51 protein-coding genes (2 of these 51 cut by a window edge) are annotated in these 57671 nt (G+C 61.5%); 30 read left to right on the top strand and 21 right to left on the bottom strand.

Annotation, left to right across the window (positions count from 1 at the left end; all coding sequences use genetic code 11):
- The 5 genes from VFO29_08155 to VFO29_08135 all read right to left on the bottom strand — a co-directional run.
- On the bottom strand, positions 1 to 577 hold the start of the coding sequence (locus VFO29_08155) for a methylmalonyl-CoA mutase family protein (GenBank protein HET9393469.1). The gene continues 1001 nt to the left of window position 1, outside the view; the window shows 577 of its 1578 coding nt (coding positions 1-577); its start codon is at positions 575 to 577; the stop codon falls past the left edge of the window.
- Positions 578 to 2344 (bottom strand): acetyl-CoA carboxylase biotin carboxylase subunit, encoded by a 1767-nt coding sequence (locus VFO29_08150; protein HET9393468.1) that lies wholly within the window; start codon positions 2342 to 2344, stop codon positions 578 to 580.
- Between the two features lie 163 nt (positions 2345 to 2507).
- A complete protein-coding gene (locus VFO29_08145) occupies positions 2508 to 3287 on the bottom strand; it encodes an enoyl-ACP reductase (protein ID HET9393467.1) in 780 nt (259 codons plus the stop codon).
- A 3-nt stretch (positions 3288 to 3290) separates the two neighbouring features.
- Positions 3291 to 3941 (bottom strand): hypothetical protein, encoded by a 651-nt coding sequence (locus tag VFO29_08140; GenBank protein ID HET9393466.1) that lies wholly within the window; start codon positions 3939 to 3941, stop codon positions 3291 to 3293.
- 12 nt (positions 3942 to 3953) lie between these two features.
- Entirely contained in the window at positions 3954 to 5507 is a 1554-nt protein-coding gene (locus VFO29_08135; protein ID HET9393465.1) for an acyl-CoA carboxylase subunit beta, read from the bottom strand.
- Positions 5508 to 5561: 54 nt separating this feature from the next.
- On the opposite strand from VFO29_08135, the gene VFO29_08130 reads away from it, so the two are divergent.
- The 3 genes from VFO29_08130 to VFO29_08120 all read left to right on the top strand — a co-directional run bounded on the left by VFO29_08130 (position 5562) and on the right by VFO29_08120 (position 7694).
- Entirely contained in the window at positions 5562 to 6749 is a 1188-nt protein-coding gene (locus tag VFO29_08130; protein HET9393464.1) for a GGDEF domain-containing protein, read from the top strand.
- On the top strand, positions 6746 to 7105 hold the full coding sequence (locus VFO29_08125; GenBank protein ID HET9393463.1) for an OB-fold nucleic acid binding domain-containing protein: 360 nt from the start codon (positions 6746 to 6748) through the stop codon (positions 7103 to 7105). Before VFO29_08130 ends, VFO29_08125 begins: the two co-directional genes overlap by 4 nt.
- Positions 7106 to 7193: 88 nt before the next feature.
- Positions 7194 to 7694 (top strand): carboxypeptidase-like regulatory domain-containing protein, encoded by a 501-nt coding sequence (locus tag VFO29_08120; protein HET9393462.1) that lies wholly within the window; start codon positions 7194 to 7196, stop codon positions 7692 to 7694.
- On the opposite strand, the gene VFO29_08115 is transcribed toward VFO29_08120, so the two are convergent.
- The gene (locus VFO29_08115; protein HET9393461.1) at positions 7695 to 8006 is read right to left on the bottom strand and encodes an iron-sulfur cluster assembly protein; all 312 of its coding nucleotides are present in this window, start codon (positions 8004 to 8006) and stop codon (positions 7695 to 7697) included.
- Between the two features lie 61 nt (positions 8007 to 8067).
- Here VFO29_08115 and VFO29_08110 point away from each other — a divergent pair, with 61 nt between their 5' ends.
- The 9 genes from VFO29_08110 to VFO29_08070 all read left to right on the top strand — a co-directional run bounded on the left by VFO29_08110 (position 8068) and on the right by VFO29_08070 (position 19995).
- Entirely contained in the window at positions 8068 to 8517 is a 450-nt protein-coding gene (locus VFO29_08110) for a hypothetical protein (GenBank protein ID HET9393460.1), read from the top strand.
- 92 nt (positions 8518 to 8609) lie between these two features.
- Complete coding sequence (locus VFO29_08105) at positions 8610 to 11108, top strand: ATP-dependent Clp protease ATP-binding subunit (GenBank protein HET9393459.1); 2499 nt, start codon at positions 8610 to 8612, stop codon at positions 11106 to 11108.
- Between the two features lie 426 nt (positions 11109 to 11534).
- Positions 11535 to 13178, top strand: coding sequence for a hypothetical protein (locus VFO29_08100; GenBank protein ID HET9393458.1), 1644 nt, complete (start codon positions 11535 to 11537; stop codon positions 13176 to 13178).
- 31 nt (positions 13179 to 13209) lie between these two features.
- Positions 13210 to 14196 carry a WYL domain-containing protein gene (locus VFO29_08095; protein HET9393457.1) on the top strand — a complete coding sequence of 329 codons (987 nt, stop codon included), beginning with the start codon at positions 13210 to 13212 and terminating at the stop codon, positions 14194 to 14196.
- Positions 14197 to 14471: 275 nt separating this feature from the next.
- Entirely contained in the window at positions 14472 to 14987 is a 516-nt protein-coding gene (locus VFO29_08090; protein ID HET9393456.1) for a hypothetical protein, read from the top strand.
- Positions 14972 to 16528 carry a histidine ammonia-lyase gene (gene hutH / locus VFO29_08085; protein ID HET9393455.1) on the top strand — a complete coding sequence of 519 codons (1557 nt, stop codon included), beginning with the start codon at positions 14972 to 14974 and terminating at the stop codon, positions 16526 to 16528. Before VFO29_08090 ends, hutH begins: the two co-directional genes overlap by 16 nt.
- Positions 16525 to 18183, top strand: a complete 1659-nt coding sequence (hutU, locus tag VFO29_08080) for a urocanate hydratase (GenBank protein ID HET9393454.1) — start codon at positions 16525 to 16527, stop codon at positions 18181 to 18183. The genes hutH and hutU overlap by 4 nt, the downstream gene beginning before the upstream one ends.
- On the top strand, positions 18184 to 19422 hold the full coding sequence (locus VFO29_08075) for an amidohydrolase family protein (protein HET9393453.1): 1239 nt from the start codon (positions 18184 to 18186) through the stop codon (positions 19420 to 19422).
- Positions 19423 to 19437: 15 nt separating this feature from the next.
- Complete coding sequence (locus VFO29_08070; GenBank protein HET9393452.1) at positions 19438 to 19995, top strand: hypothetical protein; 558 nt, start codon at positions 19438 to 19440, stop codon at positions 19993 to 19995.
- Between the two features lie 7 nt (positions 19996 to 20002).
- On the opposite strand, the gene VFO29_08065 is transcribed toward VFO29_08070, so the two are convergent.
- Positions 20003 to 20803, bottom strand: coding sequence for a serine hydrolase (locus VFO29_08065; GenBank protein ID HET9393451.1), 801 nt, complete (start codon positions 20801 to 20803; stop codon positions 20003 to 20005).
- Between the two features lie 106 nt (positions 20804 to 20909).
- Between VFO29_08065 and VFO29_08060 the strand changes: the two genes are divergently transcribed.
- Genes VFO29_08060 through VFO29_08045 form a run of 4 tightly spaced genes read left to right on the top strand, consistent with a single transcriptional unit; the run spans position 20910 to position 25143 of the window.
- A complete protein-coding gene (locus VFO29_08060; GenBank protein HET9393450.1) occupies positions 20910 to 21569 on the top strand; it encodes a hypothetical protein in 660 nt (219 codons plus the stop codon).
- Positions 21570 to 22175, top strand: a complete 606-nt coding sequence (locus VFO29_08055; GenBank protein ID HET9393449.1) for a TetR/AcrR family transcriptional regulator — start codon at positions 21570 to 21572, stop codon at positions 22173 to 22175. It begins immediately after the preceding gene.
- On the top strand, positions 22175 to 23410 hold the full coding sequence (locus VFO29_08050) for an HlyD family secretion protein (GenBank protein ID HET9393448.1): 1236 nt from the start codon (positions 22175 to 22177) through the stop codon (positions 23408 to 23410). The genes VFO29_08055 and VFO29_08050 overlap by 1 nt, the downstream gene beginning before the upstream one ends.
- Entirely contained in the window at positions 23410 to 25143 is a 1734-nt protein-coding gene (locus VFO29_08045) for a TolC family protein (GenBank protein HET9393447.1), read from the top strand. The genes VFO29_08050 and VFO29_08045 overlap by 1 nt, the downstream gene beginning before the upstream one ends.
- On the opposite strand, the gene pgl is transcribed toward VFO29_08045, so the two are convergent.
- The 6 genes from pgl to tkt are packed head-to-tail and all read right to left on the bottom strand — an operon-like array spanning position 25135 to position 34217.
- A complete protein-coding gene (gene pgl, locus VFO29_08040; GenBank protein ID HET9393446.1) occupies positions 25135 to 25881 on the bottom strand; it encodes a 6-phosphogluconolactonase in 747 nt (248 codons plus the stop codon). The genes VFO29_08045 and pgl overlap by 9 nt on opposite strands.
- Positions 25878 to 26870: a glucose-6-phosphate dehydrogenase assembly protein OpcA gene (locus tag VFO29_08035; protein ID HET9393445.1), complete on the bottom strand. Its 993-nt coding sequence runs from the start codon at positions 26868 to 26870 to the stop codon at positions 25878 to 25880. The genes pgl and VFO29_08035 overlap by 4 nt, the downstream gene beginning before the upstream one ends.
- On the bottom strand, positions 26867 to 28429 hold the full coding sequence (gene zwf, locus VFO29_08030; GenBank protein HET9393444.1) for a glucose-6-phosphate dehydrogenase: 1563 nt from the start codon (positions 28427 to 28429) through the stop codon (positions 26867 to 26869). The genes VFO29_08035 and zwf overlap by 4 nt, the downstream gene beginning before the upstream one ends.
- Before the next feature lies 1 nt (position 28430).
- Complete coding sequence (gene gnd / locus VFO29_08025; protein HET9393443.1) at positions 28431 to 29336, bottom strand: decarboxylating 6-phosphogluconate dehydrogenase; 906 nt, start codon at positions 29334 to 29336, stop codon at positions 28431 to 28433.
- Between the two features lie 31 nt (positions 29337 to 29367).
- Positions 29368 to 32208 (bottom strand): bifunctional transaldolase/phosoglucose isomerase, encoded by a 2841-nt coding sequence (locus VFO29_08020; protein ID HET9393442.1) that lies wholly within the window; start codon positions 32206 to 32208, stop codon positions 29368 to 29370.
- Positions 32209 to 32216: 8 nt separating this feature from the next.
- Positions 32217 to 34217, bottom strand: coding sequence for a transketolase (gene tkt, locus VFO29_08015; GenBank protein HET9393441.1), 2001 nt, complete (start codon positions 34215 to 34217; stop codon positions 32217 to 32219).
- Between the two features lie 74 nt (positions 34218 to 34291).
- Here tkt and VFO29_08010 point away from each other — a divergent pair, with 74 nt between their 5' ends.
- Both VFO29_08010 and VFO29_08005 read left to right on the top strand, forming a co-directional pair.
- A complete protein-coding gene (locus tag VFO29_08010; protein HET9393440.1) occupies positions 34292 to 35107 on the top strand; it encodes a 2,3,4,5-tetrahydropyridine-2,6-dicarboxylate N-succinyltransferase in 816 nt (271 codons plus the stop codon).
- Between the two features lie 50 nt (positions 35108 to 35157).
- Positions 35158 to 35802, top strand: a complete 645-nt coding sequence (locus VFO29_08005) for an NADPH-dependent F420 reductase (protein HET9393439.1) — start codon at positions 35158 to 35160, stop codon at positions 35800 to 35802.
- Between the two features lie 324 nt (positions 35803 to 36126).
- Here the strand turns inward: VFO29_08005 and VFO29_08000 are convergent, their stop codons facing one another.
- From VFO29_08000 to radA, 7 genes are all read right to left on the bottom strand, one after another.
- On the bottom strand, positions 36127 to 37137 hold the full coding sequence (locus VFO29_08000) for a hypothetical protein (GenBank protein ID HET9393438.1): 1011 nt from the start codon (positions 37135 to 37137) through the stop codon (positions 36127 to 36129).
- Positions 37138 to 37280: 143 nt separating this feature from the next.
- Positions 37281 to 38651 carry a hypothetical protein gene (locus VFO29_07995; protein ID HET9393437.1) on the bottom strand — a complete coding sequence of 457 codons (1371 nt, stop codon included), beginning with the start codon at positions 38649 to 38651 and terminating at the stop codon, positions 37281 to 37283.
- On the bottom strand, positions 38632 to 40044 hold the full coding sequence (locus tag VFO29_07990) for an NAD-dependent succinate-semialdehyde dehydrogenase (GenBank protein HET9393436.1): 1413 nt from the start codon (positions 40042 to 40044) through the stop codon (positions 38632 to 38634). Before VFO29_07990 ends, VFO29_07995 begins: the two co-directional genes overlap by 20 nt.
- Positions 40034 to 42724: a pitrilysin family protein gene (locus tag VFO29_07985; protein ID HET9393435.1), complete on the bottom strand. Its 2691-nt coding sequence runs from the start codon at positions 42722 to 42724 to the stop codon at positions 40034 to 40036. The genes VFO29_07990 and VFO29_07985 overlap by 11 nt, the downstream gene beginning before the upstream one ends.
- Positions 42724 to 43200, bottom strand: coding sequence for a DUF1003 domain-containing protein (locus VFO29_07980; protein ID HET9393434.1), 477 nt, complete (start codon positions 43198 to 43200; stop codon positions 42724 to 42726). The genes VFO29_07985 and VFO29_07980 overlap by 1 nt, the downstream gene beginning before the upstream one ends.
- A complete protein-coding gene (gene ftcD / locus VFO29_07975) occupies positions 43197 to 44057 on the bottom strand; it encodes a glutamate formimidoyltransferase (protein ID HET9393433.1) in 861 nt (286 codons plus the stop codon). Before ftcD ends, VFO29_07980 begins: the two co-directional genes overlap by 4 nt.
- Complete coding sequence (gene radA / locus VFO29_07970; protein ID HET9393432.1) at positions 44054 to 45391, bottom strand: DNA repair protein RadA; 1338 nt, start codon at positions 45389 to 45391, stop codon at positions 44054 to 44056. The genes ftcD and radA overlap by 4 nt, the downstream gene beginning before the upstream one ends.
- 53 nt (positions 45392 to 45444) lie before the next feature.
- On the opposite strand from radA, the gene cmk reads away from it, so the two are divergent.
- The 10 genes from cmk to VFO29_07920 all read left to right on the top strand — a co-directional run bounded on the left by cmk (position 45445) and on the right by VFO29_07920 (position 55533).
- On the top strand, positions 45445 to 46116 hold the full coding sequence (gene cmk, locus VFO29_07965) for a (d)CMP kinase (GenBank protein HET9393431.1): 672 nt from the start codon (positions 45445 to 45447) through the stop codon (positions 46114 to 46116).
- On the top strand, positions 46113 to 46709 hold the full coding sequence (locus tag VFO29_07960; GenBank protein HET9393430.1) for a lysophospholipid acyltransferase family protein: 597 nt from the start codon (positions 46113 to 46115) through the stop codon (positions 46707 to 46709). The genes cmk and VFO29_07960 overlap by 4 nt, the downstream gene beginning before the upstream one ends.
- Positions 46699 to 47541, top strand: coding sequence for a 4-hydroxy-3-methylbut-2-enyl diphosphate reductase (ispH, locus tag VFO29_07955; GenBank protein ID HET9393429.1), 843 nt, complete (start codon positions 46699 to 46701; stop codon positions 47539 to 47541). The genes VFO29_07960 and ispH overlap by 11 nt, the downstream gene beginning before the upstream one ends.
- 64 nt (positions 47542 to 47605) lie before the next feature.
- The gene (locus tag VFO29_07950) at positions 47606 to 48502 is read left to right on the top strand and encodes a polyprenyl synthetase family protein (GenBank protein HET9393428.1); all 897 of its coding nucleotides are present in this window, start codon (positions 47606 to 47608) and stop codon (positions 48500 to 48502) included.
- The gene (locus VFO29_07945; protein ID HET9393427.1) at positions 48499 to 51660 is read left to right on the top strand and encodes a phospholipid carrier-dependent glycosyltransferase; all 3162 of its coding nucleotides are present in this window, start codon (positions 48499 to 48501) and stop codon (positions 51658 to 51660) included. The genes VFO29_07950 and VFO29_07945 overlap by 4 nt, the downstream gene beginning before the upstream one ends.
- A gap of 19 nt (positions 51661 to 51679) precedes the next feature.
- Positions 51680 to 52426: a YebC/PmpR family DNA-binding transcriptional regulator gene (locus VFO29_07940; GenBank protein ID HET9393426.1), complete on the top strand. Its 747-nt coding sequence runs from the start codon at positions 51680 to 51682 to the stop codon at positions 52424 to 52426.
- On the top strand, positions 52423 to 53448 hold the full coding sequence (locus tag VFO29_07935; GenBank protein ID HET9393425.1) for a PASTA domain-containing protein: 1026 nt from the start codon (positions 52423 to 52425) through the stop codon (positions 53446 to 53448). Before VFO29_07940 ends, VFO29_07935 begins: the two co-directional genes overlap by 4 nt.
- Complete coding sequence (gene rpe / locus VFO29_07930; GenBank protein ID HET9393424.1) at positions 53438 to 54109, top strand: ribulose-phosphate 3-epimerase; 672 nt, start codon at positions 53438 to 53440, stop codon at positions 54107 to 54109. The genes VFO29_07935 and rpe overlap by 11 nt, the downstream gene beginning before the upstream one ends.
- Positions 54106 to 54996, top strand: a complete 891-nt coding sequence (locus tag VFO29_07925) for a thiamine-monophosphate kinase (GenBank protein HET9393423.1) — start codon at positions 54106 to 54108, stop codon at positions 54994 to 54996. The genes rpe and VFO29_07925 overlap by 4 nt, the downstream gene beginning before the upstream one ends.
- A gap of 33 nt (positions 54997 to 55029) precedes the next feature.
- On the top strand, positions 55030 to 55533 hold the full coding sequence (locus VFO29_07920; protein HET9393422.1) for a hypothetical protein: 504 nt from the start codon (positions 55030 to 55032) through the stop codon (positions 55531 to 55533).
- 13 nt (positions 55534 to 55546) lie between these two features.
- Here the strand turns inward: VFO29_07920 and rpmB are convergent, their stop codons facing one another.
- Positions 55547 to 55738, bottom strand: a complete 192-nt coding sequence (gene rpmB / locus VFO29_07915) for a 50S ribosomal protein L28 (protein HET9393421.1) — start codon at positions 55736 to 55738, stop codon at positions 55547 to 55549.
- A gap of 111 nt (positions 55739 to 55849) precedes the next feature.
- Between rpmB and VFO29_07910 the strand changes: the two genes are divergently transcribed.
- The gene (locus VFO29_07910; protein ID HET9393420.1) at positions 55850 to 57436 is read left to right on the top strand and encodes a DAK2 domain-containing protein; all 1587 of its coding nucleotides are present in this window, start codon (positions 55850 to 55852) and stop codon (positions 57434 to 57436) included.
- A protein-coding gene (gene plsX / locus VFO29_07905; GenBank protein HET9393419.1) for a phosphate acyltransferase PlsX crosses the window boundary here: on the top strand, positions 57429 to 57671 show its beginning. 771 nt of this gene lie beyond the right edge of the window; the window shows 243 of its 1014 coding nt (coding positions 1-243); it begins with the start codon at positions 57429 to 57431; its stop codon lies off the right edge, out of view. The genes VFO29_07910 and plsX overlap by 8 nt, the downstream gene beginning before the upstream one ends.

Raw genomic sequence — 57671 nt, 5'->3', positions numbered from 1 at the left:
CGCAATACGCCATCACGTCGGTAACCAAGCGCATCGAGTGGTTGGGCGGGTAGATGTATGTTCCGCGGGCGACGTACTCTTTGAGGACGTCGTTCTGCACCGTGCCGCCGAGTTTGCCAAACGGAATTTTGCGCCGGCGCGCTACCGCCAGCAGCATCGCGAGGATGATTGATGCCGGCGCATTGATCGTCATCGAGACCGTCACGCGATCGAGCGGGATCTCGTGCAGAAGCGTTTCCATGTCGGCCACGCTGTCGATTGCCACGCCGACCTTGCCGACTTCGCCGCGCGATTGCGGCGCGTCGGAATCGTAACCGAGTTGCGTCGGAAGATCGAAGGCGACCGAGAGTCCGGTCGTGCCGTGCTCGAGCAAATACCGGTAACGGGCGTTTGATTCCGCAGCGCTTCCGAAGCCGGCATATTGGCGCATCGTCCACAGGCGGCCGCGGTACATGTCCTTGCGCACGCCGCGCGCATACGGAAACGCACCGGGCTCGGCGAGATCGTGCGCCTGTCCCTCAATGCGATCGTACACGGGCTCTAGCGGGATGCCGCTGCCGTTTTCCTCAGGGCTCATTTATTGGATCGTTGCAAGAGCTGAATGTGATTCCACTGTTTCGCCTGGTTTGACGAGTACCCTCGCTACCGTACCGGCTTTGTGCGCGCGGATCTCGTTCATCATCTTCATCGCTTCGACTACTGCGACTACCTGGCCGGCCGTAACGCTATCGCCTTCGCTAACAGGCATTTCCACGACGACTCCGTGCATCGGTGAGACGACGTCGTCACCGCTTGCGGTGACCTTTCGATTGTTGCGCCCAGCGCGCGGCGCTTTCCGAGCCGCGTTTGCCGACGGCCGATTAAATAACCGGACGTGATAGAGCTTGTCGTTGACTTCAACGGTGATGTTTTCGGAGCGCCCCTCGTCACGGGCGCCTACGGCGCCCTGCTCGGGGTGGTTCGACGAGCTCACCATGACACTGGTGAAATCCGTCCGATCGGTAGCATAACGCTTGGCTGCGAATGTTTCGAGGGTAGAGGTCGTGTATGTGCCGTCCATAACCGGCGGATGGTCGCAGAGATCGCGCAACAGCGGTAACGTCGTCGGCACGCCCTCGATGTGATACTCGTCGAGCGCGCGGCGGAAGCGCGCGAGCGCTTCGTCACGAGTCGGCGCCCATACTACGAGTTTAGCGATCAGCGAGTCGTAGTCTGCCCCGATGGTAAAGCCGGGAAACGCTGCGGAGTCGATGCGGACGCCCAAACCGCCTGGTTCGCGGTAAGCGGAAATTGTGCCGGGCGCCGGGCGAAAATCGTGCGATGGATCTTCGGCGTTGACGCGACCTTCGATTGAATGGCCGCGAAAGCTGATGGCGTCTTGCGCATATTCCAACGGCTCACCGGAGGCGGCGCGGATCTGTTCGCGGATCAGGTCGAGGCCGGTGATCATTTCCGTCACCGTGTGCTCGACTTGAATGCGCGTGTTCATCTCAAGGAAATAAAACTCGTCGCCGCTGACCAGCCACTCGATCGTCCCGACGCTGTCGTACGCGATGGCTTTTGCGGCCAGGACGCCGGCTTCGCGAATTCCCTCGCGCACGCGTTGCGCCACGCCTGAGGGCGCCTCTTCCCAGAGCTTTTGATGCCTCCGCTGCAGCGAACAATCGCGCTCGCCGGCGTGCAGCACGTTGCCATGCTTGTCCGCCACAATCTGCAGCTCGATATGCTTGGGATTCGCCAAGTAGCGTTCGGCGTAGATCGCGCCATTCTTGAAATACGCCTCGGCTTCGCGCTGCGCGGTCGAAAGCGCGGATGCGAGTTCATCGACCGTATAGGCGACTTTCAATCCTTTGCCTCCGCCGCCGCCCGACGCTTTGAGCGCGAGCGGCAGGCCATATTTTTCGGCTGCCTTTCGCGCCGCGGCCACATCTGCGATAACTTCAGTACCGCCCGGGACGACCGGAACGCCGGCCGCGATCATTGCTTGCCGCGCGCGCATCTTGTCACCCATCGCGTCGATGGCATCGGGGTGCGGTCCGATCCACGTCAAGCCTGCCTCGTTTACCGACCGCGCAAATGCGGCATTTTCTGCCAAAAAACCGTAGCCAGGATGAATGGCTTGCGCACCGGAGCGTCGCGCGATGTCCAGAATGCGTTCGACGTTCAAATAACTGAGCGTCGGACTCGCCGGTCCCAGCAAATACGCTTCGTCGGCTAAGCGAACGTGCGTCGCATCGCGATCGATCTCCGAGTACACCGCGACCGTTTGCAAGCCCATCTCGCGCGCCGTACGAATCACGCGCACCGCGATCTCGCCGCGGTTGGCGACTAAGAGTTTTTCCACGTAGTGCGCTCTCTCGTCTGCTGCGCGTACCGCGCATCGCTCGAGCGTGGTTCGACAAGCTCACCATGACACATTAACTTCCAACGTGATTTTGGAGGAGCCGCCTCGTCACGCGACGCTACGAACTCCAGCGCGGCGACGATCGCCAGAATGTCGTCGTCGCTCATTGCGGCGGCGGGTACATCCCCATCGCGTGAAAGCCGCCGTCCACAAAGTGCACGTCCGCGGTGACCGCTGCCGAAAGATCCGAGGCGAGAAAGACCGCTGCTTTGCCGATGTCGTCCGTGGTGACGTTGCGCTTTAGCGGCGCCGTCGCCGCGCAGACTTCGAGCATCTTCGAAAGCCCGGCGACTTGCCGCGCGCTCGCGGTTTTAATTGGGCCGGCCGAGATTGCGTTGACGCGAATGCCGCGGTCACCCAAATCGAAAGCCAAGTAACGCACCGACGCTTCGAGCGCCGCTTTTGCGATGCCCATGAGATTGTAGTTCGGAACGATGGCCGTCGCGCCCAAATACGTGAGCGCCATGATCGAGCCGCCGTCCGCGATCTGCTCGCGCAGCGCCTGCACGAGCGCGATAAGCGAATATGCGGAGACGTCGAGCGAAAGGCTGAAGCCCGCGCGCGACGTGTCGTAGACCTTTCCCGCTAGGTCGTCCTTATTCGCGAATGCGATCGAATGTACGACCACGTCGAGTTTTCCGAAACCGGCAAGTGCGGGCGCCAGCCGCGCCAGCGACTCGTCGCTGGAGACGTCGCACTCAATGACCGGGCCGCCGCCCAGCTCGGCCGCGATCTTCTCGACTTGCTCTTTGACGCGCTCGCCCTGATAGGTGAAGGCGATCTGGGCGCCGTGCTCGTGCATCTGCCGCGCTATCCCGGTGGCGATAGACCATTGATTGGCCACACCCGTGACCAGCGCGCGCTTTCCTTTTAATAAGCTCATGTATTACACCGATGTCTGGAGATAAGTGAAGTGTGCTTCTTGGCAGGCATTAATTGCCATTACCCCTGCGGGAACGACGAGTGCACCTGGAACGACGGCGGCCATCAGCGCGGAATGAATCTGCTCGGGCGGCTGACCGAGTCCCTCGCTCAGCGCGTACGTCACACCCGCGATCGCGTTGTGACAGACGAAGAAGGATGCGCCGCGCGCTACGAGGTCCGGCACTTGATGTGTGAGATACGGGTTGCCCTTACCAGGCTTGGCCTCCGGGATGTCTTTTGCCATGACCGGCGTCTTCTGCAAGAAGGGTATCAGCAGTTCGTTCCATGCGGTATCGTTTAATGCGATTCCGATCGCATTTCCATGATAGAGCACTGCGACAGCTTGCAGCGCGTCCGGGCCTTCTTTTAAGAAGTCGTCATAGGCGTTCATCGAGTTCTGCATGAGCGATAGCACTTCGCCGCCCGCAATCTTTGTGGCAGCGAAACACTGCTTGTGCCGCGCCGGCTTGCGCAGGATTGCATCGAAGCGCGTCCGGTCGAAGGTAAACGGCAAGTCGCCGGTCGCGGCGGAGGCCGGCGCCGGGCTCGCGACCGCCGCCGGCAGCAATGCGATTGAAGTAGAAGCGGCGATGAAGTCTCTGCGTGTGCTCAAGCGTTCTCCTTGCTACAGCGGAATGTTGCCGTGTTTGCGTTTCGGCCGGTCGACACGCTTGTTGGCGAGCATGTCGAGCGACTTGGCGATAACCCGCCGCGTCATGTGCGCCTCGACGACGTCGTCCACGTAGCCGCGCTCCGCCGCAATGAACGGATTGTCGAAGCGTTCGCGGTAGTTTTCGACGAGTTCTTGCATCTTGGCGTCTTGATCTTTGGCCGCCGCCAGTTCGCGCTTGAAGATCGTCTTGACCGCACTCTCGGCGCCCATGACGGCAATCTCGGCGGTTGGCCATGCGACGTTGACGTCCGCCCGAATGTGCTTGCTCGCCATCACGTCATACGCGCCGCCATACGCTTTGCGCGTGATGATCGTAATCTTCGGCACTGTCGCTTCGGCGAAAGCATAGAGCAGTTTGGCGCCGTGCGTGATGATGCCGCCGTACTCCTGATCGGTTCCCGGCAAGAAACCCGGGACGTCGACGAACGTTACGAGTGGAATATTGAACGCGTCGCAAAACCGTACGAACCGCGCCGCCTTGATCGAACTCTTGATGTCCAGGACGCCTGCCAAGACGTTGGGCTGATTGGCGACGATGCCGACGCTTTGACCGTTTACGCGCCCGAAGCCGACGATGATGTTTTGCGCGTAGAGCGGCTGTATTTCGAAAAAATCGCCGTCGTCCAGCACCGGGCCGATGACATCGTGCATGTCGTAGGGTTTATTCGGAGAGTCCGGCACCACGCCGTCGAGTTCGGTGACGAGCCGTTGGGGGTCGTCGTCGCTGGAATAGCGGGGCGGGTCGTCCAGGTTGTTCGGCGGCAAGTACGAGAGCAGCGTCTTGGTGAGCTCCGTCATCTCGTCTTCGTCGGCCGCAACCAGGTGCGCGACGCCGCTCTTGGTGGCGTGCGTCGTCGCCCCGCCGAGCTCGTCGAAGGTGACTGTTTCGCCAGTGACGGTTTTGATTATCTCCGGTCCGGTTATAAACATCTGTCCGATGCTCTCGGTCATGATGATGAAATCCGTTATGGCCGGGGAGTAGACGGCGCCGCCGGCGCAGGGTCCGGCGATCAAACTGATCTGCGGTATCACGCCGCTTGCCTGGACGTTACGCCAAAAGATTTCAGCGTAGCCGCCTAAACTGACGACGCCCTCTTGGATGCGGGCGCCGCCGGAGTCGTTGATGCCGATCATGGGGGACCCGGTGCGAAGCGCCAGGTCCATTACTTTACAAATCTTCTCCGCGAAGACTTCACCCAGGGAACCGCCGAGGACCGTAAAATCCTGCGAAAAGAGAAATACCTGACGACCGTCGATAGTGGCGCGCCCCGTGATGACGCCGTCACCCAAGAATTCGCGTTCGCCAAGCCCAAACGCCGTCGTGCGGTGTACGGCGAACTGATCGAGTTCGATAAATGAGTTTGCATCGACCAGGATGTCTATACGCTCGCGGGCCGTGCGCTTTCCGCGATGGTGCTGCTTTTCTATCGCCTCGGCCCCGGCCGGCGCAGCCGCCAGCTCGCGCTTGCGCTTCAGCTCCGCGTATTTTGCCTGGTTGCTCTTCACCGCTTCTGGGCTTGAACGGATGAGCGTTTTCTCCTATAAGAGAGCGGTCCGCGAGTGATCGAGCTCGGCGCACAGAGCCTCCTGCAGCTCATCCTGACCATCGAAAGCGTCGCGATGGCGATCATCGCGGGTTTCTTCTTGCTGTTGATGCGCGCGACCAACGACGAGCGCGGGCGCTGGTGGTTCCGGGCATGGACCTTGTTCGCTTTCGCGCTGGCCGCCGAAGCGATCGGACAGCACAGCGGTGGCCTCGAAACGGCCATGGCCTATGTCGGGACCCTTTTGTGCGTTGCGTCCGGGTACAGTGCCGTCGCCGGCTGCTACGAGTTCGCAAAGACGAAAGGCGTGCCGGCATGGGCGAATGCGCTGGTGGTGGCCGGCGCAATCGTGGCGCTGTTCTTTACATCGCGCACGGATCTGACTGGAGCTTTGATCGGCCCGGAAATCACGCTCTTCGTTGCTGCAATGCTTATAGCCGTCGCAATATGTCCATTCATGCACGAGAGCCGTTTCAGCGGAGTCAGGCCGATCTTCATATCGGCGCTACTGCTTTCGCTCTTGATGGCGCGGACATTGATCAGCTCCGCGTATCTCGGGTTGCAGCATGCCGAACTGAACGCGCTTTACTGGTCGGCCGAACTCGTCGGCGGCGGAATTTTGGCGACGATGCTCGCTATGGGGCAGATCATTGCTTTGCTGGATGAATTGCGCGTCGAAGTCGAGGACGGGAACGCTGCGCTGAGCCGGGCACTCACGAGTTTGGAAGTAGCGGCGAAAGTGGATGCATTGACCGGTTTGAATAACCGCTACGCATTTTACACGCTGACCGACGGATTTCGCAGCCGAGCGGATCAGGCGCACATCGTCATTCTCGACCTGAATAATTTGAAGCGCATCAACGATACGTTCGGCCATCATAATGGCGACCGCGCGCTGCTCAGCGTCGCTCAGCGTTTGCGCGAGGTGGCGCGAGCGCAGGATTACGTCTTCCGCTGGGGTGGCGACGAGTTCGTTCTCCTGCTCGTGGGCTTGTCGGCTGAGCAAGCACGCGATCGGGTCACGCGCATGAAGCCGCCGCAGCCGCTCGAGGTGATGGAGGCGCACGAACCGGTACCGTTGACGGTATCGTGGGGAATCGCGCCGTTCAATCCACTCGACGTGGACGGGTCGCTGCGTCAGGCCGACGCGCAGCTCTACGCGCAGAAACGGCTGATGGGAAGCGCCGTGAGGTTCCCGCGATGATTCATGCTTTCACGTGCTTATTGTTTCCGCTCTTCGCGGGCTGCGGGCCGTTCATCGATTATCCGGCGACGGCATCGGAGATAATGCGCAATCCAGCATACTATTCCGGGCATTCCGTGGCCGTGACGGGGAGAGTCCACGCCATGCGGCAATTTCTCGGCATTTCGATGGGAACGCCGGCCGAAACGTTCTTGCTGTGCGATGGAACCTGCGTGCAGGTTTTCATGCGCGAGCACACGCCCATCCGCGAAGGCGACCGCGTCTCGGTTCGGGGGAAGTTCTTGACCCTGCGGCATATCGGCCGGATGACATTGCGCAACGGTATCGAGGCCGGCGAAATTTTCCCGCGCTCTTAGCGCCGGCTTGTCATCCTGAGGTATCGAAGGACCCTGAGGTAACGAAGGGTAGCGTCACGCCGCGTGACGACGAAGCGTTGAAGCGGCCATGCGAGCAGGAAGTGTGCTGGTCCTGGTGATCGCGTTGCTTGCCACGGGAAACGTTCTTGCGTCGGGCTCAGGCGTTTTATGTGGGACTGTTCGCGACTCGGCAACAAATGAGCCAATCGCCGACGCGTTCGTAACGGTGGCGTCGCTTCAAGGGGACCAAAGCGTCAAGACCGACCAAGCAGGCAGATTCGCCTTCATCAACTTAGTTTTTGGCAGATACGTACTTACGGTTTCGAAGAAGGGCTATGACAGAACGTCAATCGGTGTTGACGTAGTCGGAGACGTTGGAGCCACTGTTGTAGCGATCGCGATGTCGAAGCCACTCAGAACCATAGTCATGGTGCGCGATTGGCCGCCGCTCGTTAATCCGTACGAGACCGCGGACGTTTACATACCACCTTGGAGCCACTATTATGTAAACCCGTTTAATTCGGCGTTTCAGCTGTTGTGGATGGTGCCCGGACTTACATTCGGCAGTGCGCCGAGAATGATGCGCTAGCTACCAGATTCCAAGCAGCGCCTTCACGTCGTCGCTTGCCATTTCTTTTGGATCCCACGGCGGCGTAAATGTGATGTCGACGACGACGTCTTTAACGCCCTCGACCGCCTTGACGCGATCTTCAACCGATTGCTTGAACATCGGCCCCACCGGACACATCGGCGACGTTAACGTCATCGTCACGACGACGTGTTCGCCGTTATCGCCTTGCACGGCGACGTCGTAGACGAGGCCGAGCTCCAAAATGCCGAGCTGGAGTTCCGGATCCTTGACTTCGGCGAGCGCTTCGCGGACCTGATCGACGGTTGGCATTGTGTCCCTTCTTGCGGTTTCAGCGAGGCCTCGCATTTATGAACGGCAAAGCCTCTAGTCCATGCGTCCTACACTGTTAATCGTTGCAACCCTCGCGGCGCTGGTAGCGTTGCCTGCGACCGCCTCGGCATCGATTTCGATAGCGGCGGGCGGATTCACCCGGAACGCGCCGACCTCCAGCGGCGGTGCGGTTATCGTCAGCACCGGCGCCTCCATTCCGGCCGTGCCGCTGGAAGTGCAGGCATCGTTGCTCACCCCCATAGGCGCCGGGGGCGGGTACGCGGCGACCGGGGAGATTCGAGGCTTCACGGGGGGCGGTTTCGGGGGCGCCTACATTGGCGCCGGCGCCGGCGTGTCCAACCTCTCCAGCGACCACAGCACCGGGCCGGTCCTGACGATCTTCGCGGGCAAGTCGTTCGCCCCGTTCACCTCGCTCGAAATACGGCTCTACCGGCAGACCAAGGACGCCGGAGCCACGGCCGGTTTCCTGGGCGTGCGGTTCAGCTTCTGACCAAAGCGAGCGCAGCCCGTAACGTTGGAGCGGTGTTAATAGTTCAACCTTCAGAGACCCGAGCGGGTATAGGGCAGTAGGAGAGATCGAACATGTCAATGTGGGAACCATTTACCGAGCGAGCCCGGCGCAGCATTGTGCTGGCTCAGGAAGAGGCTCAGCGGCTCGGTAACAACTACATCGGCACCGAGCACATTCTGCTCGGCATCATCTCCGAGGGCGAAAGCCTGGCGGCCAAAGTTCTTGAGACCCTGGGCGTCAATCTGGCCAAAGTCCGTCAAGAAGTCGAAGCGATCGTCGGCCGCGGCGGCCAGACGGTGCAGCAAGAGATGGTCTTCACGCCGCGTGCCAAACGCGTGATCGAACTTGCGTTTGAAGAAGCGCGGCAGCTCAACCACAATTATATCGGCACCGAGCATCTGCTTTTAGGGTTGATCCGCGAAGGCGAAGGCGTCGCCGCGCGCGTGCTGACTAACCTCGGCGTCGACCCGGCGAAGGTGCGCGTGCAGACGACCTCGCTGCTGGGAGCCGAAGGTCAGCCCTCACCGCCCAAAGGCAAAAGCAAGACGCCGACGCTCGATGCGTACGGCCGCGATCTCACACAGCTCGCGCGCGAGAACAAACTCGACCCGGTCATCGGCCGCGCGACCGAGATCGAACGCGTCATTCAAATTCTCTCGCGCCGCACGAAAAACAATCCGGCGCTGATTGGCGAACCCGGCGTCGGCAAGACCGCGATCGCCGAAGGTTTGGCGCAGCGCGTCATCAAGGGCGACATTCCCGAGCCGCTGCTCGACAAGCGCGTGATCACTCTCGATCTCGCGGGGCTGGTCGCCGGAACCAAGTATCGCGGTGAATTCGAAGAGCGCATGAAGCGCGTGATGGACGAAATCCGCGGCGCTTCGGGCGAGATCATTCTGTTCATCGACGAGCTGCACACGCTGGTCGGTGCGGGCGCAGCCGAAGGCGCGATCGACGCGAGCAACATCATCAAGCCGGCGCTGGCGCGCGGCGAACTGCAATGCATCGGCGCGACGACGCTCAACGAATTCCGCAAGCACATCGAAAAAGACTCAGCCCTCGAACGGCGCTTTCAGCCGGTCATGGTCGGCGAGCCGAGCGTCGAGGAGACGATCGAGATCCTCAAAGGCCTGCGCGACCGTTATGAAGCGCACCACAAAGTGCAGATTACCGACGAAGCGCTGGCTGCGGCCGCGCGTCTCGGCGATCGCTACATCACCGATCGCTTCTTGCCGGACAAGGCCGTCGATCTGATCGACGAAGCCGCCTCGCGCGTGCGTCTGCAAGCCGGCTTGGCGCCGCAAGAGATCCGCGACGTCGATGCGCAGCTGCGCAAGATGGTCGCGGAGAAAGAAGCGGTCGTCAAAGCGCAAGAGTTCGACAAAGCCGCCGAAATGCGCGACCGCGAGGAAAAACTGCGGCTCGAAAAAGCGCGCCTCGAAACCGAGTGGCAAGAGCGCCGCGCGCAGAGCGACAAGGTCCTCAAAGTTACCGACGAAGACATCGCGCACATCGTCTCGTCATGGACGAAGATTCCGGTTAGCCGGCTAGCGCAAGCCGAGACCGAGAAACTCCTCAACATGAAGGAGTCGCTGCACAAGCGCGTCGTCGGTCAAGAAGAATCGATCGAAGTCATCACGCGCGCCATCCGCCGTTCACGCGCCGGCCTGAAGAACCCGAGCCGCCCCATCGGCTGCTTCCTGTTCCTCGGCCCGACTGGCGTCGGCAAGACGGAAGTGGCGCGCAGCGTCGCGGAATTCCTATTCGACGATCAGGAATCGATGATCCGCATCGACATGTCCGAGTACATGGAGAAATATGCGGTCTCGCGCCTGGTTGGCGCACCGCCCGGATATGTGGGTTACGAAGAAGGCGGCCAGCTCACCGAGGCCGTGCGGCGCCGTCCATACGCCGTCGTGCTGCTCGACGAGATCGAGAAAGCCCATCCCGACGTCTTCAACCTGCTATTGCAAGTTTTGGACGATGGCCGCTTGACCGATTCCCAAGGCCGTCAGGTGGACTTCAAAAACACCGTGATCGTTTTGACGTCAAACATCGGCGCGATGGGCATGCAAACGACGAGCGACATCGGCTTCCGCACGCAAAAGAATTCGGAAGAAGACGAGCAACGCGCGTACGAGCGCATGAAGAACAAAGTGCTCGAGGAAGTCAAACACACGTTCCGTCCGGAGTTCCTCAACCGGCTCGACGAAACCGTGGTCTTCCATCAGCTCACGCGTCCGCAGATCGAAGAGATCGTCGGGCTGGAACTCGAGAAAGTCATGCGTGAGGTGCGGGCACAAGGCATGCACCTCGAAGTGACTGAGGAAGCCAAATCGTTGCTGGCGAAAAAAGGCTGGGATCCGCAGTTCGGCGCGCGTCCGCTGCGTCGCGCAATTCAGCGCGAAGTCGAGGACGAACTCGCAGAAGAGATGCTGCGCGGACGCTTCGGCAACGGCGACCGGATCTTGGGCGAAGTCGATCCGGCCAACCCAGAGAAGCTGCGCTTCAGCAAGATTCCCGGCATCGAGCCGCCGCCGCCCCGCGAACCGGAGCACGCCACAACGTAGCTCGCCACAACATCTGTGTGCGACGGGCGACGCCCTTTTGTGTCATGGTGAGCGGCGTTCGCGTTGCGAACGCCCGGTCGAACCACGCCCGAGCGTAGTCGAGGGCCGCGGTGATGTTCGCCTAGTGGACCTGATGATTAGTGATTTGGTCTATTGGCTCAGAGTCCCGATTATTTTGTGGCCAGTGACGCTAGCGCTAGTCTTTGCGATCGGCCTTTCTATCGCCAACCTAGTCATATTTCGCAGGGCTTCAAGCGAAAAGAAGAATCTGACTCTCCACGTTGCGATCTATGTTGGCGCAGGTGTAATAGGGTTGGTATCTCTGTTCACGCTGATACTTGCCGGAATGGGTTGCTGCTAAAGCAAGCACGCGGGACCACGTGCTATCGTGAAGAACGGCCGTGACGTTAGTACGTCATGGGATACATGCAGTTAGCGGCCGCTCTGTTGGCGGCACTCTTGCAAGGAACGCCGCCGGCGCCGTCCGGCGCGTCTCCCGCGCCTTCCCCGTCACCCATCGCGTCGCCGACTGTCGCGCCGGCGCTTAGCGCGCAGCCGGCCGCGGCAGATCATCTTTATCCCGGGAACGTCCTGCGCATCACAATCGCCGGCGCAAACGGAGCAGTAACCGCAGCGATCGACAACCCGATTGCAACATGGTCTGTCGATCAAGCGGCGCACGTCCTGACGTTAACGGCCGGCCAAACCCTCGGGCGCGCAACGCTGACAGTAACGGACGCGACCAATCAAAGCATAACGGTGCCGGTGCGCGTCGGTTTGGATGCGGGCACGATCGCCGCGCAATCGTTAAGCTTGCGATATACCGGCAATCCCGTCGACCAAGCGTGGCTTCAGAAGACGGTCCAAAAAGCGCTTCTTCAAAACGTGCAGTCTGCGCCGGGAGCAAACCCGCAAACGAGTTTTGCTTTACCGTCCGCCCTGGCGCCCGGAAGCATTGGCGCGTTCGATGCGCAAGTTCAGATTACCGGCGGCGATCAATACTATCCGGTGAACAGCGTTGTCAACGTCAACCTTCAGAACGTTCCAACCGAGTCGTTCGCGCCGTCGCTGCTGCTGTACGACGACGATCCCGAACATATCACCACCGAAGGCGTGCTCTATCGCGGCCGCGTCTCACCGGGTCAGCCGGCCCGCCTCTACTACTATCACGATAACAACAATCAGCCGCACGATCTCGTCGTCGCCTTTTCGGCGCCCGCCGGTTCCGCGACGGTTCAGCTCATCGACGTCTCCCGCGGTCCCAATATCGACGTCATGACGGTGGGTCACTTCGTTACGCGCGACTTCCTGGTTCAAAAACCCGCGAATCAAGGCATCATCGTAACGGTTGACCCTCAATCACCCTATGTTGCCGAGCGATTCCCGCTGACGAGCCTGGCAGGCGCGGCCGGTACTGTCGACGTTCGCGTTGTTTCCGGCGGCCCGGTTGACGTCACAGTGCTTTCGGTCGCGCCGGAAACGCCTGACGCGTCCATTCCCTCGCTGCTGGCCCAAGCCAAACTTCCAGGCGACGGACACCATCGCACCGGCGTCTTCAACGTTGCCGGTTACGCACATGAAGCGCTATCGTACACCGTCGGTGGTGAAGACGCGTCGCTGAACTACGGCCTGCAGAGTCCGCCGGTGGTCGAGCCGCCCGAAGGGCGCGACTTCGGCGAGTACGGCGTCTGGCGCACCATCGATTTCACCGTGAACAATGCCACAGGACAACCGGCCACGATCTATCTGTATGAATCGCCCATGGGTGGGCCGCTCCGCAGCAGCTTCGTCATCAACGGCGCGCTGCCGCCGATCGACGTCGGCTGTGTCCGGCTTTCGCAGCGCTACCAGATCGGCCAACCGCTGACCGTGCAGCCGGGCCAATCGAACATTCAGCTCCAGACGATGACCGACGGCGGCTCCAACTATCCGCTCGAGGTCGGGCTGACCGTAACGCCGCCCATTCCGTCAGCGCCTCCGATCACGGCGCCCGACGGGTGCTTCCCAAAGACGCAGTCCTCGCCGTCGCCCGCCAGTCCGACACCGGCGCCTGAACCAACCGGCCGCTGACATTGCGCCAATTAAATGGCACAATGAATCCGTGGAGCGGCCGAGTGAGCCGAAGATCGTTCTGCTCGTCCGGTTGCTCAACGCTATCGACGAGGGCCGGTTTTCTTTCGAGGACCTAAAGGATCGCATCGCCGAGGGCGATCGCCGTCCCAGCACGCGCAGTTTGCGGCGCTACCTGGCCGTGCTGGCCGACGCGGGCTTCCCGTGGTATTTCGACCGCTCGGCCAACCTCTATCGTTTTGCAGACGGCTATAGCCTAAAACGGCTTGAGCTAAGCAGCAGCGAGCTCTTTGGACTCGTCGCCTTGCGCTCCATCGGCGCGACGCTGGGTGGCACCATCGGGGCTTATGTGGACGAGGTTACCGCCAAGGTCGTCGGCTCGACAGGCAGCGGCGTGAAAGAGCGCCTGCAGACTCCGTCCTCGGTCGCGTTCCGGCTCAGCGAGATCCGCCTGGACAAAGAAGGCGAAAAGGCTTTCGGCCTCCTCAGCTCGGCCGAACGGAGTTCGCGCAGCGTGACCTTCACCTATGAAGACAAGGAGGGCGTCAAGTCCAAGCGGCGCGCCGACCCGTACGGCTTCGTTGTGAACTCGGGACGCGTCTACTGCGTGGCCTACGATCACGGCCGCCGCGACATGCGCGTCTTCGCGGTGGACAGCATTTCCAAGCTGACGGTCACGACGCAAACCTTTGTTAAGCCGGCCGCTTTTAACGTCGAGGATTTTGCCGCGGGCTCGATCAGCGGCGTTTTGCACGGCGGCGAGACGACGGAGGTTCGCGTGCGTTTCGCTCAGCGCGTAGCCAAGGCCGCGACCGCGGCGCGCGTTGTGGCCGACAGGTCGGTCGACCGGGGCGAGGACGGCTCCGTCGAGATCACCTACCGTGTCGCCGACGTGGACGAATTGGTCCGCTGGATTCTAGGCTGGGGAGCGCAAGCCGAAATCTTAGCGCCGCCGCAAGCGCGGGAACGGCTCCGGAGCCTGCTGGCGGAGATTGCATCGAACTACCGGGAGAAATGACGAAGCCCCAGATTTCTCCGGGGCCCCGACGTATTCACTCACCGGTCTTCGCCTGTTTGACTCCCGTGAAGGAGCCCCACTGACGCCGTACCCGGCGGTTTGACTGACTCACTCAGATTGCCGGTCATCCCGGCCTTCGTCAACATGTTCCAGTCGCGACCGATACGTTCATCGCCCTTCGTTTTATCGAAGTGAATGGATGGTATCACGGCTTAAAAGTCGTATGCAAGGGGGCGGTTGGCATACTCACAACGTTTCCACAAAAAACTTTAGTTATGCACAGATGTTCCACTCTTGTCTTCATCGCACTGGCTGCAATCATCGCGTTGCCGGCTACACCGGCGCGCGCGCAGAACATGCTCGGCGGGTTGCCGATTGACGGTATTCGCTGTGACTATGGCGAGGGCGCGGCCCTGCACATTCACGCGAATCTGCAAATGTTCGACCGCGGGCGTCAGGTAACGGTTCCCGGCAACATCGGAATTCCGCTCGGCGTCGGCTGTCTGTACTGGCTGCACACGCATTCGAACAACGGGATGATCCACATCGAATCTCCGGTGAATCAACTCTTCACGTTGGGACAGTTCTTCGATATTTGGGCGGTGCCGTTAAGCCGCACCCAAGCCGGCAGATTAAGAGCGCCGCGCGGCGGCGCCCTGCGCTTCACTGTTAACGGTCATGTATGGACGCGCGATCCGAAGCTCATTCCGCTGCGCAACCATGAAGCTGTCGTCATTTCGGCGGGACCGCCGTTTGCGTCGGGGTCTAAACCGAATTGGGGGTCTCTGTAGCTACCGGCGCCGCCGCCGTTGAAATCGACGGAAGGCGGCTGACACTCGAAGCGATTCGGGCCGTCGCCGAACAAGGCGCAGAGGTTCGCATAGAGGGCGGCGCACGCAAACGCGTAGCCGCCGCCAGACGTTTGGTCGAAGAAAAATTCGCGCAGGGCGAACCCATCTACGGCGTGACGACGGGCTTTGGGCGGCTGGCAAACGTGACGATCGCGCCCGCGGACGCCAACCAACTGCAATTGAATCTCGTTCGCAGTCACGCCGCCGGCACCGGCGAGCCGCTATCGGAACCGTTCGTGCGCGCTGCAGGCGTCTTGCGCGTGAGCTCGCTGGCCGCCGGCCATTCAGGCATCCGCGAAGAGACGCTCGATCTGTTGGCGGCGTTGCTGAATCGCGGCGTGACGCCCTTAGTCCCTTCGCGAGGTTCGGTCGGTGCGAGCGGCGATCTGGCGCCACTGGCGCACATGACGCTGACCCTCATCGGCGAGGGGGAGGCATTTTTTCGCGGCGAGCGCATGAGCAGCGCGCGAGCGCTGGAGCTCGCCGGCCTCAAGCCGATCACGCTTGCCGCCAAAGAAGGGCTCTCGCTGGTCAACGGCACGGAAGTGATGACCGGCATAGCCGCCCTGTGCTTGTTGCGCGCGGAATCGCTGATCGCAGCCGCCGATGTGATTGGCGCGATGTCGCTCGAGGCGTTTCTGGGAACGGACCGGGTCTTCGATCGCCGCATCAACGCCTTGCGTCCGCATCCGGGCCAAGCCGCCGTGGCGGATGGCTTGCGCGCGCTGCTGCGCGGTTCGCAGATTATCGAATCGCACCGCGAGTGCGGGCGCGTGCAAGATCCCTATTCGTACCGGTGTATCCCCGTCGTTCATGGGACGGTGCGGGATGCCACTGCCCACGCGCGCCGCGTGATCGAGACCGAAGCGATTTCGGTGACGGACAATCCGCTCGTCTTCCCCGACGACGGCGTATTCTTGACCGGCGGCAACTTCCACGGACAACCCGTCGCACTGGCGAGCGACCTGCTGAAGATCGCGCTGGCGGAGTTGGCAGGCATCAGCGAGCGCCGTTTGTACCTCTTGTTGAATGGCGAGGAGCGCGGGCTGCCGCTATTCTTGAGTGGACGCTCGGGCTTGCAATCGGGACTGATGATCGTGCAGTACACGTCGGCCGCGCTCGTTTCGGAGAACAAAGGCTTGGCGTGGCCGAACAGTGTGGATTCCATTCCGACCTCCGCCGGTCAGGAAGATCACGTCAGCATGGGGATGACGGCAGCGCTAAATCTGGATCGCGTCTTGGACAATGTCGAAGGTTCGCTGGCCTGCGAACTGCTCGGCGCGATGTGCGCAACCGATTTTCGGCGGCCGTTGCGTTCCGGCGACGGGACGCAGGCGGCGCATGAAGCCGCGCGCGAGCGAATTGCACCCTGGAGCGACGATCGGGCGCCGGCGCCCGACATCGAGTCCGCGCGCGAGCTGATCCGAAGCGGAAAGCTGGTCGCCGCGGCCGAGAAGGCTATCGGGAGGGCGCTGCTGTGAAGGCGCCGCCGGCGGCTCGGACCGTGCGCGCGCCGCGCGGGACGGAGCTCTCGTGCCAAGCGTGGCCGCAAGAAGCCGCGCTGCGCATGCTGATGAACAATCTCGATCCCGACGTCGCCGAACGCCCGGACGATTTGATCGTCTATGGCGGAAACGGACGCGCGGCGCGTTCGTGGCAGGCGTTTGAGGCGATCGTCCGCACGCTTAAGCGCCTAAAAAGCGACGAGACGCTGCTGGTGCAGAGCGGCAAGCCGGTGGCGGTCTTTAAAACACACACGCGCGCGCCGCGCGTCCTGATCGCCAACGCAAATGTCGTCCCCAAGTGGGCCGATCTCAAGACTTTCCGCGAACTCGAAGCGCAAGGTTTGACGATGTACGGGCAGATGACCGCGGGCTCGTGGATTTACATCGGATCGCAAGGCATCGTTCAGGGCACGTACGAGACGTTTGCGGAACTCGCGCGCCAGCATTTCGGCGGCGCGCTGCGCGGGCGCGTGACGCTAACGGCCGGCGCGGGCGGCATGGGCGGCGCGCAGCCGTTGGCGATTACGATGAACGAAGGGATCGCGCTGATCGTCGACGTCGATCCTTCGCGGCTCGAACGCCGCCGCGAGCTGAAATACTTGGACCGCGTTGTTGCCTCGCGTGAAGAAGCGTTGCGCGAGGTCGAAACCGCGCGCGCGGCCGGGAATGCAATCTCGATTGGCTATCGGGGGAACGCGGGCACGGAGTTCCCTGCGCTGGTGGCTGAAGGATTACGACCCGACGTCGTCACCGACCAGACGCCGGCGCACGATATGATCGGCGCTTATGTTCCGGCCGGCCTTTCGGTGGAGGAAGCCGCGGAGTTGCGCTCGCGCGATCCGCAGGAATACGAGCGGCGCGCATTTGCAACCGTCGCCGAGCATGTGCGCGCGATGCTGCAGTTTCAGCAAGCGGGCGCTGTCGTCTTCGATTACGGAAACAACATTCGGGCGATGGCGCAGCGCGCAGGCGTCGAGCGCGCGTTCGATTTTCCGGGCTTCGTTCCAGCCTTCATCCGGCCGCTGTTCTGTCGCGGCAGTGGACCGTTTCGCTTTGCGGCGCTCTCGGGCGAGCCGGACGACATCGCGCGCTGCGATGAGGAACTGTTGCGCCTGTTTCCCGATGACGCGTCGCTGCGCCGCTGGATCACACTGGCCCGCGAACGAGTTGCGTTTCAAGGTTTACCGGCGCGGATCTGCTGGCTGGCATACGGCGATCGAGCGAAGGCCGGTTTGCGATTCAACGAATTGGTGCGCACCGGCGAGCTGCGCGCGCCGATCGTTATCGGCCGCGATCACCTCGACACCGGCAGCGTTGCCTCACCCTATCGCGAAACAGAAGCGATGCGCGACGGCAGCGACGCAATTGCGGATTGGCCGGTTCTCAACGCTCTTTTGAATACCGCGGCGGGCGCACACTGGGTATCGTTCCACCATGGCGGCGGCGTCGGCATCGGGTACAGCTTGCACGCGGGTATGGTGGTTGTGGCTGACGGCACGGACGACGCGCGCGACCGGCTCGAGTGCGTGCTGACAACCGATCCCGGATTGGGCGTGGTGAGGCACGCCGACGCCGGCTACGAAACGGCGATCGAGACGGCCGACTCCAAAGGCATCGATTGGCGCTTGTAGTTGGCTAGCACGCTCGTCCGCGCCGGAGCGATCGTCACCTGCGACACCGACGCTCCGCAGAACGGCATCACGTTTGAAGAGCTCGGCCTGATCAAAGACGGCGCGATTCTGATCGACGACGGCGTTATTAGCGCCGTGGGCGGCGACGCTTCCCTGTGTCATGGTGAGCGGGCGCCTCAGTGTCATGGTGAGCCTGTCGAACCACCCCTGAGCGAAGTCGAAGGGACGCACATCGAAATCGTCGACCTGCGCGACTGCGTGATCGTGCCCGGCTTTGTCGACGCGCACACGCACCCGCTTTTTGCGGGCATGCGCGCACCCGGCAAAACGATGCTGGATACCGTAGAGAAGACCCGGGAAGCGCTGAAAAACCCGGAGGCATTTTGGCAGACAGTTGAAGCGCGCTTGAAGCTGATGCTGGCGCACGGCACGACGACAGCCGAAGTAAAAACCGGCTACGCGTTGACGAAAGCCGGCGAGTTGGCGATGCTCGACCTGATCGACGCACACAACGATGAGCCTGGGCTGCCGCGGCTGGTGGCGACGTTTCTGGGCGCGCATGCGGTGCCGAGCGAATTTGATGATGCGGACGCGTATGTGGATTACCTGATCGCGGATGTGTTGCCCGAGGCCCGCGCGCATGGGGCTGTAAACGCGGATATATTTTGCGAACCGGGGTTTTTCTCGCCGGCGCAAACGCTGCGCTACTTGAACGCGTCGCGTTCGCAAGGCCTGCGCCTGCGCGCGCATTGCGATGAGATGTCGTACAGCGGGGCGGTGGCGACGGCTGCGCAGGCCGGCGTGGATACGGTCGATCATTGCAACTACATCCGTGAAGAGGACGTCGCCGCGATTGTCGAGCGTGAGATCGTGACGGTTGCGTGCCCCGCCACTACCGCATATCTCGATCTTCCCGAGCGAGCGCCGGTCCGGCGGATCCTCGAACGCGGCGGGACCGTTGCTCTCGCGAGCGATTACAACCCGGGAACATCGCCTTGCTTCAACCTCCAAACTGTTGCGAACTATGCGCGCAGGCTCTACGGGCTGAGCGCGGCAGAAGCGCTGTATGGAGTGACGGTTGCATCGGCGAAATCCTTGCGCTTACCCGCCGGCCGCCTGCGCGCGGGCGATCCGGCCGATTTCGTGGCACTTCAGATCGGCGCGCCTGAAGAATTTGGCTGGCAATTTGGAGGCAATCTTGCGGCCGCGGTGTATCGCGGCGGTGCGCGCGTTATTTAGGAGAAAAACATGCTCGTGAGATGGAGGGTTTCGTACGCTGCTTTACTCGCAGCTGCCATCATCATAAACCTGAGTTCAGCGGCGACGGCCGCAACATCCGCAAACGTCGCGTGGGGCGTGGACTTTGGAAACATGACCTATGCGAATACGCCGTGCGAGAAGTCGCCGGCAAAAATGCGCGACGGCAAGTACACGTATCCTGCGCTCGTCGCGACTGAGGGGACGGACATTGACGCGAGCATTCAGCAAGTCTCGCAGGGCCAAGTCGGCGGCGCAAGGTTGGCCGTGGTCGTCTTTCAGTGCGCCCCGCCAAAAGGCTGCTACAATGAAGCGCGCGCGTATCTCGTCAACGATTCAAAGGCTGTGCAATTGGGTGGAAAGTTGGCGTCGCTCTACGACGGCTGCCCGGATCCGATCAATTGGTTTCACGTTCGTTTTACGCCGACGTTCTTATTTGCCGATGTCCACAGCCAGGGCGACACGTGGATAGTCACGACGTACCGTTTCACTAAGGGCAAGTTGGTCGAGGCGTTTGTGCAGCGCCACAAGCTCCACACCCCGATTCGGCCTTAGCTGCGGCTTACAACTCGGCGCGAATCGCGCTCATGAACGGGCCGAACTTCGCGTTGTTGGCGTCGTTGGAAACCAAACCCGTGTAGACGACGATCGCGTAAGACGCGCTTTGCTCCGTATGCAGGATGCCGCCATCGTGCGTCACTTCGTCGGTGTCGCCCGTCTTATGCGCGAAACGATCGCCGGGAGAGAGGCCGGCCGATAATTTATTGTTCCATTGCTGGCGGCCTAGGATGCTTCGCAATTCGCCGGCGAACGGCACGTCATCACGCGCGATCATCTCGAACAGCCGCGCCGCATCACCCGCCGGATGCGAATTGCGATGGACGCCGTCCCAATCCGGATCGGCAATCAACGGCTCGCTGCCTGAAAGTTTCCGGTAGAACGCGGTCTTTGTAAGCCCGAATTGGTTCTGGACGGTCTCCGTCGCGCGTTCACGTCCCACTACGTCGAAGAGCATATTCGTAGCCACGTTGTCCGAGATCGTCAGCATGAGCTCGATCAGCTGATGGAGAGGTGCTGCAAAGCCGGGGACAAGCGGCGACTCTTTGTCATTGGCCGTCATGTTGGCTTGCGTCACCTGGTAGCTTTCATCCGGGTTCAGCTCGCCGCTTTGGACCAAGGCGTAGGCAGCCAGGGCCAGCGGTGTTTTGATCATGCTCGCGGGATAGAACGGGCGATCCGGCTCGATTGCCAGCCGGGGTCCCGGCCGGTCCAGGCGCGTGACGACCAGCGAGGCCGGCGCCAGTCCAGCCTTGGCTGCCGCCTGCTTCAAGAGGCCTTCGGTGAGCATCAGGGCGCTTTTCACGCCGCGGCTGGGTCCGCACTCCTCGAGGGGCTTGCCCTGGAAACCCTCTGGTGCTAGGATGCGTTATGCAAGTAAGTACTTGCACTGAAATCCTTAGGAAAGATCGATGACCGCCCAGACAATCAAGCGCATAGCCGCTATTTCGTTCGCAGCCGTTTTACTTGCGGCCGCTCCGACGTCGAATCCGGCGCCCCGCAATGCAGCCGAGGTGATAGCGCGCATCAAAGCGCGCAACGCTTCGCTGAATTCGTTTCAGGCCCGCATGCACGTCCAAGTTCGCATGTTGAGCTTTCCGTGGCTCTCGCCGCATCTGGACGGCACGGCGTATTACAAGCGTCCCGCCAACTACGAAGTCGTCTTCGATCACGCGCCTTCGTATATGAAGGGCTTCGACAAGCTCTTTGCGGATGTCGACGATCCGCTCGGCTGGGAGAAAGACTCCAAGATCGTTTACACCGGAATGCGCACCGTCGGCGGCCGGCAGTACTTGATTTTGAACATGACCAAGAAGATCTACAGCGATCAAATCAAGGAAACCGTGGCCTTTGTGGATCCGAACACATACGCGATCGCGCGCATGGAATGGCATTACTTCAAGGGCACCATCACGATGACTCAAGCGTACCGGAGCGAAGGCGGATATAGCCTTATCGCCTCGCAGCACGTCGACGTTCAATACCGCGTGCGCGCCGTCGCTGATTCGTCGTTCGACCCGTATAAGACGAACGTCCCGGTTGCGGACTCAGTCTTCACGAACAAGAACTAGATGGCGCTGCAACAGATTCAAACCGCAACCCGTTCGCCCGGCGAGACCCGCCTGCGAATTCTGACGGCTACGCGCACGTTGCTTGCGCAAAAGGGCCGGCGCGGAACCACGACCCGCGAAATCGCCGATTTGGCCGCGGTCAACGAAGCGACGCTCTTCCGGCATTTCGGCAACAAGGACGCGCTCATCGAGGCGTGCGTCGAACATTATTGCAGCACCGTCGAACTCCAAGAGTTGCTGGCCAGCCTGGACGGCGACCTGGAACTCGATCTGCGCCGCATCGCGATGGCCCTGATGCAGCGCATGGAGAGCGTGCGGGACCTGATCGTCATGTCGCTGGCCGAAGAAGAGGCCCAGGGTTCGGTAGGTGATGCCGCCTGGCGGGCACCGACCGCCATCAAGAAGATCATCGCTGACTATATGGGCAAGCGCGTCGCAAACGGGGAGCTCTCGGGCAACCCGTTGTTCCTGGCGCGTTTCTTCATGGGCATGGTGTTCTCGTACGTGATGGGGCGCAAGCGCTTTCCCGAAGAGTACGCGGCCGAGCCAAAGCACGTTGCGGAATTTCAGGTAGGAATGTTTCTGAATGGGGCAAGGAAGCAATAGTGGACACACTCGAGCAGACAAACGTGACCCGCGGCGACGTCCCGGCCGGCGTGGTTGAAACGGGGCCGAACCGGAACTTCCGCCCGCTCCTCATCGCAGCGGGCGTCGTCGTTGCGATTCTCCTTTCGATTTGGCTGATTCGCTGGTATGCGTACGCTCGCGTCCATCAATCCACCGACGACGCGCGCATCGATGCAAACACCGTCGCGATAACGAGCAAGATCAATGAGCGGGTCGATCGGATTCTGACCGATACGGATAAACCGGTGCACAAGGGCCAGGTGCTGATCGTCTTGGACAACGCTTCCGAGCGTGCGGCGCTGGACCAGGCCCAGGCAAACTTGCAACTCGCGATGCAAAATCAGCAAGCCGGGATCCAACAGGGCTCGGGAGCTGTTGCGCAGGCGCAGGGCGAGGTTCAAGGAGCAGCCGCGCAGGTTCCGGTCGCGCAGGCCGGCGCATCGGCCGCGCAAGCGCAAGTGCAAGCTGCGCAAGCCGCCTTGCCGGGCGCTGCGCAGGCGCTGACGCGCGCGCGAGCCGATTACGAACGTACGCTGTCGCTTGTACGGAGCGGGGACTTGCCGCGGCAACAACTCGACGCGATACGCGCCGCTTATGCGTTAGCGCAATCGCAATACCGTGCGGCGCAAGACAATGTGAACGTCGCGATTGCGAATCTCAATGCCGCCGAACAACGAATCGGCGCGGCTCAGGCGGGCGTGAGCGCGGCGCAAGGCGGCGTGCAATCCGCGCAGGGTAAACTCAGCCAGGCACAAGGGCCGGCGACAGTCGCCGTTGCGCAAGCCGCGGTCGCACTCGCGCGCCAGAATCTCGCGAACACCCGGATCGTTTCGCCCATCGAGGGCTACGTCGGGGAAAAGCAAGTTGACGTGGGACAAACGGTAAGCGCCGGGCTGCCGCTGTTGACGCTGATTCCGAATCGAGTCTTTATAACGGCGAACTTCAAGGAAACGCAAGTCGGCAGCATGCACGCCGGGCAGCCGGTCGACATTAGCGTCGACGCCTATAAGGGCGTGGCGTTTCACGGCCGCGTCATCGCAATCAACCCGGCCTCGCAGAACACCTATGCGCTGATTCCCACGCAAAACTCCACGGGCAACTTCGTGAAAGTGACGCAGCGCATTCCGGTGCGGATCTCAATCGACGACGCCGATACGCACAAATACCCGATGCGTCCTGGCATGTCGGTCGAAGCCTCAGTTTTGGTCCGGTAGTGTTCGCAGCGCTCATTCTCGCAGTCGTTACGGCACCGACGCCTGCTCCGGCGCCCGTGCTGCCGAAGATACCGGCGGTCGCGCCGGGCTACGCCGCGCCTGCCGTTCCGGCGGCGTCGCCTCACGTGATCGGCGTTACGCAGCAAGAGTTCGTCGGTATTACGCTCGACAATGCGGTCGGCATGGCGCTGTCCAACGATCCGGACCTTGCCGTCGTGCAAGCCAACCGGCGGATCGCGCACTATCAGATCGAAGCCGCCCAAGGCGCGTTCGATATTCGTCTGTCGGTGCAGCCACAGTATCAGTACGTAACCGAAGCGCCGCAGAACGCATTTTTTGCCGGACCGAATTTCGGTCCGATCGTGCAACGGAGCGCATCGGTAACGGCCGGTGCGCAAGGCGTAACGCCTGCGGGACAACAGTACGGCGTCAGCGTCGCCGGCCGCCAAACGTACGACAACACCACGATCAACGCGTTCAACCCAACGTATCCCACGGTCTTTTCCGTCAATTTTTCACAGCCGCTCGGCAAGAATAGCGGTATCACCGATGCGTCGCGCAATCTGTTGCTGGCCCAGATCAACGACCGTTCCGCGGCCGGACACGCGCTCGGCGTCACTGAGAATACGATCGCGCAGGTCGAGGACGTCTACTGGGACTTGGTCGCGGCCTGGCGCAACGCCGCGATTCAAGAAGATGCACTGCGTAGTACGATCACGCAGCAGCACAGCAATATTCGCCTCGCCAACCAGGGCGTTGCGGCGCCGATCGACGTCGTTCAGTCGAACACGCAGATAGCCGTCTTTCAAGAGAACGTATTTTCTGCGCTCCAACGTGTGGGAGCGTTGCAGAATCAGCTCAAATCTCTTCTGAGCACGAATCCGAACGATCCGATTTGGAATGCGAATCTGGTTCCGACCGCGCCCGTCCTTCAGCTGCCACAAGAACCGCCGCTGGCGGACCTGGTCCTGACCGCACTGCGCAACCGGCCGGAAGTTAGCGAGTTCCGCGAACAGCGCGCGGCCGCCGACGTCAATTTACGCTACGCTCAGAATCAGACGAAGCCACAGGTCGATCTGCAGCTCGGCTACACGAGCAACGGATTTGCCGGCACGCCGACCAATCCGGCGAGCAGTCCGTTCTTTGCGAGCTCCGCACAGCAACTGCTGGCGATCAACGCCCTGATCGCAGCCGTGAATCCGACGCTGCCGCCGTCGCAGCAGATTCAGCCGCTGCCGAGCTCCAATACGCCGGTTCCGTCTTATCTGTCCGGCGGGCTCAATCAATCCATTCGCAATCTTCTGAACAACCGGTTTCCGGTCTATTCCGCCGGAGTACTCGTTTCGTTCCCTGTTGGCAACCACACCGCCAAAGCGAATCTCGCGATCGCGCAAGAGCAAGAGAACATCGCGCAAGTCCAAGAGGCTTCCACGATTCAAAAGATCACGGTTGAGGTGCGGAATGCTTTGCAAGCCTACCAAAGCGCACTTGCGCGCCTCAGCGCGGCGAGCGCCGCGCGTCAAGCGGCCGAAGCCGTGCTCGCCAGCGAGCAGCGCCGCTTCCGTGCCGGCGCTTCAACCACGTTCCTAGTGCTTCAGCGGGAGATCGAGGTCGCCAACGACCGCGGCCTGGAGCTGCAAGCGCAAACGGATTTAAACAAAGCAGTTGTCGAAATTCAGCGTGCCACCGGAACGCTACTCACGTCAGGTACTGCCCGACCGCCGTCACCCTGAACCTGTCAAAGGGGCGGCAGCGGATCTGTCGACCAGCCATGTAAGTGTGCCGTCGACCGGCGAGACGATCTGCACCGGGTAATTCACCGGATCGTATGGCCCCTCGCGCACCACGCGAAGTATCGGCGCTTTCTCCGAACCCACCAACGCGATCGCGACGTGACGCGCGTTATTGATGACGCGCGGCGTTAGCGTCAGCCGGTAGCCGCCAAGCTTTTCTACGTACACCGCTCGGACGAGCTGGTCGTCATCGGTGCCCGGATCGGCTTGCGGAAAAAGCGAAGCCGTGTGGCCGTCCGCGCCCATGCCCAGGAGTATGAGATCGAACCGCGGCGATTCGCCCATCGTCTCGACGAGCGCCTGCGCGTACGCTCGCGCGGCGCGCGCAGGATCGTCCTCGCCATGCATGCGGTGGACGTTTTGCGGTGGAACCGGAACCATTGAGAGCAACGCGTCGGATGCCATTTTGTAATTGGAATCGTCGCTCTCCGGCGGCACGCAGCGCTCGTCGCCGAAATAGATGAAGACGTGTTGCCAGTCGATCGCGTCGCGGCGGCCGTTTGCGGCCAACAACGCATAAGCGGCTTGCGGAGTCCGTCCGCCCGCAAGCGCAACGTAGAACGCTCCGCGCTCGCGGATCGCCTCTTTCGCATCAGTGACAACCAGATCGGCCAGCGCCTTTTCCAGGTCGCCGGGTGTTTCGTAAATGCGGAGCTCGCCGCAGTTACGCTCGCTCACACGCTGTCGAGGATCGCGCGAGCCATGCCGAGCGCTTCGGCAAAAACCGGATCGACGCTCGGAACGAGTACAGCCTGCTCCATCAGCGAAACCGAATCGACGTCGTGGAGCGGCGCGCAGCGCCGGTCGCGCCCCGGCTTGCCGGTCACGGTCAGGCAAACTAAATCCGGCGCGTCGGGATCGAGTTCGGCGCAGAAGACGCTGTGTTTACTGCTTAGCGCAACCCGCAGCACGCGCCGCGGATCGCCGCGTTTCTCGATGCCGACCGTAATCGTTTCGCCTGCGGCATTGCACAACTCGTTGCGCCCGCACGGCTTCCACCCAAGACGGCTCGCGAGCCAGCCTGCGAAGTAGTACGCCTCCGGTTCCGAGCCGCTGTCGATTTCGACGCGCGTAATTGCCGGTAGCTCCTGCGCCAGGTCCGCATCGTCGAAGAATTGCGCAATCATGTCTTGCCAGGGCAACAGACGCAGATACGCGAGATCGCGAAAGCGCCGATCGGTGGACTCGCCGAGCTGCGCGACGCCATGCAGTGCTTCGCGCGCGTCGGTGGTGCGCGAGCTGTCAACGACGATCGTGCGTCCCAGCGATGCCAGAGCATCGAAGCGCGGATCACGCAGCTTGCGCCCCGCCCACAAGAGCGCGCACTCCACGTCGGGTATGAGCAAGTCGTGTACGATGGAGTGCAGTTCGTCTGCTTCGAGCGCAGCGACGCCGAGCATGATCTCCTCGGACTGCGTGATGACGGTATCGCCGTCTTCGGTGCTCGTTGCGTTGACGCGGCGCTCGCCGCTCCGCGTCCCGTCCAGCACGATCGCCCGGCACGGATGTTTGTGCGCAAACGTGCGCACCCGGTCCAGCAGGCGCGCCGGCGCTGCAGCGTCGTCCACGAACGCAATCAGGTTGAGTGTCGTCGTCGAAACGCCTGGACGATCGCGGCGCTGTTCGGTCAGCGAATCGAGCAGTTCGGCCGTATTTATGGCGCTCACAGCGTGCGCCATCCCGGGTTAAGCGTGCGCGCGGCGTCGGGGCCGTCGCTGCCGGCGGGATAGTTCGGGAAATTGGAATCCTTAGTCGTCTGCCAATCGTCCAGAATCGGCATGACGATCTCCCAGGCGCGCTGGACCGCGTCCCAGCGCGTGAAGAGCGTTGCGTCGCCGCGCATCGCGTCGGCCAGCAGCCGCTCGTACGCGGGCGCCGATTTTACGCCGAAACCTGTCCCATAGTTGAAATCCATTGTGACGCTACGGATGTGATTTTTCTGTCCGGGCACCTTCGCGTTGAAGCGGATCGAGACGCCTTCGTCGGGTTGGATCTTGATCACGAGCACGTTTTGCTCGATGGTATCGCTCTTTTCGCCGAACAGCCGGTGCGGAATCGGGTTGAAGATGATCGCAATCTCCGAGACCTTGCGCGCGAGGCGCTTGCCGCTGCGTAAGAAGAACGGCACGCCCGCCCAGCGCCAGCTGTTGATGTACAGCCGTAACGCAGCGTACGTCTCCGTATTCGAATCCGGACTGACGTCGGGCTCGGAGCGGTACGCCGCGACTTGCTCGCCCGCGATCGTTCCGGCTCCATACTGCCCGCGCACGGACATCGCGTCCACGTCACCCGGCGCGGGCGGTTCTATGGCGGAGAAGACCTTGTATTTTTCGTTGCGGATGGCGTCTGCATCCGAGCTGGCGGGCGGCTCCATCGCGACGAGCGCCAGCAGGTTGAGGACGTGATTCTGAATCATGTCGCGCAGCGCGCCGGCATTGTCGTAATACGCGCCCCGTTTTTCCACACCGAGGGTCTCGGCAGCGGTTATTTGAACCGACTGCACGTAATTGCGGCTCCAAATCGGCTCGAAGATCGTGTTCGCGAAGCGCAGCGCCATAATATCCTGGACGGTTTCCTTGCCCAGATAGTGGTCGATCCGGTAGACCTGTTTTTCGTTGAACACTTTTTCGACTTCGGTTTGCAGGGCGCGCGCCGAGGCCAGGTCCGTGCCGAACGGTTTCTCGACGATGATGCGTGTCCAACCGGATGAATTGCTTGCGGGGTCTAAACCGGCTCGCTGCAGCTGCTCGATGATGTTCGGAAAGACGGACGGCGGAGTCGCAAGGTAAAAAAGCCGGTTGCTGGCTCCGAACCCTTTTTCTTCCTTTCCCAAACGCTTCTTGAGGTCGGTGAAGTGTTTCGTATTATTGAAATCAGCCGTGATGTAGCCGATGTGCTGCGCCAGGTCGTTCCAAAGCGAATCTTTGATCGCGTCGTCCGGCTGTAGCGAATCCACCACGGCCTGCTTGCAGTACTCGCGAAATTGTTCGTCCTTGTACGGCGTTCGCGCAAAGCCGATCAAACCGAAGTTCATGGGCAAGATGTCCTTCAGCTTCAGGCTGTAGACGGCGGGCATCAGCATCCGCTTGAACAAGTCGCCGCTGGCGCCGAAGAAGACGATCGTACACGGGTCGGCTATTCGATTGCTTTCGATACCTTCGCGCAACGGATTGAGCGCTACATGAGCGGCGCCATCGGTCTTAGGCGGCGAAATGGCGCTCACCACGTCAGGGTTTCTCGGACTTGACCGCGTGACCACCGAACTGGTTGCGTAACGCGGCGATCACTTTGGCGCTGTACGACTCGTCTTCGCGCGAATAAAACCGCGCCAACAGTGAGAGCGTGATAACGGGCGCCGGAACGTTCTCGTCGAGCGCGGCTTGCACCGTCCAGCGTCCTTCGCCGGTGTCGTCCACCCAGCCGCGGATCTTTTCGAGCCCCGGGTCCTCTTTGAACGCAAGCACGGCCAGGTCAAGCAGCCACGAGCGAACCACGCTGCCGTACCGCCAGATTTCGGCGAGCTGCAGCAAGTCAAACGGAAATTGCGATTTCTTGAGGATTTCAAAACCTTCACCGTACGCTTGCAGCAAGCCGTACTCGATGCCGTTGTGCACCATCTTCGAAAAGTGTCCGGCGCCGGGAGGGCCGACGTGCGCATATCCGCCTTTCGGCGCAAGCGTTAGAAAGATCGGCTTGCAGTACGTGACGGCGGCCGAATCGCCGCCGACCATTAAGCAGTAGCCTTCCTTCAATCCCCAGACGCCGCCGCTCGTTCCCGCGTCGACCAGCGAGATGCCTTTGGCCTTGCAGCGTTCGTACGCGTCCAAGCCATCTTTGTAGTTCGTGTTTCCGCCGTCGATGATTACGTCGCCGGATGTCAACAGCCCCAAGAGCTCGTCGATCGTGTCGTCCGTGGGTTTTCCGGACGGCACCATGAGCCACACGACTCGCGGCGTTTGCGAAAACTTCGTAGCGAGGTCTGCCAGCGAGCTCGCGCCGGTCGCGCCGCCGCTTACGCTTTGCTTGACGGCATCCGGGCTGCGATCGTACGCGATAACCGAATGCCCGCCCTCGATGAGGCGCGTCGTCATATTCGCGCCCATGCGCCCAAGCCCGACCATCGCTAGCTGCATATGTGTGTCATCCTGAACCTGTCGAAGGACGTCAAGTCTTGGCCGTCAGTGCATCATCAATGAGGCCGTTGAGTGTCTCGAGGCCTTTGTCCACGTCGCCTTTTAGATGAATGCGAGCGCCTCGGCGGTTACGTTTGTCGAGCGACTGCAGGTCGCCGAGTGCTTGCGCGGCGATAAGCGTCCGGAAGCTCACGCCCATGCCGGGAATCGGCATGTCGTCGGGCGAGTCGGCGGTAATCTGCACGAAGACGCCGGTCGGCGGACCGCCTTTGTGCTCCTGGCCCGTCGAATGGAGAAAGCGCGGTCCAAAGCCGACGGTGGTCGCGCACTTGCGCGCGTCGCGGACTTTGAGACGCATCTCTTCGAGCAGCTGCGCATGTTTCGCATCGCGCGCGATATAAGCGCAGAACGCGACGTAGTCGCCGGCTCCGACTTGGCCGAAGACTCCCGCCAGTGCAGCCGCGGGATCGTGCGCGTGAATACTCTCGCTGCCGGAGAGGAACGAGATATCCATCGTTTCGGTTGAAACTGCCGGAGTTGGCTCGTCGAATTTGCCTGAAGCTGCAAACTGTTTGAGGAGCGCCTTGGTGTTATCTTTGGACTCTTGCACGTTGGGCTGATCGAACGCGTCGATCTGCAGTATCGAACCGGCGGCCGCCGTTGCAATCTCCCACAAGTAGAACTGTTCGCCGACATCGTAGGTGTCGTTCATCGCAAGGCGGATAACCGGATGACCCGCGCTTTCTAGCGCCCGCAGTTTGTTTTCGATCTCGGCGGGCTGGTCGGGCAAACTCGCGCCGACGTACACGAAGACGCGATCGTTTCCGTAATCCTGCGGCGATCCGAGCGGCTCTCCCTCAACCGGCAGAATGCCTTTGCCCATCTTGCCGGTTGATTCGGCGATAAGTTGCTCGGCCCACGCGCCGAATGCGCGCACCGATGGATGCGCAACGATGGTGAGCTTATTGCGGCCCGCAGTTGCTAAGCCCCCGATCGCGGCGCCGAAGCGCGCGCCCGGCGCGTCCTTTGAGGCAACTGATTTGTCGTTGGCGTGTACGGCGCCCAGGCTGCGGTCGAGCAGCATGTTGATGTCGTATCCCGCGAGCGCGGCGGGAAGCATGCCGAAGAAGGAGAGCGCGGAATACCGGCCGCCAATGTTCGCATCGTTGAGGAAACACGCGCGGAAGCCTTGAGCCTTCGCCTCGGCTTCCAGTTGCGTACCTTCGTCGGTAATCGCGACGAAACGCCGCCCGCATTTCCCGGAACCGACGTGTTTGGTCACGCGCTCGCAGAAGTACCGGTAGAAGGCGTCGGGTTCGGTAGTTGTGCCGCTCTTGCTGGCGACGATAAAGAGCGTTGAATCGATCGTGATCGCGGCCTCGAGCTCGCGGATCTGCTGCGGGTCGGTCGAGTCGAGCACGTGCAGCGCCGGGTAGCCTTCGACCTTGCCGAACGTTTCGCGCATGATGTCCGGCGCGAGCGAGCTGCCGCCCATGCCGAGCACGACGACGTCGGTGAATTCGGCTGCAATCTCTTTAGCGAAACTCTGAAGGTTGGAGACGCTTTCGATCATGTGTTCGGGGACGTCCAGCCAGCCCAAGGCGTGTTTGATGATCTCCGCGTGCTCCGGATCGTTCGACCACAGACTCGGATCCTTAGCCCAGAGTTTCTTCAGAAAATGGCGGTCGGAGAGCGTCTGTAACGCGCTGTCGAACGCGCCTTGGCCGCCGCCGAGCGACAAGGCCACGCGTTCGGCGCCCGAACTCAACTGTTTTTGTTTATAGACGATCGCTCCGAGCAGCGCGGCGAACGAGTCGCTGAAGGCGCTTACGCCTTCGACTTGCAGCTGATAGGTGACGTCGAAGAGGGAGATGCCGTTGTCAGCCAGCCGCTTCAGCGTCTCGCGCGCGTTGTCGACGTCTTGCAGGATCGTGTCCGGCACAACCTTGCCGTGATCGAGCAGCGCATCGAGCGTCTGCGGCGGCATGGTGTTGATCGTGTTGCGCGCGACCACCGGCTCGACGTACATCAGATCCGGATACTTCGGATTCTTGGTTGACGTTGACGCCCACAACGGCCGCTGTTCCGATCCGCCCTTGGCTTTAATGGGCGCCCACTCTTCGGATTGAAAGATCTCCAGATACTTCTGATAGGTGAGCTTGAGGTTTGCGACGCCGCTCTTGCCCAAGAGGCTCTCGAGCTGCGTCTCGCCCTTATCGATGCGCGCTTGTAACAGCTTGTCGATGAGCGTGTCGATGCGGCTGACGAAGACGCTGTTCACCGACGTTTGGTGATCGATCGGCTGACCTTTCTTGATGCGCCGCTGTAGTCCGCGCACGTAGGCGCGCGCGGCCTTTTCGTACATTTCGATTGCAAAGACCAGCGTGACGTTGATGTTGATGCCTTCCGCCACGCACTCTTCGATCGCCGGAATGCCCTCGTTCGTAGCGGGAATTTTCACCATCAGATTCGGCCGGTCGATCCGCTTCCATAAGTCCTTGGCCATCGCGACGGTGGCCTTGGTGTCGTGGGCGATCAGGGGCGAGACCTCAATACTGACGAAGCCGTCGCCGCCATTTGAACTGTCGTACACCGGGCGGAAGAGATCGCAGGCGCTGCAGATATCGGCGACAGCCAGATCCCAAAACAGCGCGCTGGCATCGTGCTGCTTGCCGATGAGCGAACGGAGCTGCTCGTCGTAATCGTTGCCGCTGCCGATCGCTTTTTCAAAAATCGTCGGGTTGGAGGTCATCCCGCGCAAGCCTTTGTCGATCAGCCCTTGCAGTTCGCCTGAGGCGAACATGCCGCGGCGCAGGTTGTCGAGCCAGACGCTTTGTCCGGCCGCCAGCAATTGGTCAAGTTGGTTGCTCATCGAAATTCCTAACCTCGTACCGTGGCAAAGTGTTGCGCCGCTACGTCTGCGATGTGTTCCGGGGTAAATCCGTACTCCTTGGCGATGTCGGCCGCCGGGGCGGACGTGCCGAAGTGGTCGATCCCAAACGTGAATCCGCGCGAACCGGTCCATCGCTCCCAGCCGAATGTGGCGGCGGCCTCGATCGACATGCGCGCCGCGACATCCGGCGGAAGAATCTCATCCCGGTACGACTGCGGCTGCGCTTCAAATAGTTCCCAGCAGGGCATCGAGACCACCCGCGTGCGCATTCCGCGATCGTTCAGGAGCTTGGCAGCCGCCGCAGCCAGTGAGACCTCGGAGCCGGTCGCGATCAAAATCAGATCCGGGGTCGCTTCCGTATCGCTAAGAATGTAGGCGCCGCGCGCGACCTCGGCATTGCGATCCCCTAAGTACGGAAGTTTTTGTCGGGTCAGAATGAGGGCCCACGGTCCGTCGCCGGCGGCGATCATTACCTTCCATGCCGCCAGCGTCTCGAGCGAGTCGGCCGGGCGGATAACCTTGAGATTCGGCACGGCACGCATATGCGCGAGATGCTCGATCGGTTGGTGCGTCGGGCCATCCTCGCCCAAGAACACCGAGTCGTGCGTGAAGACGTAGTAACAACGAATCGAGTTGAGCGCGGCAAGCCTGACCGCGCCCTTCATATAATCCAAGAAGTTCAAGAAAGTGGCGCCGAAGGGCAGCAGCCCGCCATGCAGAGCGATTCCGTTGTTGATCGCGCCCATCGCGTGTTCGCGCACGCCGTAGTGAATGTTTCGCCCGGCGTATTGGTCGGGTTGAAAATCGCCGCAGTCTTTCAGGTACGTCTTGGTGGACGGATCCAAATCCGCGGAGCCGCCCACGAGCTCCGGCACGGCCTGCGCGATGGCGTTCATGACCAGGCCGCCGGTGTCGCGTGTCGCGACATTGTCGCCGTTTTGTTTGTCGATAGTGGGCCACGGAATCTGCTGCGGCGGCTGATTGTGCAGCGTGCGGCCGAGCTGCGCCGCCAGATCGGGATTGTCCGATTTCCACTCGTCGAAGGTGCGCTGCCATTGCGCTTGCAAGTCGGCGCCGCGCGCGCCGAGATCGCGGTAGAATTTCAGAACGTCGTCGGGAACGTAAAAGTCGGGCTCAACCGGCCAGCCCAAGTTTTCTTTCGTGCGCTTGACATCGTCGGGGCCCAGCGGCTCGCCGTGTGATTTGAACGAATCTTGTTTGGGCGATCCATAACCGATGTGGGTGCGTACGACGATCATCGAAGGCTTGTCCGTAATGCTCTTTGCGTTGGCGATTGCCTCATCGATGGTTGCGACGTCGTTTCCGTATTCCAGATCGATGTATTGCGTATGCCAGCCGTAGGCGTCGAAGCGGGCGGCGACGTCTTCGGTGAAACAGACATCCGTCGCGGCGGCCAGCGAGACTTTGTTGTCGTCGTAAAGCGCGATGAGTTTTCCAAGCTGCAAATGCCCGCCCATCGACGCGGCTTCCGAAGCGACGCCTTCCATCATGTCGCCGTCGCTGCACATCACATACGTATAGTGATCGATGATGTGCTGGTCGCGATTGTAGACGGCTCCCATGTGCGCTTCGGCGATCGCAAAGCCAACAGAGTTCCCAAAACCTTGGCCCAGCGGCCCGGTCGTTACCTCGATGCCGGGAGCGTGATGCGCCTCGGGATGGCCCGGCGTCTTGCTGCCCAGCTGCCGGAAGCGCTTAATTTGATCCAACGAGAGATCGTAACCGGTGAGGTACAGCAACGAGTACAGCAGCATCGAGCCGTGCCCGGCACTTAGGATGAAGCGGTCGCGGTTCAGCCACGACGGATCCTTGGGATTGAACCGCAGGTGTTTGGTCCACAGCGTATAGGCGGTGGCAGCGGCGCCCAGCGGCATGCCGGGGTGGCCGGAGTTGGCTTTCTGAACGGCGTCCACCGACAGAAAACGGATCGCGTTAATACGCTGCTCGTCCTCGCGTGAGTTGGGCATTTCGCTCCCTTTGTACCCCTCCGGCCCCCCACCTTCGCGGGAGCGGGCAGAGCGGGCGACGTAAGCGAGGCGCGATGGATGCAGCCGAACTCCAGGGCGAAATCGAAGCGCTGGCCGCCGAACCGGATCGCGTCAAAGGGCGGCCGGGCAAGCCGATCGACGCGGTGATCAAGGCGCTCGATCAGGGCAAGCTGCGTGTCTGTGAACCGGCAGCCGGGGAATGGGTAACGCACGCCTGGATAAAGACGGCCATCCTGTTGTATTTTCGTAGGCGGAAATCCGAGTGGATCGGATTCGGTCCGAGTTTCTACGATAAGATTCCCGCGAAGGCCAACTACAAGAAGCTCGGCGTGCGCTGTGTGCCGCCGGCCGTGGCGCGCTACGGAAGCTTCCTGGGCCGCGACGTTATTCTGATGCCGAGTTTCGTCAACATCGGGGCGTACGTGGACGAAGGGACAATGGTCGATACCTGGGCGACCGTCGGTTCGTGCGCTCAGATCGGTAAGAACGTTCATCTTTCCGGCGGCGTTGGTATCGGCGGCGTGCTCGAGCCGCCGCAAGCTCAGCCGGTAATCGTCGAAGACGGCGCCTTCATCGGATCGCGCTGCATCGTGGTGGAAAGCGTTATCGTCGAACGCGAAGCTGTGCTTGGTGCCGGCGTTGTTATTACGGCGAGCACGCCGATTATCGATGTGCGCGGCAGCCAATCCGTTACGATCAAGGGCCGCGTGCCTTCACGCGCGGTTGTTATTCCGGGTTCGATTCCGAAGGACTTTCCCGCCGGAACTTTCGGGGCGCCGTGCGCACTCATTATCGGCACACGCAACGATTCTACCGATCGTAAGACGTCGCTCGAGTCGGCGCTTCGCGATTACGAAGTCGCGGTCTAGCCCCCGTCATCGTGAGGTATCGAGTCCTGAGCGAAGCGAAGGGATTGATTATGAAGATCGGCATTCTAGGTAGCGGCGACGTCGGAAAAGCGCTGGCACGAGGCTTCGCATCGCGCGGGCACGAGGTAATGATCAGTTCGCGCGAACCGGAAAAACTCAACGAATTCATCACGGAGCAAAATGGTCGCGTGCGAGCCGGCTCGTTTGAGGACGCGGCAAAGTTCGGCGAGGTCGTTGTGATCGCCACGCTTTTCTCCGGCACGAAGCATGCGCTCGACATGGCCGGTCCGGCGAATCTTTCGGGCAAGACTGTGATAGACTGCACGAATCCCCTGAGTTTTCCCGAAGGCAAACCGCCGCAGCTCTCACTTGGGTTCGACAATTCGGCAGGCGAAGAGGTTCAGCGCTGGCTTCCGGACGCGAAAGTCGTCAAGGCGTTCAATATCATCGGAAATCAGTTTATGGTCGATCCGAAGTTTCCGGGCGGGCCGCCGACCATGTTTATCGCCGGGAACGACGACCACGCAAAAAAGACCGTCACGCAGCTGATTGAGCCGCTCGGCTGGCAGGGCGCCGTTGCCGATCTCGGTGGAATCGAGGAGTCACGCTACCTTGAGCCGATGTGCATCGTATGGGTGCACTACGGCATTCGCACGGGCTCCTGGGATCACGCGCTCAAGATGTTGCGAAAATAGCTTCGCGCGCTAGATTTCGGGTCTTATGGGAGCATGCCGTTCGAGAGCCGGCCATTCCGAAAACGCGAATATCCAAGGAGCAACGACGTTTGCTATCGGGACGAGCAGCAAGAGGCACCACCACCCCGAAAAACCCGCTTTTGTGACGATGACCCAATAGGGAACGAACATCACAAGAAATGCGATCGCAAAAAGAACGAAAAGGAAGCTGAGAGCGTCCGGCGATACGAGCGCAACGATAGGTTGAATGAGCATTGGCTCTTCTTTCAAATGATAGGCCGCTGCGCCTACCCGAAGCGCAGCGGCCCTTTCTTTATGGACTTGTCAGCAGGCTGCGATTCGGCCGACCTTATTAGCGCCGGTCTCCGCGAACCACATAGCGCAGTCGGGACCGGCCGCTATCCCGGTTGGCGAGGAGCTTGCGGTAATGCCGGTGCTGAACTCGGTAACCGCGCCGCCGGTCGTAATGCGCGCCACCTTGCTGACAGTCGCTTCCGTGAACCACAGCGCACCATCCGGCCCAGGTGCAATGCCGTCCAGACCGGCACCCGTGGTAATGCCCGCCGAGAATTCCGTGATGGCTCCGGCCGTTGTAATTCGTCCGATTTTGTTGGTTGCGCTCTCCGTAAACCAGAGCGCGCCGTCCAACCCCTGTGTGATGCCGAGCGGGCCTGAAGCGGCAGTGGGAACTGCGAACTCGCTGAAGACGCCGGTCGTGGTTACCCGGCCGATCTTGTTGCCGTTGGCCTCGGTGAACCATACGGCTCCGTCCGGCCCGGCACTGATGCCTTGCGGTGACGAAGCTGCGGTTGGGACCGTGAATTCGGTGAAGGCTCCGGCCGGGGTTACCTTGCCGATCTTGTTGGCGTTTTGCTCGGCGAACCAAAGGTTGCCGTCGGGACCGAGAGTGATGAAAATCACATCGGCACTTGCCGTCGGTACATTGAATTCCGTTACCACGCCGGCGGTCGTCATGCGCGCAATCTTGTTGGCGCTGCGCTCGACGATCCAAAGGTTGCCGTCTAGCCCTGTCGCGATTCCGAAGAGCTGACCCGCGGTTGGCACGCCAAATTCTGTGATGGCGCCCGTGGCCGGGTTGACGCGGGCGACCTTATTCGCGTTGATGTTCGTGACCCACATCGCGCTATCGGGCCCAAGGGTCACCCAGAAAGCGCCCAGCGGCCCCGATCCGGACAAACCGCTGAACTCGGTGACCGTGCCTTTAGGAGGCGCGGGTCCTATCGTCGGCGTGTTATTGGTCGTGCCATTGCATGCCGCGAGCGCGGCCAGTGCAATGGAAAAGAAGATGATCTTCGGGAAGCTGACTCTGTTCATACCGTATTCTTCCTAGGCTCTGCAAGCCTTGAGGAGGGACGGTTGCGTTTCCGGCGGTGTGCTCCTGTGCGCGGGTCGAATCTAGCGGTTTCTTTACACCGCTTTGGTTGCCGCGCCGAAGAGTCGCGTTACCTCGAACGGACTTAGGGCAACTGTCCGGGCGGGTCGTAGCGGACGACGCGCCCGTTCTTGAAGTACACGGCGGACGAAAACGGGGCAGAGGCATCATAAAACCAGCGATCAAGCTTCAGTAGGTCCTGCCGCATTCCGTATTCATTTGGAAAGCCGAGAGCCCATATTATCATTTTCCGAGTCATTCCGGGCTTGACATGTCCGGCCAGTATCTCGTCTACTAGGCGGGCGCTCCACTCGGGGTGCGCCCTTGTCAGCGGCACGGCGCTGTAAGTCAAATCCATTTGCCACGGATCGGCGAACATACGCCACATAACGCAGCCGCCCGGCTTCACTGCATAGTGTTTGTCGCGCACAAACCGCTCGAGATCGTTTGTGGCATCTAGGAAAACAACGAGCGGCGCCGCGGTAGTGAACTGGAGCCCGATACCGTCGATGTATCCGACGCTTTGATCGCCTACTACGAGGCGGTCTGAGGGGGAAAGAGCTCGTACGATACGATTGATGTGCACGGGCGCACGCGTACGGAATTCCTCCGTGCTGAGCCCGCCGCAGTTATATTCCAAACTGCCGTACGACCAGACGTCACGTCCCTCGAAGCGGCCGCGGGCCGCTTGCAAACCGGGGTCGTTTCCGAGCGGATAAATGTGCGCACGCTGCAATTCGTCAGAAGATACCTCGAAAGCCGCGACCCGTGGAGTTGGTCCGATTTCAAACTCAAAATCGTAGGATATGTTCTGCCCGTCCCGGCGCAAGCCGGTGAGTTTTACAAGCGCGGGATCGGGCATCGGCGCCTGCGGGGATTGATTCAGATAATATTCGTCCCCGAGACGGCCCTTTGAGAGGAGCGTTATCGGCTCCGTTACCCAAAACGCCGCTCGCGGCCCCTGCGCATCGATGTGTACTGCGCGCCCTCGCTGATCGACCACGGCCATCGTGTCGAAAGATGCCGCCACCGAATACATTCCCGACGGCAAGCCAGCCGCATTGACGTGAAAATCGACGAGGGTGGCCCCAGGCGGAGAGGTTGGCCTTACGCCCTCAAATACGATGCGGTTGCCGCCCGGAAAATTTTCGCGCTGTTTGGCAGCCATGGGTACAAGTTTCAGATGGATGCGGCTAAGATTGATGGTAATGGGTGCGGCATCAAAATACTTTAGAATCTGAAGATAGAAGCCGTTTGGCGATCGGCGGTAGCCGAAATCTGCGCGCGCATTCGATGCGCGTCGCAATAGCTCGGTGTCCTGTTGTGCCGAGCCGAATGTCACCGGCTCCGGTGCAAGCGTCTTGTCAGAAGCCGCTTTGGTAAGCCAAATAACTGCAAGACCAATCGTCGCGATCGCGATGCAAGCGGCGAAGAGCCTATTCCGCTGGATTTTCACCCACGCCGCCGTCTTTGCGTTCGGGACCAATCCACACCGTTTGAATATTGACGAATTCGTGGATGCCGAACTCGGAGAGTTCGCGCCCGTAGCCGCTGCGTTTGACGCCGCCGAACGGTAAGCGCGGATCGCTGGCGACCATTCCGTTGATGAAGACCAGGCCCGATTCTATCTCGGCAGCCATACGCGTTGCGTGATCGATGTCGCGAGTCCAGATGTTCGCGCCCAACCCAAACGTGGAGTCGTTGGCCAATTCGACAGCATGTTCGTCGTCGCGCGCTCGCGTTACCGCGGCGGCTGGGCCAAACGTCTCTTGATCGAACATCGGCATGCCTGCCTCAACGTCCGCGACGATCGTCGGCTCGAAAAAGAAGCCGGGCCGATCGATCCGTTTGCCGCCCGTGACGATGCGTCCGCCTCCGACCACCGTATCTGTTACTTGCCGTTCGAGCGTATCGCGCAGATCTTCGCGTGCACAAGGTCCCAGCTGCGTCTGTGGATCCATGGGATCGCCGATGCGCTGCAGCGCTGCCGCATCAGCGAACGATCGAACGAATCGATCGTAGATGCGATCCTCGACGATGAACCGCTTGGCCGCGATGCAACTCTGTCCATTATTTTGAAAGCGGGCTTTCACCGCAAATTCGACCGCCAAGTCTACGTCTGCATCCTCCAGAACGATGAACGGATCGGATCCGCCCAGCTCAAGCACGCACTTCTTGAGCGCGTTTCCGGCTGCCGAAGCGACCGCGACGCCGGCGCGCTCGCTTCCCGTGAGCGTAACCCCGGCGATGCGTTCGTCGGCGATGCGCGCATCCGCGTCTTCGTTCGAAATGAGCAACGTGCGGAACAAGCCGTCGGGCGCCTCCGCCTCGGCGAACACGCGCTGCATTTCGAGCGCACACCGCGTGGTGCTGTCTGCATGTTTGAGCGCAATCGCGTTACCCGCCATTAACGCGGGAGCAGCCGCGCGAAAGACTTGCCAGTACGGAAAGTTCCAAGGCATGATCGCGAAGATCACTCCGAGCGGCCGAAACGCAACAACGCTTTGCGTCGCGTTGCTTTCTACGACGCGGTCGGCGAGCAACTCGCCCGCGTGCCCGGCAAAAAACTCGCAGCACCACGCGCACTTGTCAACTTCGGCGAGCGCTTGCGCGATCGGCTTGCCCATCTCGCGAACGGCCGTCTCTGCGAGCGTGTGGCGTTGTGAGCGCAAAACCCGCGCGACGGCGTTGAGCAGCCGGCCGCGCTGCGCGGTGGACTGGTGGCGCCATGTCCGATAAGCTGCGATGGCCGCATCCAAGTGAGCGTCGATCTCGGCGGGCGGCATGTAGGCAAATCGTTCCAACGTCTTTCCCGTCGAGGGATCGACCGTCAGAATCTCAGATGGCATGGTCTCCCCAAGGCCCCGCGGGCCCTGCGAATATCTGGATCAGTTGGTCCGGCCGCAAATATTTTTGGGCGACGCGCTGAATGTCGGCCGGCGTGATGTTTGCGTAGCGAGCTTGCAGCGTGGCGAAGTAATCGTCGGGGAGATCGTTTTGCGCCAAATCGAGTATTTCGTTCAGTTGGCCCCGCGCCGAAGCTTCTGAAAGAAGGGCCGAGGAAACCAGGCGCGTTTTCGCATCGTCGAGTTCGCTCACGGAAACCGGTTGCGAACGCAAGCGGTTCAGTTGTTCCCGAACGATCGCGATAGCGGAGGAGACGTTGCCGGGCAAAACGCTCATGTCTATCTCGAAGTCGCCGCGATCCTTGTCGCTCTTGATTTCGCTCGACACGTTATAGACGAGCCCGCGCTTCTGGCGCAACTCTTGCCATAGGCGCGATTCGAAGTAGCCGCCGCCCGCGATAATCTCGGTGAGCAGCGTAAAGGCGTGATAATCCGGGCTTGTGCGCGCTACGGCCGGCTGTCCGAGCTGGATGAAGACTTGATTGGCATCGGTGCCGATGTACGCGTGTCCGGCGTGCGCGGCCGGGAGCGGCGGCAACGCGACCGACGGTTTGGCTCCGGAGTTTGTCCACGAGCCGAAGGCCGCTTCCACCGCGCTGCGGGCACGCGCCGGCGTAACGTCGCCCACAATGGCGATCGTCGTAAGATCCGGACGCCAGTACCGCTGCGTGTACGAAAGAAGATCGCCGCGGGTAATTGCGGCCACCGTGAGCGGCGAGGCAAGACGCAGCGATGGATCGTCGGGCGCGAGCAGATTCTGCAAGTATGTCTGTGTGACCAAACGGCCGGAGATACTTCCTTCCATCTGCACGGTATTTGCAAGTTGGCTGCGCTCCAGCGAGAGCCAGCGTTCCGGAAAGGCCGGGTGCTCTTCGCCGTCGGCAAGCAAGCCGAGCAGCGTTTCGAAGTCCTGGGAGTAGCCTTGCGCGGTGAACGTTTCTCCAAGATCGATCGAGGCGCCAATGTCATCGGTAATCTTGCGCAGCTGAGTGAAGTCGTAATGCTCGCTGCCGAACGGCGCGACGATCGATGCGAGCCGAGCGATCCCTTCTTGGCCCGCGGGCGCGAAGGCCGGCGACGAATCGATTTCGCCGCGAATGTAAATCGTGGGGCGATCGTGTTTTTCCTGAACGATCACCGTCAACCCGTTTGCCAGCGTAAACCGCACGGGCGCGAGCTTGCTGCGAGCCGTACTGGGCTGACGCAGCTGTGCGCGAATCGCCTCGGGCTCGACGATCGGGCCGCTGGGCGTGCGCCCGCTGAAGTCATCGGAGTTGGCCGCATCACTTTTTTGCGACGATCGGGACGTAGGTTTCTCGTTGGGCGTCAGATGACCGATGACGGTCGGCTTTGCCAAATATTTCTTTGCAATGTTCAGCAAATCGGCCGGCGTGAGCGCGGCCAGCCGCATATCTTCGTCGCGATCGCGCTCGCCGACGATTCCGTAGGTGTAGCCTGCCAAATCACCGTAGCCGCCGATCGAATCGGCGCTGAAGGTACGTTCGGCGATCGTCGCGCGTTTGGCCGCGGTAACGAGGTCGGCACTGAATCCGTTTTTTAAGATGCCGTCCATCACGCTTTGGAACACTTGGACGGCCTCGGCGCCGCTGTGTCCGCCGTTCATGACGATGTAGACATGCATCAGTCCGCCGCGCAGTTGCGTGTCGGCGCTGGCGTTAAGCTCGAGCGCAATATTCGATTCCACCAGCGCCTGGTAGAAAGGCCCGCGTTCGTTGGGAATCAGCGACGCCAACGTGCTGACCGCCGGTTCGCCCGGCTCGGTGTCCCCCGGAACCGCATAGGCGAGATCGACAACTTCAAACGGAAACGGGAACTCGGCCTCGACGGATTGCCCTTGTGCGGCTTGCGGGTGAACCGCGGCGCGTACCGGCACCGCATGCGCCGGAATCGCGCCGAAATATTTGCGCGCCATCGCAAAAATCGTGTTGTGATTGACGTCGCCGGCGACGACGAGCGCGGCATTTCCCGGCGCGTACCACTCCTCGTAGTACCGGCGAATGTCGGCGGCGCTCGCCTTTGCCACATCGGCGCGAACGCCGGCCGGTGTGCGGCCGGCGGGCGAATCGGGGTAAGCGGCGGCCCGAACGCGGGAAAGCAAATTATAGAACGGCGAGCTGTCGTCTCCGTCGATTTCATTCAGCACCGCGCGACGTTCGATTGACCATTCATCGGGTGCGAGCGAGGCATGCTGCATGCGATCGGCTTCGATCTGTAAGGCTACGGCAACGCGGTCGGCCGGCATGTCGAAGACGAACTGCGTGTAATCGTAATCGGTCTGGCCGTTCATCTGCGCGCCCAGGCGCGCAACGACGTCGTCGAGGCCGCCGGACGACATCGCATTCGTTCCGCGAAACATCATGTGTTCGAGCGCGTGCGCGAGGCCCGTCTTCCCGGGCGTCTCGTCGAGCGAACCGAATCTGTACCAGACCGCCGTGTGCACGACCGGTGCGGCGTGATCCTCAACCACAATCACTTTGAGACCGTTGGCGAGTTTGGTTTGAAAGATGCCGCTGTCGCCGATACCGGCGCGCGTGCCCTGCGCGTGCGAAATAACGGGCGTGACCAGCGCAACGGCTAACGCGAAAGCGGCTGAAAACTTCATTAGGCTGTGGCCGGTGCGAGGAGCGTTTTGACGGTCGCCTGCAGGTCGCTGACGTCGCAGCCCGTGCGCTCCGCCAAGCGCAAAAGAATTTGGTCCTGAAATTGCTGGTGGTAGAGCAACCGTGAGATCGAATCGTGGTCTGCTTCGGCGCGAATCTCGTCGTGCTGACTTTGCTGCTTTTGTGCGACTGAGATGACGAAGATCAGGATCAATTGGATCACGTTCGAGACAGTCAGCAGAAAGACGAAGGGGAACGGATCCCAGCGCGTCGCTATCCCGACCGTCACCCAAACGACTTGGATGACGATCGCGAGCATTAAAGCCAGCGGCGCCCCGGTGGCGTCGGCAATTTTCTTGCACGTGCGTTCGATCGGCGAGAGCCGTTCGTGGTGCATTGCATTGACGTCGTCGACGAGCGGGTGATTCTCTACTTGGGCGCTGGTCAGCGGCGTGTGGTGAGGATGCGTGTCGTTCACAGGCGTTCTCCTCCGGAAGCTTCCAAATAATAGCGTGCGCTGTCTTCGACGGCGGCGTACGGAAGACACCCGATAAGTTCCGAGCGCAGCACCTCGACGCCCGCTTGTCTTGCCAGTGCGCGGATCGTTTCGACGATACGGTAGAGCGGCGTTGCGCGGTAGTTCGTGACGTTGAGCGAAATCTGCACGACCCCGTCGCGCAGGGGTAACCCCAGGACCTTAAGCGAGCGCAGGCCGCCGTCGCGCTCGCGCAAGTGACGCGCGATGCGCTTGGCGAGGGCGAGATCGCCGGTCGCCAACTCGACGTTGAATGCTATCAGCACCTCGCGCGCGCCGACCGCTATCGCGCCTGCGCTCTGGTGCTTGGCGATCTCGCCGAAGTCGGGCCGCCAGTCGGGAAGCTCGAAACGGGCGTCCAAACCCTCGAACTCTCCCTCACGCACCTTCGTCAGATTTCGCCGTAACGGCGTAGCTGCGGCTTCGCCATATAAGAAGGAAGGAACGCGCAGGCGTTCCCAGATCGCGGCGGCCGTTTCCCGCGCCAGCGCGACCGCGTCGTCCATCGTGGCTCCACGCAGGGGAATGAAGGGGAGGACGTCGAGCGCGCCGATTCGCGGATGCACGCCGCGATGCGTCCGCAGATCGATACGTTCGACCGTCACGGCGGCCAACGCCGGAGCCGCATCGCGAAGGCTTTCGTACGATCCGACCAGCGTCAGAACGCTGCGGTTGTGGACCGGATCGCTGGTCTGGTCGATCACGCGCGCGCCGGCGGCTTCGACGGCAGCTATGCAGGCGGCGACGGTTGCCGGATCCCGGCCTTCAGAGATATTCGGGACGCACTCGAGATACTTCACGCAAGCGCCGCTTCAATCGCCTGCGCCACATCGCGGCAGTTCTGCGGGGTGAACAGGGTGCGATAGCCGAGTTTGTTTGCCTCGGCTATACGGCGCGCGGATGCGGTGACGGAGCGAATCTCGCCCGACAGGCCGAGCTCGCCAAACGCAACCGCGTCGGCCGGCAGCGGACGATTGCGAAACGATGATGCGATCGCCAGCGCGATCCCCAAATCTGCGGCAGGTTCGTTCACGCGTAAACCGCCCGCGACCGATGCATAGACGTCGTGCGTGCCGAGCTGCAGGCCAACGCGCCGCTCGAGCACCGCGATGATCATCGCGAGGCGCGCCTGATCTACGTTGTTCGCCAAGCGGCGCGGGGTGCCGTAACTCGTCTCTCCGACGAGCGCCTGCACTTCGATGAGCACGGGGCGCGAGCCGACGATGCCGGCGACTACACACGACCCGCTCGGGCGCCCGTGCCGCCCCGAAAGAAAGAGTTCCGACGGATTGCCGACTTCATGCAATCCATCGGCTTGCATGGTGAAGACGCAGATCTCGTCGATGCTGCCGAAACGGTTCTTATACGCGCGGACGATCCGGTGGTCGCCGCTGAGGTCGCCTTCGAAGTAGAGCACCGTGTCGACCAAGTGCTCGAGCAGGCGCGGTCCGGCAATTGCGCCGTCTTTGGTGACGTGTCCGACGATGAAGATCGCGCAGTCCGTACGTTTGGCGAACTCCATCGCGGCCTGCGCGCAATCCCGAATCTGGGTAACGCTGCCCGCATACGATTCCGATTCCGGCAGCCACACGGTTTGGATCGAGTCAAGGATCAACGTGCGCGGCCCGAGGCTCTCGGCTTGATCCAAGACTTCGCGCAGATTCGTCTCCGGAAAAACCAAAATATCGGACTTGTCATCCTGAGGTATCGAAGGGCCCAAGCGTTCGGCGCGAAGCTTGACCTGGGCGGCCGACTCTTCGCCGCAAACGTAGATAACCGGTCCGCGCTCGCGTGCGAGATTGGCTGCAATCTGCAGCAGCAGCGTTGACTTGCCCGCGCCCGGCGGGCCGCCGATGAGCGTGACGCTTCCCGGAACGATTCCGCCCCCGAGCACTGCGTCGAATTCAGGCAAGCCCGTTGAGCCGCGCGCGGTGCCGCTGCGATCGACCTCGCTCAGCGGAACCGGGCCGCCGCGCGCGTTCGTCCGCGAATTCGCCCGCGCTTTGACTGCAGTCACACGCATTGGCCGCTCGTCGAACGAGTTCCAAGCATCGCATTGCGGGCAGCGCCCGAGCCAGCGTGGCGATTCGAAACCGCATCCCGAGCAGAAGTAGACCGAACGCGCCTTTGCCACGCTTGCGCAGTTAGCCGCGAGGCGCGCCGCAGCCTCGCGCAAAAGAGGGTGGCGTGCCGCCTGATTTGCAGATTGCCATAGACGGCCCCGCGGCTTCGGGAAAGACGACGGTTGCGCGTCTGCTCGCGTTGCGGCTGGGCGTTGTCTACGTCGATACGGGGTCCATGTATCGAGCGCTCGCTTTTGCCGCTCTGCAAACCCAGACCGATATCGACAACGAGAACGCGCTGGTCCGTCTCTTCGATCAGCAGATCCGCGTCAGCCTCGACCGGGAAGCGCAGCTCGGCTTTCGCGTTTTTTGGAAGGACAGCGAGCTTTCTGTGGACGCGCTCGATTCGCCGGTTGTCACGGCAGTCGTTTCGATCGTCGCGGCGCATCCGCGTGTGCGCGAGGCGATGGTGCGCGAGCAGCGGCGCATCGCGGCGCAAGGCTCGGTCGTCATGGCGGGCCGCGATATCGGCACCGTCGTGTTGCCGGACGCTCCGTGCAAGATATTTCTGACCGCGTCTGTCGCAGCGCGTGTCGCGCGGCGGCGCGCGCAGTTAGAAGCCTCGGGCGTGGACGTGAGCGTCCACGAACTCGCGCAAGAGATTGAAGAACGCGACCGCTTGGACCAAACGCGAAAGATCTCGCCGCTGCGCCAAGCACCTGACGCACACGTCGTCGACTCAAGCGACCTGACCGCCGAGCAAGTCGTCGACGCAATCTGCAAGATAATCGGATGATCGACTGGACCTACGACGCTGCGAAGGTCAGTCTGAACGTGATCTTCCGGCTGTGGCGCATGCGCGTGTTCGGCGCCGAAAACGTGCCGCCGTCGGGTCCGGTGATCGTCGCCTGCAATCACATCTCATATTTCGATCCGCCGCTGCTCGGCACGGCCTGCCCGCGCCGCATCCGGTATATGGCCAAGCGCGAGCTGTTTTCAATCCCGGTCCTCGGTCCAATGATCACGGCCTTCGGCGCGTATCCGGTGGATCGCACCGGAACGCCGATGTCGGCGGTTCGCCGCTCCGTCGAAGTGCTGCGCCGCGGGGAGGTCATCGGCATCTTTCCCGAAGGCACGCGAAACCTCGACGGGACCGTCGAGGCGCGCGAGGGCGTCGCGCTGCTGGCCTCGCTGGGTAAGGCGGCGGTGGTCCCGGCGGCGGTGGTGGGCACCGGACAGGCTGCCCGATTCAGGCGATTTGAGGTCATTTTCGGTCCGGCGCTGCGGCTGCCGGCCGACAGAAAAGCGACTCGGGAAGAGTTGGCGAACTTCACCGACCAGGTGATGCAGGCTATTCGGAAACTCCCGGAGACGATTCGTGGAGATTAAAAAGGCGAAGGTTCAGGGCTTTTGCTTCGGCGTGGCCATCACGCTGAAAAAGGCCGAAGAAGCGATCGACGCCCGCGAGCAGGTGACGACGCTCGGGCACGTCGTGCACAATCCGCAGATGGTGGAGTCGCTCGAACAGCGCGGCCTGATCAATGCGACGTCGGTCGACGAAGTCGACACCGGCGCGCTCTTCGTTCGCGCGCACGGACTGCCGGTCGAAGTGTACGAGAAGGCCAAAGAGAAGGGCCTGGAGATCATCGACGCCACCTGTCCGATGGTGACGAAGATCCACGTGCAGGCCGAGAAGCTGAAAGCCGATGGTTACAAGATCATCGTCGTCGGCGATCCGAAACATCCCGAAGTGAAAGGCACGCTCAGCCACGTTCCCGGCGCATGGTGCATCGAGACCATCGAGGACGTCGAGAAACTGCCGCGCGGGTCACGCGTCGGCGTTGTCGTGCAGTCCACATATTCGCGCGAACGGTTCACCGACATCGTGCGCGCGCTGATCGCGAAATACTATGAAGTGCGCGCGGTCAACACGATCTGCACCGACACGAACAACCGGCAAAGCGAAGCGCTCGAGCTTTCAAAGGAAGTCGAAGTGATGGTCGTCGTGGGCGGCAAGACTTCGGCGAATACCAAGCATTTGGCGGAGCTCTCCGAACTCAACGGCGCCAAAGCCTACCACATCGAGGGCCCGGACGAACTGCAGCCGCAGTGGTTCGACGGCGTTCGCGTGGCCGGACTTATGTCCGGCGCATCGACGCCCGGATGGCTCGTCGATCAGGTGGCGCAGCGAATGGAGGAGCTCGCCCGTCTACCAGCCTGATCTCTTTGAAGCACATCTCGAGGGACTGATCAGGGACTATCGGGGATCGCCGCAGATCTCCGATATGCTGTTCTACCATTTCGGTTACGGCGAATACGGGCCGGCCAAAGCCGGGAAGCGACTCCGGCCCCGGCTGTTGCTGCGCGTTGCCGAATCGGAAGGCGGTTCGGTAGAGAGCGCGCTGGACGCCGCCGCCGCGGTCGAGATCCTGCACAACTACTCGCTCGTGCACGACGATATCGAGGACAACGACGAATTGCGCCGCGGCCGCCGCACGGTATGGGCTGTGTACGGCATTCCGCAGGCGCTCAACGCCGGCGACGCGCTCTGCGCGATCAGCTTTCTCGCGCTCACCAACAGTGTGTCGCGGCACTCCGACGAGCGCGTCCTGCGCATGGTTCGTGCGCTGCACGAAGCGCACGCCACCATGTGCGACGGGCAGTCCATGGACCTCGCCTACGAAAGCGCTACGCAGGTGGACTTAGCCGCGTATAATCGCATGATCGGCGCGAAGACCGCGGCACTGTTCGGCGCGTCATCGCAGCTCGGGGCGCTGTGCGCGCCGTGCAATGACGAAGCGGTGGTGCGTTACCGTGAACTCGGCCGGGCGTTCGGGATGGCATTTCAAATTCGCGACGACGTGTTGGGCATTTGGGGAACGCTCGACGCAACCGGCAAGGTGTCCGGCAACGACATCGCGCGCCGCAAGTGGACCTTCCCGGTCGTGTGGGCGCTGGCGCAGCCTGAATCCGCAGCGCGCGATCGGATCGCGCAAGCATATGCGCGCGGTGAAACGCTCGACGCTGCTACGGTTTCCGCCGTTATCGATGCGCTCAACGAACTCGGTGCGCGTGAAGCCGCAAATCAAGCCTCGGCGGAGCACCTCTCCGTCGTCGAACGCCATCCGGCCGCAGCGGTGCGCGACTTCTTGCTGAGCTCGCTGGAGCTGGCTTCCTCATGAGCGTCGTACGACCGGCGGTCTCGGCACCGGTGCGGCTCGGCCTGTTGCTCTTGGCGGGCTTGGTCGTGCGCCTGTTCTTTTTGGGCGACCAAGGGTTCAAAAACGACATCGATTCGTTCGAAGCGTGGGCGATCACGCTGGCGTCACATCCATTGTCGCAGTTTTATACGACAACGAAGTTTGTTGACTATCCGACGGGTTATTTCTACATTCTGTGGTTTATCGGGCATCTGTTCGCCGTCATTTCGCCGCAACATAACTACGACGTGCTGCGCGTGCTGGTCAAGCTGCCTGCAATTCTCATGGATTTGGTGGACGGCGCGCTGCTCTACGCGCTCGTGCGGCGGTACGCAAACGAACGCTGGGCGCTGAGCGCGGCGGCGTTGTTCGTGCTGAACCCGGCCGTGATCTTCATCTCGGCGTCATGGGGACAGGTGGACTCGGTCGCGGGGGGTCTGGCATTAGGCGCGGCTTATTTACTTCTGCGCTCCGATGATTTCGCGGAAGGCTTCGCCTGGCAGATCACCGCCGGCTGGCTGCTGCTGGCGTATTCGCTGCTCATCAAACCGCAAGCGGCCGTGCTCGTTCCGTTGTTTGTCGTTTTTGCATTTGTGTCGCCCGAGCAGCGTGCGCGCCGCGCGCTTGCAACCGCCGCCGGCATCGTGTGCGCCGTCGCGCTTGCGTTTCTCTTGACCGTTCCATTTCACCCAACGGCAAACCCGATCAACGCGCTGGCATGGCTGTACGAACGCTATCAGGTCGGCAAAGACGTCTATGCGGATAATTCCGTCAACGCGTTTAACCTGTGGTCGATCGTTCATCCGTTCTGGCAGCCGGATTCACAACTGATTGCCATGTGGCCGCAATACTTGTGGGGCGTCGTCTTGACCGGGATAGCCGTCGTGCTGGTTCTAGTGCGCTATGCTCAGGCGCGTACATCGGAGGCCTTCATCGAGGCCGCCGCGCTTTCGACGCTCGCGTTCTTTATGCTCTCCACGCGTATGCACGAGCGCTACCTCTTTAACGGCCTGCTTTTTACGATTGCAGCGGCGCCGTTTGCAATACGCTACCTGTGGGCTTCCGTGATTTTCTCCGGAACGCTGCTCGTCAATCTGTTTTACTCACTGACGTATCTTACGGTCGTTACGCAAAGCACGGCGGGGGTCAACGCCGCCGACATGTGGCCGTTCGCTACGCACCCGCTTTCGGCGCTAAACGTGCTGACGTTTTTCTATCTCGGCTACGTCTTTTTGGGGCAATCTACGGAGCAGACCGATCGTCATCGTGAGGTGTCGAACGACCCTGAGGTACCCCTTCGACCCGGCTCAGGACAGGCTCCGGGCATGCCGGCTGTTCTGCGACCTCACGCATGGTTCAATCCGCGCGAGGGTCTGGCGACGATGCTGTGGCCGCTCGACTACATTTTGGCGGGCGCTTTCGGCGTCATTTCGTTCATTCTGTCGTACGTCAATTACTGGCTCCCGGCAGAGAAGATCTTCGACGAAATATACTTTGCACGCGCGGCTGAAGAGTATCTTTCGCATAAATACATTTACGAAAACACGCACCCGCCGCTGACAAAGCTCATCATAACGCTGTCGACCATGCTGTTCGGCGGCGACAACCCCCACGGCTGGCGCTTTTTGGACGTGGTGTTCGGCGCGCTGGCCATCGTCGTGATCTACGCCTTTGCAAAACGCCTCACGCGCTCGACGCTCTTCGCGTCGTTTGCGGCCGTGCTCTTTATCGCCGACGGCATGCATTTCGTGCAGTCACGTATCGCGACGCCCGAAGGGATCGTCGTCGTCTTTGCGCTCGGCTCGCTCTACGCGTTCTACCGGTATTGGATCGCGTCTCAGTCAACGGTGCGCGCGTACGAGCCGCGAACGTTCCGGCGAGCCGGTATCTCCATCGCCGCAGCTCTCATTGCCGGCTACATTTTGGGCGCTCTCGTTACGGTGCCGTTCCACCAATCGACGGCGGCGTTTGTTGTAGCCGGGCTCTACTTTGCATTCGGTCTGTACTTGCTTTTGAGACTTGCGATCGTGCCGCGCATGTTTGGCCGCGACGGCGAGTTCGCGTCGTATGCGGAAGGTTCGCGACTATTGCGCCAGGGCGGCGTCGCGACGTTAGAAATTCCGGACGGGCGCATCGTCCGCGGCAAAGGTTTGCAGATCGACGACGATGGAGTGGAAGTCGCCTACGCACGCGACGGCGGCGCGCGATACATCACACCGGAAGGTGAAGCTACGTATACGCCGGGTTTGGTGCGGGACGATCGGGGCGAACAGCAAGAGGGGCGGCACGCGACGGCTTGGCTGATCGCATTCACGATTCTGCTCGGAGCGCTGGTTGCGAGTAAGTGGTACGGCGTCATGACTTTCGGCGTTTCTTTCGTCGTGGTCGCCGGCGTTTGGCTGGAGCGCTATTGGCGTAACGGCAAGCTCAAGCTGTGGGGCAATCCGTTCGGTTTTCGTCTCGACATTTCGATTGCGGCGATCGTCTTCTTGAGCATGACGGTCTACCTGCTCGTGTGGGTGCCGGACTTCATTCGCCAGATCGAACTCAAGAGTTTGACCGATCTGATCTACCGGCAGTACTCGATGTTCATGTATCACGACACGCTCAAGGCGACGCATCCCTACGCATCGGCGTTTTGGACGTGGCCGATCGACCTGCGTCCCATCGCCTATTACTGGAAAGACACGCGTATTGGGGCCGCCGCAGCGCAGTCTACGGCATGCTGCGTCTCGGAGATCATGTCGCTGCCCAACCCGCTCATTCTCTGGTTCGGACTAGTGTGCGTACCGATTGTTGCGTTCTTGGCCTGGCGCGAGCGGAACAAAGGTTACGCGCTGCTCGTGATCGCCTACCTGTTGCAGTGGCTCCCGTGGGCGCGCTCGCCGCGGATCACCTTCATCTATCATTTTTACGTCGATATCCCCATCATTATTCTGTGCAACGTGATCGTGCTGCAGCGCATTTGGCACTGGGGGGATTTCAACCACGATGCAAAGCTGTTCAGCCGGATAGCCGTCGGCACGTATGTGGCGGCCGTCGTGCTGGCCTTCGTGTGGTTCTATCCGGTGCTCGCAGCCTCGCCCGTGCCGTGGGACCAGTGGAACCAGCGTATGTGGATAGGCCGCTGGATTATATAAGGAGAATCCCCGGAGCCTCATGTCTGGGCATTCCAAGTGGCACAATATCAAGTTGCGCAAGGGCAAGGCCGACGCGCAGCGCGGCGCGCTCTTTACCAAACTCAGTAAGGAGATTATCCTAGCCGCCAAATCGGGCTCGCCGGATCCCGAGGCAAATTACCGCCTGAAGATGGCGGTAGAAAAAGCGCGTGAGAACAACATGCCGCAAGATAACATCAAGCGAGCGATCGCGCATGCAAGCGGAGCCGGGAGCGAAAAAGACATCCACGAAATTCGCTACGAAGGCTATGGCCCGCACGGCGTAGCGGTAGTGGCGGACGTTGCGACGGACAACCGCAACCGCACGGCCGGCGAACTGCGGTTTCTTTTCAGCAAACAAGGCGGGACGCTCGGCGAAACGGGAAGCGTTGCGTGGATGTTCGATCCGGCCGGCGTCATCGTGGCGAGTCCGCAAGGGCGATCGGAAGATGCGCTAACGGAAGCTGCCTTGGTTGACGGTGTCATCGACCTGGAATACGGCGAGCCTACGGAAATCTATACAGATCCTTCGAAACTCGCGCAAGCGCGCGATGCACTGCAGAGAGGCGGCGTCAAGATTTCCGACGCCTATCTGGGAATGCGCGCCAAGCAAAAGACCGCACTGCGAGATCAGGAACTCGCCGATGCGCTCAACTTTCTCGAAGCGCTCGAGGAGCACGAAGACGTACAGCGCGTGTTTTCAAATCTCGACGTAAGCGAAGCCGCGCTGGAGGCGCTGGCTACGTGAGTACGGATGCGCCGCCGCTGATCGAGCGGTACGTGCCGCGCGATTGGGTATTTCCGCTGGTCTTTGCGGCTTTCGTCGGCGTACTTGTGTGGTTCGGTCATTCGGTCCAAGAGTTTCTGCTGCCCGGACCCAACACCGTGCTGGTGCCGTCGTTTGTCGGGCTGACCGCCAACGACGCGACCAACACGATCGTGCGCATGGGTCTCAAGCCGTCGGTCGCCGGACACGCGGCCAGCAGTCAATATCCTAAAGGCGTGGTGATGAACCAGCAGCCGCAGGCGGGCATGCACGTTCGCGCGGGCCGGCAGATTTCGCTGATCGTCAGCGACGGCGTGAAAGGCAACTTGATGCCCGATCTGCGCTATCAGTCGTTTCGCGACGCCCGCTTAGATCTGTCGCAGGCACATCTCACGTTGGCGAAAGTGCAGTACATTCGCAGCGACGACATTCCGGCAGATCACGTTGTCTCGCAATACCCGGCGCCGTCCGTCGCTGTCGTTGACGGGTCGCAAGTTTCGCTGCTGATCAGCAAAGGCGGATTGACCTCGATCAAAGTGCCGGACTTCAGCGGCATGAACATTGACGATGCGCGCGGCGCCGCGGCTGCGGCGCACGTCAAACTGGGACAAGTCGTTTGGACGCCGCTCGGCCCGGGTGGGCCGCCGCACGGCGTGGTGGTAGCGCAAAAACCCAGCGCCGGTTCGACAATCGGTTCGTACGACGTGGTGTCGCTGGACGTGAGCGCGGGTCCTTATCAATCCGGCTACATCATTCATCAAACGCACGTCTTGGCGGCGGTTCCACAGGCCGAAGCCGGTCAGAACCAGCCCTTGCGCGTACGCTTTTCGGTGAGCGATGCGACGGGTCAGTACGATCTCTACAACGGATACGCGACGCCCGGCCAAAAGTTTGATCTGAACGTAACCACGATCGGGACGTCGGCTGTGTATTTTTTCGTGAACGATACGCTGCTCGGAGAGACGAAGGTCGGCCAAGAGCCGCCCAACACGTATGGCCATTAAGCTCGCGCCGTCGATTCTCTCGGCCGATTTCGGCCGCATCGCCGAGCAGATCGGCGAAGTCGAGCGCAACGGCGCCGCCTACATTCATCTGGACGTTATGGACGGCCGCTTCGTGCCCAACATCACCTGGGGTCCGAAGATTATCGGGGACTTGAGAAAACGCACGAAGTTGGTCTTCGACTGTCACCTGATGATCGTCGAACCGGAGCGATACGTGGATCAGTTCCGCGAAGCGGGCGCCGATATCATCACGTTTCACCTCGAAGCGACCACGCACGCCGAGCGGCTGCTCTCATCGGTACGCGCGATGGGCGCGAAAGCCGGCATTTCGATCTGTCCCCAGACGCCGGTCGGAATGCTGGAGGATCTCGCAGGCGATTTCGACCTGGCGCTCGTCATGAGCGTTAATCCCGGTTTCGGAGGTCAGCGTTTCATTCCACACTCGCTCGAAAAAATTCGGCAGACGCGCGAGTTGCGCGAGCGCTCCGGCGCAAAATTCGAAATCGAAGTTGACGGCGGTATTACACTGGAGAATGCGCGAGCCGTTGCCGGCGCCGGCGCCGACGTGCTGGTCGCCGGTTCGGCGATCTTCGACACGCCGGACTGCGGCCGCACGACGAAACAGTTTGTCGAGCTCCTTGACGGAGCCGCACCTCACTGACTGAGGACGAACTGGTCGAGGCGATCCGGCGCCTCGTCGAACGTCCTGACGATCGGGTTTTCCTCGGCATCGGCGACGACGCCGCGGTGTGGCAGCCGTCCCGTTCGCACCGCAGCATTATCACGAGCGACGCGCTGATCGAAAACGTGCACTTCCGGCGCGAGAACTCCGGCCTTGCTGCGATCGGGCGCCGCGCGATGGCGGTGAATCTAAGCGATATCGCTGCAATGGGCGCGCGTCCGATCCTGGCGACCGTCGCACTCGGCATTCCGGTTGAAACCGCGGAAGCCGACGCTCTGGCGCTTTACCAAGGAATCGCCGAAATGGGCGCCGCGTACGGCTGTACGATCGCGGGAGGCGATCTTTCACGCGCTCCGCTGATTGCGATCGCGATAACGATGGTGGGAGAAGTGCGGCCTTCCAACCTGAAGACTCGCGCGGGCGCGCGGCCGGCGGATGTGATCGCAGTGACGGGTCCGCTGGGAGCCGCGCGCGTCTCCGGTTATACGGCCGTTCCAACGCCGCGCATCGCCGAAGGCCGTTGGCTCGCGGCCAGCCGCAGCGTTCACGCCATGATGGATCTCTCCGACGGCCTTTCCACGGATCTGCCGCGAATGTGCGCGCGATCGAAATGCGGCGCGCTGGTGGACCGCGTCCCTATTGCAGCCGGCGCCGGCGAGTCTGATGCGTTAGGCGGCGGCGAAGACTATGAATTGCTGGCGGCCATAAGTGCTCGCGCCTTTACCTATATAGCGAAGCGGTTTCGGAGACGCTTCGGCCGCGAGCTGGAACGTCTCGGGACGTTTCGTGAAGGGGCCGGAGTCTTTCGAAAAACCGGTCGCGGCGAACAGCCGCTGACGGCGACCGGCTGGGACCACTTTTCATAGATTCTTCAGGATCTCGGGCAAGGTTCAAGTGTCATGAACCGAGCGTCATCGCAAGCATTCGTGCCCTCGCTTCCGAGCGTGAAGATCGGGGCGCCGGCACGCCTCGCGGCCATAACCGTCGCGCTGATTATGGTGCTGGTCGCCTTCGCGGCCCTCATCGACATGGCGGTGGCTGTCAATAAGATGTCCGCCTCGCTGGTGACGGTCAACGATGGGCTGCGGACGCTGCACGCAAAGCTGTCGCATACCAACTCGACGTTGCGTCAGGTGAGCCTGAAATTGACGCTGACGAACGAATTGCTGCACTCAACGAACATGAAAGTGCTTGCGACCAACACGAAACTCGACCTGACGAACACGGAAGCGGTCGCCTCGATTGGTTTGCTCAACAAGATGAGCGCGTCGGTCCGCAAGACGAACGCAAGCCTGCATGCGACGAACGCGAGCCTGGGGCGAATGACCGTGAGCCTGACGGGAATGGAAGGCAACATCCAGGCGATGACCCATAAGATTACGCACGCGAAGTTGCTGTTCTAGGCGCCCTTGCGGGTTAAGCCTTCCGGGTAATCTTCTTCGCGCGCAGGCAGGCCGTGCAAACCCGGGCCGTGCGGTTGGTCCCTCGATCGTTGATGCGGACCGACTGCAGGTTGGGCAGCCAGCGGCGCCTCGTTTTGTTCATCGCGTGGCTGACGTTGTTGCCGGCCATCGGACCCTTGTCGCAGATTTCACAGCGCTTTGCCATAACGTTCCGCATAGTACCATGCCCCCACCGCATTGACAATCCCCATCGCCCCTTCATCAGGCTCAGGACCGGGCTCAGGATGACCGGGTCCGGAGAGAGAAGCGGCGCCCGATGGCGGTTACCACCCTCGACGGCCGGACTTATGCAAGATTCCTCGCCGCCGGGGCGTTCTTCGTTCGAAAGTACCGGCAGGTTCTCAACGATCTGAACGTCTTCCCAGTCCCCGATGGCGATACCGGGACCAACATGTTCCTAACGCTGCGGCAAGCGGCGATCGATGCGGCGAAAGTTCGCAACGCTCCGCTGCACGCTGTAGCGGAAGCCGCCGCACAGGGAAGCCTGATGGGAGCGCGCGGCAACTCCGGCGTCATCATGTCGCAGATGCTTCGAGGCTTCGCGCACCACGTGCGCCATGACACCGGGATCGATGCTGTCGTGCTGGCTGCGGCGATGCGTGAAGCGGTTCACGCTGCGCGTCAGGCGCTCGTGCGTCCGGTCGAAGGCACGATCCTAAGCGTCGCCGGCGCGGCGGCCGGCGCGGCATACACGCTGTCTGCAGAAGATCCCGATCTGAACCGGCTGCTTGAAGGCGTGGTGCGCGCGGCAAACGACGCGCTCGACCGTACGCCCGAACAATTGCCCATATTAAAGGAAGCCGGAGTTGTGGATGCGGGCGGCGCGGGCCTGGTGTATTTCTTGGAAGGCGCGCTTCGCTTCGTGCCCGGGAGCAAGGACCACGCGACGAATTTTCCGCGCCGGCCGGAATCCGGGGCGGTTTTTACGCCGCACCAGATTGTGGGCGAGCGAAAGTTTTGTACGGAGTTCATCCTTGAGGAGTCTCGCTGCTCGCTCGCGGAGCTGCGCGAAGTCTTGGAGCCGCTGGGAGATTCACTGATCGTCGCCGGTGCTGCGAAGACGATCAAAGTTCACGTGCACACCGCCGATCCCCAGGCCGTTACCGAAGTCGCCGCCGCGCGCGGCACCGTGACGCGCACGAAAGTCGACAATATGGAACAGCAGCACAACGTTTTGGTGGTCGAGGCTGCGCCGCCGTACTCGATCGTAGCGGTCGTTCCCGGCGACGGCTTTGCTCGAATCGTGCGCGAGCTCGGCGTAGAAGTTCCGGTCGTGGCGCAGAAAAATCCGAGCGTGCGCGACTTACTGCTCGCCGTCAACAGCGCCATTTCCGCGACGATCTACCTTTTTACGAACGACAAGAATGTTGTGCTGGCAGCTCAAGAAGCTGCCAAGCTGAGCTCGCGCGTCGTGCACATCGTGCCGACGCCGGATGTCATCTCCGGAATCGCGGGCCTTTTTGCGCTCCGGTCGGGGAACGGCCGGCCGGCGGACGTCGCGGAGATCCTTGCCGCGGCCGCGCATTCGCGCAGCGCGCAAGTGTTCTTTGCCGGGAAGGACGCGACTCTCGGTGGAACGACCGTCGCACGCGGGAAACCCGCCGCAGCCAGCGGCGGGAACCTATACGGCGGCACGTCGCTGGCCGATGCGGCAGAGCACGCGCTCGAGGCAATGGGCGCACGAGATGGAGGACTGATCACCGTGTATTATGGCGGCGCGCAAAAGGAGCGCGACGCGCAGCGGCTGGCGCAGGAGTTAAGCGCTTCCTTCCCCGCGGCAGACGTCGAATATTATTTTGGCGGTCAGCGCGACCTCGAGTTCTGGATCTCGCGAGATGAATAACGCGCGCCCGCGGATCATCGTCGACGCGATGGGCGGCGATCACGCCCCGGGAGAGATCGTGGCCGGTGCGCTGTTGGCCGCGGAGCAGGACTACGCCGACATAACGCTTGCCGGAGACGAGGCTCAGATACGGCCGCTTCTGCGAGGCGCGGCAAGCGCACACATTGCCATCGTGCATGCGCCGCAAAACATTCCGATGGACATGCCCGCATCGCAGGCGCTTCGCATCTCCGCG

This window comes from Candidatus Rubrimentiphilum sp., assembly GCA_035710515.1.
Lineage (GTDB): Bacteria > Vulcanimicrobiota > Vulcanimicrobiia > Vulcanimicrobiales > Vulcanimicrobiaceae > Rubrimentiphilum.
The sequence above is the reverse complement of the archived record's forward strand: the minus strand, read 5'-3'. Positions and strand labels throughout refer to the sequence as shown.

Coding starts and splice junctions, on each gene's coding strand:
- VFO29_08145 (HET9393467.1), bottom strand. CDS start 3,287: ATGAGCTTATTAAAAGGAAAGCGCGCGCTGGTCACGGGTGTGGCCAAT.
- VFO29_08125 (HET9393463.1), top strand. CDS start 6,746: ATGATTCATGCTTTCACGTGCTTATTGTTTCCGCTCTTCGCGGGCTGC.
- VFO29_08120 (HET9393462.1), top strand. CDS start 7,194: ATGCGAGCAGGAAGTGTGCTGGTCCTGGTGATCGCGTTGCTTGCCACG.
- VFO29_08115 (HET9393461.1), bottom strand. CDS start 8,006: ATGCCAACCGTCGATCAGGTCCGCGAAGCGCTCGCCGAAGTCAAGGAT.
- VFO29_08110 (HET9393460.1), top strand. CDS start 8,068: ATGCGTCCTACACTGTTAATCGTTGCAACCCTCGCGGCGCTGGTAGCG.
- VFO29_08105 (HET9393459.1), top strand. CDS start 8,610: ATGTCAATGTGGGAACCATTTACCGAGCGAGCCCGGCGCAGCATTGTG.
- VFO29_08100 (HET9393458.1), top strand. CDS start 11,535: ATGCAGTTAGCGGCCGCTCTGTTGGCGGCACTCTTGCAAGGAACGCCG.
- VFO29_08090 (HET9393456.1), top strand. CDS start 14,472: ATGCACAGATGTTCCACTCTTGTCTTCATCGCACTGGCTGCAATCATC.
- VFO29_08060 (HET9393450.1), top strand. CDS start 20,910: ATGACCGCCCAGACAATCAAGCGCATAGCCGCTATTTCGTTCGCAGCC.
- VFO29_08055 (HET9393449.1), top strand. CDS start 21,570: ATGGCGCTGCAACAGATTCAAACCGCAACCCGTTCGCCCGGCGAGACC.
- gnd (HET9393443.1), bottom strand. CDS start 29,336: ATGCAGCTAGCGATGGTCGGGCTTGGGCGCATGGGCGCGAATATGACG.
- VFO29_08020 (HET9393442.1), bottom strand. CDS start 32,208: ATGAGCAACCAACTTGACCAATTGCTGGCGGCCGGACAAAGCGTCTGG.
- tkt (HET9393441.1), bottom strand. CDS start 34,217: ATGCCCAACTCACGCGAGGACGAGCAGCGTATTAACGCGATCCGTTTT.
- VFO29_08010 (HET9393440.1), top strand. CDS start 34,292: ATGGATGCAGCCGAACTCCAGGGCGAAATCGAAGCGCTGGCCGCCGAA.
- VFO29_08005 (HET9393439.1), top strand. CDS start 35,158: ATGAAGATCGGCATTCTAGGTAGCGGCGACGTCGGAAAAGCGCTGGCA.
- VFO29_08000 (HET9393438.1), bottom strand. CDS start 37,137: ATGAACAGAGTCAGCTTCCCGAAGATCATCTTCTTTTCCATTGCACTG.
- VFO29_07990 (HET9393436.1), bottom strand. CDS start 40,044: ATGCCATCTGAGATTCTGACGGTCGATCCCTCGACGGGAAAGACGTTG.
- VFO29_07985 (HET9393435.1), bottom strand. CDS start 42,724: ATGAAGTTTTCAGCCGCTTTCGCGTTAGCCGTTGCGCTGGTCACGCCC.
- VFO29_07960 (HET9393430.1), top strand. CDS start 46,113: ATGATCGACTGGACCTACGACGCTGCGAAGGTCAGTCTGAACGTGATC.
- VFO29_07950 (HET9393428.1), top strand. CDS start 47,606: ATGCTGTTCTACCATTTCGGTTACGGCGAATACGGGCCGGCCAAAGCC.
- VFO29_07945 (HET9393427.1), top strand. CDS start 48,499: ATGAGCGTCGTACGACCGGCGGTCTCGGCACCGGTGCGGCTCGGCCTG.
- VFO29_07940 (HET9393426.1), top strand. CDS start 51,680: ATGTCTGGGCATTCCAAGTGGCACAATATCAAGTTGCGCAAGGGCAAG.
- rpe (HET9393424.1), top strand. CDS start 53,438: ATGGCCATTAAGCTCGCGCCGTCGATTCTCTCGGCCGATTTCGGCCGC.
- VFO29_07920 (HET9393422.1), top strand. CDS start 55,030: ATGAACCGAGCGTCATCGCAAGCATTCGTGCCCTCGCTTCCGAGCGTG.
- rpmB (HET9393421.1), bottom strand. CDS start 55,738: ATGGCAAAGCGCTGTGAAATCTGCGACAAGGGTCCGATGGCCGGCAAC.
- VFO29_07910 (HET9393420.1), top strand. CDS start 55,850: ATGGCGGTTACCACCCTCGACGGCCGGACTTATGCAAGATTCCTCGCC.